Source organism: Dactylosporangium sp. NPDC051087, from assembly GCF_055586325.1.
On the sequence record NZ_JBVJIJ010000001.1, the window covers coordinates 232,296 to 287,789 of the forward strand.

Sequence of the window (55,494 nt, forward strand, 5' to 3'; positions counted from 1 at the left end):
TACCCCTTCCCCCCCTCCCCCCCCCCCCTCCCCCCCCCCCCCCCCCCCCCCCCCCCCCCCCCCCCCCCCCCCCCCCCCCCCCCCCCCCCCCCCCCCCCCCCCACTGCCGCTAGGCTGGTCCCATGGTCGAAGTTGCGCAGCGTTACGGCGAAGGACACCGGATTCTGCTGACCGGTGGTGCCGGGTTCGTCGGGTCCCACCTCGCCGACGCCCTGATCGCCCGCGGCGCGCAGGTTGTCGTTATCGACAACTTCGTCACGGGCAGTAAGGACAACGTCGCGCACCTGGTCGACCACCCTCGATTCACGTTGGTCGAGGCCGACGTCAGCGAGCCGCTGCCGACCGTCGAAGCCCTCGCCGCCAGGTTCGACGCGATCATGCACTTCGCGTCGCCGGCCAGCCCCACCGACTTCGAGCTGCTGCCCGTCGAGATCCTCCGGGTCGGCTCACTCGCCACACTCCAGCTGCTCGAGCGCGCCGTCGCCGACCGCGCCCGCTTCGTGATGGCGTCCACCTCCGAGGCCTATGGCGACCCGCTGGTCCACCCGCAACCGGAGACGTATTGGGGCAACGTCAACCCGATCGGCATCCGCAGCGTGTATGACGAGGCGAAGCGCTTCTCCGAGGCGGCCACCATGGGCTACCACCGCGGTCGTGGCGTCGACGTCGGCATCGTGCGGATCTTCAACACCTACGGCGAGCGCATGCGCCCCGACGACGGCCGGGCCATCCCCACCTTCATCTCCCAGGCGCTGCGCGGCGAGCCGATCACCGTCCACGGCTCCGGCACTCAGACCCGGTCCATCTGCCACGTGTCCGACCTGGTCCGCGGCATCCTGCTCCTGCTCGACTCCGGCGAGACCGGCCCGATCAACTGCGGCACCGAGCACGAGATGACCATGCTCGAGCTCGCCGACACGATCGTGCGGCTATCCGACAGCACGTCGACCGTGTCGCTGCTGCCCCGCACCGCCGACGACCCCGAGCGCCGCCGCCCCGACCTGACCAAGGCCCGTGAGCTGCTCGGATACGAGCCGACCGTCGGCCCGGACGAAGGCCTGCGCCGCACCCTGGACTATTTCCGCGCAAGGTGACACTCCCAGCTTCGTGCCGCGCCCGCCCGGGTTACGTGGCGTAGCGGCGCGGGGTTCGTATCGTGGGTTTCATGTCCACCACGCCTGCCTCCAACGGCTCGTCGGGTCGCGCCTCGGTGCCCAACGCCCTCCCGCCCAGCGCGGGAGCTCGTGCGCGCGTCTCCGGCGCCTCCACACCGACCAGCCCGGCGAGGCCAGGCGTCTATGGCTCCGCCCGTCCCGCGACCGGCTCGGGTGGCGGTGGTGGCGGCGTCGTGCCGCCGCGCCGTCCGGGCGGCAACGAATACCCAGGCCGCCGAAAGATCCGTCCCCGGTGGGGGCGGATCGCGCTCGTCGCCGGCGCCGCGATCGTCGTCCTCGCGCTCCTCGCGGGTGTCGGCGCCTACAGCTACTACCGCTACGTCGACGCGGGCCTGCAGCGCGACGACCCGTTCGGTGAGATCACCGGCGGCCGGCCGGCGAAGGTCGCCGACGGCGCGCTCAACATGCTGCTGCTCGGCAGCGACTCCCGCGACCCCGACAACGGGGGCAAGGCGGGCGAGTGGCGCACCGACACCATGATCATGCTGCACATCCCGGCCAGCCACGACAAGGCGTACCTGGTCTCCATGCCCCGCGACCTGTACGTCTACATCCCCAAGAGCAAGACGACGCCCTACGGCGACACCAAGGCCAAGCTCAACGCGTCCTTCTCCTGGGGTGGCAGCGCGCTGACCGTGCAGACGATCGAGAAGTACAGCAACGTCCGCATGGACCACGTGCTGCTCATCGACTTCGGCGGCTTCAAGCAGGTCATCGACGCCCTCGGCGGCATCGACATGAACATCGAGCAGGACATCACCTCCATCCACCCGCCGAAGCGCAAGTTCAAGAAGGGCATGAACCACCTCAACGGTGACGAGGCCCTCGACTACGCCCGGCAGCGCTATCAGTTCCCCGACGGCGACTTCGCCCGGATGCGGCACCAGCAGCAGATGATGAAGGCGATCCTCGACAAGGCCGTCAGCTCGGGCACCGTGAGCAGCCCGACCAAGCTCAACGCGTTCCTCAAGGCGATCACCAAGGCGATGACCGTCGACAAGGACTTCTCGCTCGCCGACATGGCGCTGCAGTTCCGCAACCTGCGCAGCGACGACCTGACGTTCCTCGTCAGCCCGCACGACGGCAGCAAGAAGATCAACGGCGAGGACGTCGTCGTGCCGAACGAGGCCAAGGCCGAGGCGCTGTACACCGCGATGCGCACCGACAAGATGGAGGAGTGGGCGGCGACGAACGCGCCGAAGCCCGCCGCGAGCGGGTCGCCGCAGCCGTCGTCGAAGTCGACCACTAAGAAGTGATAATTCCGGCATCCCGGGCATGTCTCCCCACCTGAGGGGTTGCATGCCCGGGCTGTCGTATAGATCTCATTGCACAAGTCACTCTTGACCGAGTAGAAAACGCCTGATTGGTGGCAACTCTTCGGATCTTGTGCAGTGACGCTGGTCGGCACGATCCCCGCCGCGAACGTAGACTCGGATAGATCCCCGCCGCAGCGCGGGCACGTAGTCGGGGGCCACATGCAGCAGGACCAGGATCCGCCGGTGAGTCGTTCGGCGGACAGCCCTGAAGAGACGCCACCCGCTCCGGCAGGTGCGGTCGAGGCGTCGCCCGGCGCCGATGCCAGCACGCCGGATATTTCGGACTCGTCCGGCGAGCCCGCTGCCAAGTCTTCAACCCCATCTTCACCCTCGGAAGACCCGGCCGCCGCCGATTCCGCAGAATCGTCCGCCTCGACCTCCGACGCGCCGGCCGCCGCAGCCGAAGAGGCCGCGGACGCCACCGCCGACGCGGACGCCACCGCCAATGCCGACGCGGATGACGACGCCGATGCCGATGCCGATGCGGAAGCCGCCACCGCCGCAGGCGGCGCGCGACCGCTCACCCGGCGGCAGAAGCGCAAGGCCCGCAAAGCCGCCCTGCCGGGCCGTGACCCCGTCTGGGCCAAGCTCCTCGTCGTCGTCGGCGCGTTCCTCGTCGTCGTCTCCGCCACCGCCGTCACCGGCTCGCAGGTGCTCGCCAACCGCTACAGCAACAGCGTGAACCAGGAAAACCTGCTCGGCTCCAACGCCCGCGTCGGCAACGACGACAAGAAGGAAGAGCGCCGCAGCAGCATCACCGGCCCGCTCAACTTCCTGCTCCTCGGCTCCGACCTGCGGGCCAAGGACCCCGAAGACGGCCAGCGCTCCGACTCGATCATCATCGTGCACATCCCGGTCAGCCTCGACCGGGCATACCTGCTGTCGATCCCCCGCGACCTGCGGGTGAAGATCCCCGCGTTCGAGCCCACCGGGTTCCGCGGCAGCAGCCACGAGAAGATCAACGGCGCGTTCCAGCACGGTGGCGGCGGCGCCGGCGGCGTCCAGCTCCTCGCCGAAACCCTCACCGAACTGCTCGGCATCCACTTCGACGGCGCCGCGATCGTCAACTTCGACGGCTTCAAAGCCGCGGTCGACATCCTCGGCGGCGTCGACATGTGCATCGACCAGAAGGTCACGTCGATCCACCTCGGCTACGACGACAAGGGCAACTACCTGTCGCCCGAGCACGGTGGCCGCCCCGCCGTGTACGAACCCGGCTGCCACCACCTCGAGTCCTGGCAGGCCCTCGACCTCGTCCGGCAGCGCAAGAGCCTCGCCAACGGCGACTTCGACCGGCAGAAGAACCAGCAGAAGTTCATCCGCGCCATCCTCACCAAGGCGCAGCAGCAGAACCTCACCACCAACCCGATCGCGCTCGACAAGCTCATCCGGGCCCTCGGCGGCGCCCTCACCGTCGACACCAACGGCGTCGCGCTCGAAGAGCTCATGTTCGGCCTGCGCAACGTCCGCCCCAGCGGCCTCGTCGGACTGACCGTGCCGTCCGAGACGCAGGACATCAGCGGCATCTCGTACGTCATCGCCCTCGAAGAAGCGAAGGCGCTGTACACCGCGATGCTCAACGACACGCTCGACGCGTGGGCCGTGGAGAACCCCACCTGGGTCAACCCCATCTGAGGCTCTTATAGGCTGGACCGGTGTTCAGGGGATCCGCTGTCCCGACCGTCACGGTCGACGAGGTCGCTGCCGACGCCTACCTTCTCGACGTCCGCGAGGACGACGAGTGGGTGGCAGGTCACGCGCCTGAAGCCAACCACATGCCGATGATGCAGATCCCGTCGCGGATCGACGAGATCCCCACCGACCGCGACGTCATCGTCGTCTGCCGCGTCGGCGGCCGCTCCGCTCAGGTGGTCGCATACCTGCAGCAGCAGGGCCTCACCCGCACCATCAACCTCGACGGCGGCATGTCGGACTGGGCGGTCGCCGGCCGGCCCATGGTGAGCGAGGACGGCGGTGCACCGAGGGTCGCCTGAGCGGCCCTGGGTGTTCGCGCACAGGGGCTCGTCGTATCGACACGCCGAGCACACCCTCGACGCCTATCTCCTCGCCATCGAGGAAGGCGCCGACGGCCTTGAATGCGACGTCCGGCTGACCCGCGACGGCCACCTCGTCTGCCTGCACGACTCCCGCATCGACCGCACCAGCGACGGGCGCGGCCGGGTCAGCGTGCAGACCCTCGCCGACCTCGACCGCTTCGACTTCGGCTCCTGGCGCACCGACCTGCCCGAAACCGCGGACGAGCTCATCACCAGCCGCAAACTCGCCGACGACCGGTGGCGCGGCCAGGTCCTCACCCTCGACCGGCTCCTCGGCCTCGCCGTCGACGCCGGTCGGCCCATGCGGCTGCTCATCGAGACCAAACACCCCACCCGCTACGGCGCCGCCGTGGAAACCGCGCTCCTCACCCTGCTGCGCCGGTACGGGCTGGACCGCCCCAACGACGGCCAACCCGTGCACGTCACGATGATGTCGTTCTCCGCCAACGCCGTCCGCCGCGTCCGCCAGCTCGCTCCGGCGCTCCCCACCGTCATGCTGATCGACGTCTGGTCGGTCCCCAGCCGCATCGGCTGGCTCCCGCCGGGCAGCAGCATCGGCGGACCCGGCGTGTCTCTCCTCCGGGCATCCCCCGAGCTCGTCGAGCGCCTCCACCGCCGCGGATTCCCCGTGTACGTGTGGACCGTCAACGAACCCCACGACATCGACCTCGTCGTGAAACTGAAGGTCGACGGCATCATCTCGGACCGGCCCGCATTCGTGATCGAACGCCTCCAGGAGCTTGGCCTGCGCGACTGACCGCCACCCGGCTGCCCGCCGGCGTCTGCGGAATCCGTCGTCGCACCCACCCACCCCGGCGGAATCCCACGTGGAGAACTTTCGTCAATGCCCTTTTAAAGCCGTGCGTGGGGAGGCAGACTCGCAGCATGGTCGATGCTCGGGGTCCGGTCGACGCCACCGCCGTGTTCGGCGGCCTGGCCGAGATCGCCGAGCAGCTCGCGACCGGTGCCGGCGGTCTGCCCGCGCTCCAGCGCACCGTCGACGTCACCGTCGAAGCGACCGCCGCGGCCGGCGCCGCATTCATCGAATACAGCCACGACAGCGGCCGGGTCGTCGCAGCCGCCGCCGCCCTCGACTGGTCACTCGGCCGGCCTGTCGACCTCATCCACCCGACACTGCGGGGGCTGCTGCAGTACGGCACCAGGGTCCGCGAGTTCCCGGTCAGCCTGCTCGGCACGGTCGGCGGCGAACACCTCCGCGGCCGCGGCCTCACCCGCTTCGTCGCCGCCGAGGTCAACGCCGGCAAAACCGCGGTCGGCGTGCTCGTCGGCGGCTACCCCGACGCCGACGGCACCGCAGGCGCCGACGAGCGGGCCGCTCTCGGCTTCCTCGCCGGTCTCATCGGCCTGCAGTACACCTTGGGCCGCGGACTGCCGATCCACGCCGGCGGGCCCGCGCTCGACCCCGTCGCGGTGCCGTTCGCCGTGCTCGACGCCGACCATGTCGTGCGCACCTGGAACCCGGCCGCGGCCCTGCTCACCGCGCGCTCACCCGAGTCGGCGATCGGCGCGCCGTGGCCGTTTCCGCTGCCGACCGGCGCGGAGACCGTCGAACACCAGATGGCCTGCGGCACATGGATCCAGATCCGGGCCGCCGCGATGCCCCCCACCACCGACATCGGCGTGTCGTTCCACGCCCGCGGTGACCGGTCCGCCGACGGCCGCGACCTGTTCATCGCGCTCACCGGGCACGAGCTGCGCACCCCGATCACCGTCATCCGGGGGTATGCCGACACCCTCGTCGACCACTGGGAATCCCTCGACGAAGGCTCCCGGCGCGAGGCGATCTATGTCGTCGGCCAACGCGCCCGCGAGCTCAGCCGCCTCGTCGACCGCCTCATGAACGCCGTCGGCGACGAAGCCACCCCGGGCGACGCGTCCGCGCTCCTGCCGTTCGACCTGGTCGACACCCTCACGGCGGCCGTCGGCGATCTGAGCCCCGAGCAGCGCCGCACCTTAAGTGTTTCGTTGCCGCAAACCCTCCCGAAAGCCCTGGGAGAGCGCGCCACCCTCGCTACCATCCTTGCGGAATTTGTAACGAATGCGGGTAAATACTCCCTGAATTGGGTAGACGCTGACCTGACCGCGGGTGCAGACGCGCAAACGGTCTGGTTCAGGGTCGCCGACCGGGGCATCGGCATCCGCCCGGAACACGTCGAGCGGGCGTTCGAGCGCTTCTGGCAACTGGAGACCGGCGACCAGCGCACCCGCGGCGGCGTCGGACTGGGACTGTATCTGGTGCGTAGGATCGTTGAGCGTCAACATGGATGGGTATCGTTGCGTCCACGCCACGGGGGCGGGACCGTCGCCGAGGTGCGACTGCCCCGCGCCGACGCAGATGCCCACGGGGAGGCTTGAGAGGGTGTCCACAACCGTCGCGGAACGCGCCTGGTGCGTCGTTGTCCCGCATCACGCTCGCGGTGCACACGTCGCCCGCCATCGCCTTGCCCACGAACTCGACGCCCTGGTCGCCGAGGAACGCCTCGACGACGCCGTCGCCATCGCCGCCGAGCTCGTCGGCAACGCGGTCCGCCACGCGGCGCCCCTCCCCGGTGACGTGATCAGGGTGGCCTGGCGCCTGCTCCCGGACGACACCCTGGAAATCAGGGTCACCGACGGCGGCCCGCGCTCCGGCGTCATGGACGGCAGCTCGGCGGTCGGCCCGGAGCTGCGCACCGCCGCCCCTGACGCGGTCGACGGTCGCGGCCTGACGATCGTCGCCGCTCTCGCCACCGGCTGGGGCGTCGAACGCGACGGCCTGGGGCAATGCGTCTGGGCGACCCTGTAATAGCCCCTGCGCGGCGCGCTGTCTCGGCCGGCCCTGAACGGCCGACGCGTTGGGCGCCGTTTGCAAGATCAAGGGAAGTCATTCCGAGTCGTTCGAGATTCTCGCGCTTTCGATTACCGGCTCGGAGGACCGGTGATATTCCGTATTTGTCGGATATGCGTGGCGCCGATGGGTGAGTGACGCGCCGGGTGTGGAGGGTGTTCGCCCGCAGCGTAGCGGGACCGCCTAGGCTGGGTCGCCGTGAGCAAGCGAGCGAAAACCCCCCGTGGCCGTTCCGCCGCCGAGGGTGAGAAGCGCCAGAAGGTCCGTGACGTCTACGTGGGGCGCCCGTTCGAGGGGCTGGCCGACGAGCCGGAGTGGATCGCACTGCGCGAACTGGTGCCGGCCGCCTCGGCACCACTGAAGCTGGCACCTGACCTGGCCGAGAAGTACGGCGACCGCCCGGTCATCCTCGCGACGGTCCTGCCGATGGCCTGGCCCGCGATGACCAAGCCCGACGGCCGCGTGTTCATCGGGCTGCAGCGGCACGTGCAGTCCGGGGACGTGTCCCGGGATCTCGCGGTGGCGCTGCAGTGCGCGCTGGACACCCCGACCGGGCAGACGGTCAACATCCCGGCCCTGCCGGGGATCGGGCCGCGGCTGCAGGACGTGATCGTCAACGCGCCGCTGGACGTCACGGTGCACACCGGGTTCGAGTTCTGGCTCGAGGACAACGCCACGGACGACCCCAACGTGCGGGCGTCGCTGGAGCGGGCCAACGCGAGCATCTTCCCCACGGTGCGGCTGTCGGCGGCGCCGGCGACGTACTGGTGCCGCGTCACCGACCGGTCCCACGTGCGGCTCGTCCTGGGCGACGACGAGGACCGCGCCCTGGACGCGCTGTCGCGGCTGTCGGCGGGCGGCGGGCTGCTGCTGGGCGACGGGACGAAGTTCGCCGGCATGTTCCGCGCGCACGGGCTTCTCGCCCCCGTATGGGACCTTCCGCTCGACGTCGAGGCGGAGGAGTGGGAGGCGCCGGTCGCCGAGTTCACCAAGCGCTACTCGGAGGCCCTCGCCGTCACCGAGCCGCTGACCGCCGCCGAGCGCCGCAGCAAGCAGGGCCTCCTGGGCCGTCTGCAGCCGCTCCGCTAGGAACCGACCAGGCACGAACTACACGGACGCCCGCGCGACGGGTGCGGACATGCATCGCGGACCGCCCCGGCCCGAGCCCAGCTCGGAGCCGGGGATCCGGATCACCTCGATGCCCTGCCGCTCCAGCTGGGCGTTGGTCTCCACGTTGCGCTCGTACGCCACGCAGAGCCGCGGCGCGATCGCCAGGGTGTTGTTGCCGTCGTCCCACTGCTCGCGCTCGGCGGTGACCGGGTCGAGGCCCGTGTCGATGATCCGCAGGGTGTCGATCCGCATGGCCTTCGCGGCCGCGACGATGAACGGCTCAGGCCCGGCGACCACGAGCTCGTCCAGGGCGTCCGAGGTGCCCGTCACGGTCCACGCCCGCAGGCTGCTGGCGACGTTGGGGTACATCACGACCGCGTCGACGTCGACCATCGTGCAGACGGTGTCCAGGTGCATCGTGGCCCGCTCCTGCGCGATCGGCACGACCAGGACCGTGTGGGCCAGGTCGCGTTCGAAGCAGCGCCTGGCGAGCCGCTCCGCGCCCGCCGGGCGGGTGCGCTCCCCGACGCCGACCGCGATCACGCCCGGCGCCAGCAGCAGCACGTCGCCGCCCTCCAGGTGCTCCAGGCCCGGCTCGTACACCAGCGGCACCCCGGTGAATCGAGGATGGTGCCGGTAGATCGCGTGCGTGAGGGCGGTCTCCCGGCGGCGGGCGTGCATCGCCAGGCTCGTCACCGCCACCTGCCCGCCGATCCAGACGGATGAATCGCGCGTGAAAAGCAGATTCGGCAGCGGGTCGATCACGAAGTCCGCGCGGTCCATCAGCGCGTGCACGAGGCCGTCCCCGGCCCGCAGCTCCGCCCGGGAGAGTCCGGCGACGAGCGTGGTCGCGAGCGTGGCCGGGTCGAGGACGCCGAGGTGGGCCGCGACGTGCCGGCGCAGCGTGTCGCCGAGCCGGACGTCGTCGAGGACGGCCTGCGTGAGCTCGTGGCGGGCCTCTGGCACGGCGAGGGTCTCGGCCAGCAACTCCGAAACGTAGAGAACCTCGACGCCGTGACTGCTCAGCGCGTGCGCGAACGTGTCATGCTCTTCTTGAGCGCGGCCGACCCACGGAATCCCGTCGAACAGCAGCGAGTCGTTGTTTCGCGGGGTCAGCCGGGCCAGCTCCGCGCCCGGGCGGTGCAGCAGCACCGTGCCGAGCCGTCCGACCTCGCTGTTCACGTGATGACGGCGCACCTGCTCAGCCTAACGGCTGACCCGTTATCCACCGGTTGGGCGCCATCTGCAAATTCATGACACGTCGTGAATGTGGCATTCATCCCAGTCATTCCGAGTCTTTCACCTATCCAAGTATGCTGGTTCGGCGCCTGAACACGTACGGTGTTTGAACACACACGCAACCGAGCGGCGACTTGGAGGTGTGCGAGATGACCGAACTGCTGCACCGCGGCGGGACGGGTTCGCAGCCCGAAGGGTTTGACGATCGCATCATTGTTGATGCCGGCCGGCCTTCCCCCATCGACTGGATGCGCGAGCGACGCGCTGAGCGCGGAGCCCGCAGGGAAGAGGCAGGGCACAACCGTCTGTACCGCAGGATGGGCAACCTCATCGGTCGTCTCGGCGAGGAGTGGCACGTCCTGGACCTGCGCGAGCTGGCCGAGCGCCGGTCGTTCCTCGCGGTCGGGCCGGGTGGCGTGTTCGCCGTGACGGTCAAGGACCACGGTCGCAGCCGCGTCTCCTTCGCCGGCGACATCGTCCAGATCGACGGCAAGCGCCCGAAGTATGTCGAGGAGACGCGCGCGGAGGCCAAGGCCGCCGCCGAGGCGCTGTCCCGAAGCTCCGGGGTGTCGATCCCGGTCATGCCGATCCTGGCGTTCGCCGGCACCGGCAAGATCAGCTTCTACGGGGTGCCGAAGGGCTGCCTCGTCACCGCGTATCACGAGCTGCCCCGGGTCCTGAACGCCCGCGGAATGCGGCTCGCCGCGGACACCGTCGACAAGGTGTTCTCGCTCGCGCTGCACCCGGCCACGTGGTCCTCGCAGTCCTATGCCGCGTTCGCGGACAGTTACCGCTGGTACAAGGACGGGGAGCGCGTGGGCACTGACAAGCGGGGTGACGCGGAGTAGCCTCTGCGGCGTGGAGCCGCTCGACACGAAGCGCCGGATTGAGCAATCGCTGTGCACCGATAACCCGCGCAATGATGCCATGATGAGTTCGCTGCGCGGACGCGTCCGCCGCACCGGTGCCTGAGGAGGCGCTGTGGCGCATGTCGAGCTGTCCATCTCCGACCCGCACGTTGCCCGTCCGTCAGATCCGGACCTCGCTCTGCCGCCCGAGCCGGCGGAGTCGTCGCTCGACCGCTGGGCGGCGACCGTCGCCGACGCGGCGGAGCCGAGCCTGGTGATCGACGACAAGGCGGTCATCGTCGCGGTCTCCGCGTCGTTCGAGGATCTGCTCGGGCTCACCGAGTCCGCGATCGACCGTCCCCTGGTCGACGGCGTCCTGCAGCTGCTCGACTTCGGCGACGGCGGCGCGCTGGACGCCAACGAGATCAACAAGACGCCGCCGCTGCTCGCGCTGTCCTCCGGGCGGCTCGCCCGCGGCCTGGTGCGGGTGCGCTGCGCGACCGGGGCGCGCACCTTCGACGCGATCGCCACCCCGCTGCTGCAGGACGGGCAGGTCGTCGGTTCATTGACGTTCTTCAGCACGGTCTGAAAGCTGCACCTCGGCGGCGCACCCGACCGGGGGGACGCACGTGGCTTGGCTCACGGCTCCCGCCACGCAACGCGTTCGCACCGTACGCTCCTTGTCATGCTGGACCTTGAGGTGTTGCCAGGTGACTATGCGATCGGTCGGCTCCCGGCCGGGTCGCCCCTCCCGGCGGGCCTCATCGAGGCCGCCGCGACCGGTCCCGACGTCATCTCGGTGACGTGGACGCCCGACGAGGTCTCCATCCTGTGCCCCGCCGACCGGGTGCCCGACGGCGCCGCGGTCGAGACGCCGTGGCGCTGCCTGCGCGTCGCCGGGCCGGTCCAGCTCGCCCTCACCGGCATCCTCGCCTCGATCGTGACGCCGCTTGCCGACGCCCGGGTCAACATCTTCGCTTTCTCCACCTTCGACACCGACTATGTCCTCGTGCCGGCCGTGCGGCTCGCTGAGGCCCTGGCCGCCCTCAACGCCGCCGGACATCGGGTCACCGCCTCCGACACCGTATGAACCTTCAGGGACTGACGTCCTACGATGTCCTGCATGCGCACTGCGGCCGCTGTGCTCGCCATCGTCAGCCTTGGATTCCTGCTGTCCGGCTGCACCCGCTCGCACGATGACCAAGGGCCGCTGCTGCCGACCTCGTCACCCCTGCCGGCGCGGACCCTGAGCCCGACGCCGGCCAGCACGCCCCACGTGCCGCCACCCCGCACCACCACCACCGCCGCGCCGAGCGCCGGCGGGAGTTCGAGCATGCTGCCCTTCTCCGACGCGTACGTGTCGCAGTGCAACGGCCGCCCGACCGGCGAGCAGGTCATCGCGGCGGTCCGGAAGGCACGACCCGGCCTGCCCACCGGCTCCGGCCTCACCGTGAAGACCGGGCCGCTGTGTGCGGGGGTCTGGCAGTACACCATCCTCACCGTGACGAACAGTGAGCCGCTGCAGATCATGTCGAAGGGCGCACCCGCGTCGCTGACGATCGTCACCGCCGGCACCGACCCGTGCAGCGTCGAGGTCAAGGCGACCGCGCCGCCGGCGCTGCTCAGCACGGCCGACTGCTGAGTGGCTGCCGAGTGGCTGCCGAGGTCACCGGGCAGGGCGTCTAGGCTTGGTGTATGCCTGGTGTGCCGCCGACGCGGTTTGTCTACCTGGGGCCAGAGGGCACGTTCTCGGAGCAGGCGCTCAAGACCGTCCCGGCCGCCGACCGCGGGGTGCTGACCCCGGCCCGCAGCGTCCCGGAGGCCCTCGACGCGCTGCGCGCCGGTGACGCCGACGCCGCGCTCGTCCCGCTGGAGAACTCGATCGGCGGGCAGGTCGGCGTCACGCTCGACGAGCTGGCCAACGGCGAGCCGCTGATCATCACCCGCGAGGTGGTGCTGCCGGTCCAGTTCGTCCTCGCCGCCGCGCAGGACCGGCCGCTGGACTCGGTCCGGTCGGTCGCCGCCCACCCGCAGGCCGGCGCCCAGTGCCGCAAGTGGCTGCGCGACCACGTGCCGCAGGCGACCGTCGTCGACGTGCTGTCAAACGCGACCGCCGCGATCGGCGCCGGCGCCGGTGAGTTCGACGCCGCGGTCTGCGCCGAGATCGGCGCGACCCGCTACAAGCTGCACGTCCTGGCGAAGGACATCGCCGACAACGCCGAGGCGATGACCCGCTTCGCGCTGGTGTCGCGGCCCGGCCCGCCGCCGCCGCCGACCGGCGACGACCTCACCACCCTCGCGGTCTACATCGCCCACGACCGGGTCGGCGCGCTGCTCGCCGTGCTGACCGAGCTGTCGGTCCGCGGGATCAACATGACCAGGATCGAGTCCCGGCCGACCGGCGAGCGCCTCGGCCGTTACGTGTTCTTCCTCGACTGCGGTGGCCACGTCGCCGACGCCCCTATGGGGGAGGCGCTGCAGGGCCTGCGCCGCATCTGCGCCGACGTGCGGTTCCTCGGCTCCTACCCGCGGGCGGCACACAGCGACCCGCCGGCCCGCCGGGCACCCGGCATGGCCGACGAGGACTTCACCGACGCCGCGCGGTGGCTGGCCAACCTGCGCAACGGCACCTGAGCCCACGCACGTGAAAGGGGGGACGGGCGGCGGCCCGCCCCCCTGGAAACGCGCTCAGCCGCCGAGGCTGCCGAGCAGGCCACCGCTGCTGGACTGCGCCGCGGCGGGCTTGCCCTCGCTGGGCTGGACGATGACGAAGCCCTGACCCTGCAGCATCAGCTGGAAGAGCTCACCCGAGCCGCCGCGCAGCATCGACTTGAGGCTCTGGTTCTTCTGGATGCTGGTCTGCAGGCTGCTCGACCACCCGACGACCGCGTCGGTGTCGACCAGGACCGGCGCCTGCGGGCTCACCGGGATGATGATCGGCGAGCCCTCGGTCACGATGGCGAGCTTGCCCTGACCGGTGAACACGCTGTTGAAGAGGCCGCCGCCGAACATGCCGGCACCCTTGATCATCTGGATGTCGTACCGCAACGAGGGGTCGAAGCAGAGGACGTTCTTGCCGTTGATCGACAGGGCGTCGTTCGGCTCGATGTCGAGGATGTGGCAGTCGGAGGCGGCGTCGGCGAACCACACCTCGCCCTGACCGCGCACGGCCATGAGGGACAGGCCCTCACCGGTGACCGCGCGCTTGAGGAAGTTTCCGACGCCCTGGCTCTTCACCTCGAACTGGACGTTGCCGCGGAAGGCGATCATGGCGCCCTGACGGGCCATCATCTCGCCGTTCACGGCGTACTTGACGCACTTGGAGTGCTGCAGGCTCATGCCTGCCTGGGTAGGGGGCTGGGCCATGTTCTCGGCCTTGAAGATGTCACCGCGCACGCTGCGCAGCGTAACGGGTCCGCCAAGGGCTCGCGGAGCTGCCGTTACCAAAGCGCGATCAACTGCCCAGCAGGTTGCCCAGCACCCCGCCCTGCTGCTGTTGTCCCTGGCCACCGGCGGATCCCTGCGGCGGCTCCTCCGACGGCTGGACGACCACGAAGCCCTGCCCGGCGAAGCTCATCGTGAAAGCCTCGCCGGTGCTGCGGCCCAGCAGCGTGCCGATGCCGAGCTGGTCGGCGCGGTGGTAGCCGGTCTGCAGGCCCGCCGACCAGCAGATCGCCGCCTGCGGGTCCACATACGTCGGGGCGTCGACGGTCAGCACCACGGGCGTGCCCTTCGTCGTGATCGCGAGCCGGCCCTGACCCGTGAACACGCAGTTGAACAGGCCCGCCGACGACATCACGCCGACCCCTTGGACCATTTTCACGTCGTACTGCAGCGACGAGTCGAACGCGAGCACGTTCGCGCCGTTGATGGAGATCGCGTCGCCCTGCTCCAGGTCGATGAGATGCACGTCGGAGGAGCGGTCGGCGAAGAACACGTCGCCCCGGCCGGAGACCTTCATCAGCGGGACACCCTCGCCGGTCAGCTTCGACTTGAGCCACTTGCCGACCCCGCCGGAGCCGAGCGCCTGGAACACCACCTGACCCTGGTAGGCGACCATCGTGCCGGTCCGGGCCATGATCTCGCCGTTGAGCTCGGCCTTGAGCATCTTGGAGTTCTGCAGCCGCAGTCCGGGCTGCTGCGACTCCTTCTCCATGTTCTCCTGGGCGAACAGCGCACTACGCATCAGGAAACCCCCTAGCCCCAGCCGAGCGCGTGGAGGCGCCGGTCGTCGATGCCGAAATGGTGGGCGATCTCGTGCACGACCGTGATCGCGACCTCGTCGACGACGTCATCCTCATCGTCACAGATAGCGAGGATCGGGTTGCGGTAAATCGAGATCCGGTCCGGCAGCACGCCGGAGTAGTCCCAGCCGCGCTCCGTCAGCGAGAACCCCTCATACAGCCCGAGCAGGTCCGGCTCGCCGGGCGGCGGGTCGTCGACGACCAGGATCACCACGTTGTCCATGAGGTCGAGCAGCTCCTCCGGGACCTCGTCGAGGGCGTCGCCCACGAGCTCCTCGAAGCGCTCCTTGCTCATCTGCACCGGCATGCCAAAGAGGGTCCCCCAGAACGGGGGACCCTCTCAAGAGAACTTCAGACGAGCTTGGCGTCCAGGGTGATCTCGACCGCGGCGAGCGCCTTGGAGATCGGGCAGCCGGCCTTGGCCTCGGCGGCGATCTTGTCGAACTCGGCCGCGTCGATGCCGGGGACGTCACCGCGGGTGGTCAGGTCGATCCGGGTGATGGCGAAGCCGCCGTCGACCGGGCCGAACTGCACGGCGGCGGAGGTCTCCACCGACGTGGGCGTGAAGCCGGCCTTGGCCAGGCCGTTGGAGAACGCCATCGAGTAGCAGGCCGCGTGCGCCGCCGCCACCAGCTCCTCGGGGTTGGTCCCCTCGCCGCTCTCGAAGCGCGAAGGGAAGGAGTAGGAACCCTGGAAGGAACCCGAGCCGGTCGAGACGGTGCCGCTGCCGGACTTGAGGTCGCCCTCCCAGCGGGCGGATGAAGTGCGAGTAGGCATGAACCAGACGCTAGCCCATTGCGTGTGCTCCCAGGGACGAGCTCGGCAGTTCTTGGGAGGGATCACGTTGATGCAACGCAAACTGGTGCGGATCGGTGGCCTGCTGGCCGTGATCGGCCTGCTCACCGGCATTGCCTCGATCTTCGTGCCGTGGGTGCAGCAGCTGGTGGTGACCGGGTCCGGGCGCAGGGCCCAGCAGCGGCTCGACAGCCTCACCGTCCTCAACATCAAGATGGGGCTCTGGTACGTGATTCTGCTGCTCATCCTCATCGCGGTGCTCGGCGCGGCGGTGCTGGGCGCCAACCAGGGCCGCAAGTTCGCGGGTCTCGCCGGACCGATCCTGTCGCTGGTGACCGCATCCGTCGCAGTGAGCCTTATCACTACGTTCGACGGTCAGCTCGCCGGGCCCGGCCGGATCACGGATGTCGGCACGTCAGCGGGCAGCTGGCTGGCCCTCGTGGCGATGCCGCTGCTCGGCTTCGCGTGCGGGCTGATCGCCATCGGCCGCGCGCACCGGCATGTTTCCGCGCCCGCCGGTGTTGCCGGTGAGCATGACTGATCTCAATGTGGGGGTCCTCGGCACCGGCATGGTCGGCGACGCGATCGCGACCAGGCTGGTCGAGGTGGGATACGACGTCGTCATGGGGTCCCGCGACGCGGCAAACCCGAAGGCCGTCGCCTGGGCCGGGCGGACCGGCGGCCGGGCCGGCACCTTCGCCGACGCGGCCGCGCACGGCTCACTGATCTTCAACGCCACCCCGGGCAACGCGTCGCTCGACGTGCTACGCGCCGCCGGTGACCTCACCGGCAAGGTCCTCGCCGACATCTCCAACGACCTGACGTCCGCCGCCGTCCAGCCCGTCGCGGCGGGTCTGCAGGCGGCGTTCCCGGCGCTGAAGGTCGTCAAGACGCTCAACACCGTCAACGCCGACGTCATGGTCCACCCCGACCTGCTGTCCCAGCCGCACACCATGTTCGTCGCCGGCGACGACGCGGACGCGAAAGCACTGGTCAAGGGGGTGCTGACGAAGTTCGGCTGGCCCGAGGGCGATCTGCTGGACCTCGGCGGGATCGAGAAGGCGTACGCGATGGAGCAGTACCTGCCGCTGTGGCTCGCGGTGTGGGGTGCCAAGGGCGATCTGCGGTTCAACCTCCGGATCGTTTCCTGAGCTACCCTGCGCGATATGACCGAGCCTGTTGATGCTCCTGTGGCGCAGGAGCGCGGTCCCGGCCCGGTGGCGGTCGCCATGTTCGTCATCGGGTTCGGGCTCGCCGCGGCCGCGCAGTATCTGCCCTGGGCCTCCATCGACGTAGCGGCCGGCGCGGAGGACAACCCGCTCTCCGGCGCCAACCCCAACCTGCCCTCCAGCGTCGACATCGACCTGGCCAGCCTCAACAACGGTCACGTCCTGGTCTACCTCGGCACGCTCGCGCTCGCCCTGGTCGGCGTCGGGGTGCTCGTGGTGACCCACGGCGTGGTCCGCCGGGCCGCGAGCGCCGCCGCGGTGGCGCTGCTCGCCGGCAACGCCATGATCCTGATCGGGTTGGATCGGGCGCTCGACCACCTCGGCGGCGGCCCGTACGCGGCGTATTCGCTGCCCGACGAGTCCGTGCAGGTCGGCGCCGGCTTCCCGCTGGCCATCGCCGCGACCGCGCTGCTGGCGGCCGGCGCCGTCGTCGGCGGGCTCGGACCGCTGCGGCTGGGCCGGCGGACGGCGAAGGACGAGCCCCACGACGGCACCGAGCCGCTGGAGCTCACCGTCACCCCGCTGCAGTGACGTCCTCATCAGGACGTCGTACGTTCGGTTGAGATTTACTCGCATGGTGTGACCTCAGTGGGCGGTGGAGGTACGGTTGCTCCCCCGCTGACGCGGAAGGAGCACCGAATGCGGAGTTTGCCCAAACTCATCGCGACCGACCTCGACGGCACGCTCGTGCGCAGTGACGACACCGTGAGTGCCTATACCCGTGACGTCCTCGAGCGGGTCAAGGCCGCCGGCATCCACATCGTGGGCGCCACCGGCCGCGGCCCCCGGCTGACCGAACTCATCCGCTTCGACATCCCCGCCGCCGACTTCCTCGTCATGGGCGGTGGCAGCCGGGTCCTGGACATCCGGGACACCGAGCACCCTGTCGTCCTGCGCGACGAGCGCCTCGCCGGCGACGCCCTCGCCGCCGTCCTCACCCGCCTCGAGCAGGAGCTCGGCACCCTGTCCGTGCTGATCGAAGCCGGCGACCACCACGAGGCGCCGCTGTGGGGCGACGCCGACCCGCACTGGCGCTACCCCGACGTCGTCGAGGCGCGGGTGCGCGCCGAGTGCCTCACCGGCCCCGTCCTCAAGGGCTTCGCCCGGCACCCCACCTGCGACGTCGACGAGGTCCTCGCCGTAGCGGAGCGGGTCATCCCGGCGAGCATGGCCACGATCACCCAGGCCGGCCTCGGCTACATCGAGATCTGCCCGCCCGGCGTCGACAAGGCCACCGGCCTGCGCTTCGTCGCCACGGCGCTCGGCATCGACCCCGGCGACGTCCTCGTCTTCGGCGACATGCCCAACGACTTGCCGATGTTCCGCTGGGCCGGCTTCGGCCGGGTCGCCGTCGCCAACGCCCACCCCGCATTGAAGGCCCTCGCCGACGAGACGACGCTCACCAACGACGAGGACGGGGTCGCGACCTACCTCGAAGCTATGTTGAAGCTGTGACGCAGACCCCGCGACTGGTGGCCACGGACCTCGACGGCACGCTCGTCGGCCGGGACCGCACGGTCAGCCCCCGCACGGTCGAGGTGCTCCGGCGCCTCGACGCCGCGGGGGTCGTGATCGTGCTGGTCACCGGCCGGCCGATCCGCTGGCTGCACCCGGTGTACGAGCAGCTGACCGTCCGCCCGATCGCCATCTGCGCGAACGGGGCGGCGACCTACGACCCGCGGACCGACACGATCGTCCACAGCACCCCGATCGACGCGGCCGTGCTCGCCGAGGCCTGCGAGCGCCTGCGCGCCGCGGTGCCCGGCGTGGTCTTCGCGGTCGAACGCGACGGCGGCCGGCAGATGCGGCACGAGGAGGCGTTCCCCGTCGGGCCGTGGGAGGTCGACCACGAGTCCGTCGGCCCCGTGTCGTATGAGGAGCTGGTGACCCGACCCGCAGCGAAGCTCCTGGTCAGGGCCGGGGTCCAGCAGTCCGACGAGTTCACCGCAGTGGTCGGCAAGTGCCTCGACGGGCTGGCCGAGGCGACGAACTCCTCCTCCAGCGGCATGGTGGAGGTCTCCGCCGTCGGCGTGACCAAGGCGACGGCCCTCGCCAGGGTCGCCGGTGAGCACTCGGTCACCGCGCCGGAGGTGGTCGCCTTCGGCGACATGCCCAACGACCTGGCCATGCTCACCTGGGCGGGCCGCGGCGTCGCCATGGCGAACGGCCACCCGGCCGTCCTGGCCGCCGCGCACGACGTCACCTCGGCGACCAACGAGGACGACGGGGTCGCGGCCTACCTGGAGATCCTCTACCGCCACTGACCGTCACGGCAACGACGACGGGCGGCCACCCGGCCGCCCGTGTCTTCGCTTCCCTTTACAGGTATTGACCGGTGCCCGTGGGGGTCGGCTGGGGACCCTGGCCGGGAGCGCCGCCGGGCAGTGCCGGGCGGCCACGCATCTGCTCGAGCTGGACGCGAGCGGCCATCTGCTGGGCGACCAGCGCCGCCTGGATGCCGTGGAACAGGCCCTCGAGCCATCCGACCAGCTGTGCCTGGGCGATGCGCAGCTCGGCCTCGCTCGGCGTGGAGCCGTCGTCGAAGGGCAGGGACAGCCGCTCCAGCTCGTCGCGCAGCTCAGGGGCCAGGCCGTCCTCGAGCTCCAGGATCGAGCGGCGGTGGATCTCCTTGAGCCGGCTGCGCCCCGCCTCGTCGAGCGGGGCGGCGCGGACCTCCTCGAGCAGCTGCTTGATCATGCTGCCGATGCGCATGACCTTGGCGGGTTGCTCGATCAGCTTGCTCGGGTCCTCCCCACCTTCCTCGTCACTGGACATGGTGCCGAGCGGACGTCCGTCGGGTCCGACCACCAGCACGGTGCGCGACTCGTCCTGCGCCTCATCTGCCATGGTTCCTAGTCTTGCCTACCCGTCGTCCGGACTACCACAAAGGGCCCTGTTGCCACGCTTCGTGACGCGCTAACCTCGCCCCGTGACGAGTGATCCCCGCGACGTGCTCAGCCGCCCAGCCCGGCCCGCGGACTTCACGCTGCGGTATGGCGAACACCCCGACCAGCTGGCCGACGTCCGGCTCGCGGCCGTGCCCCACGCACCACTGGTGCTCTTCATCCACGGTGGGTTCTGGCGCAGCGAGTGGGACCGCGCGCACACCGCACCGCTCGCCGCGGACCTCGCCGAGCGGGGCTACGCGGTCGCGACGATCGAGTTCCGCCGCACCGGCCGGCCCGGCGGCGGCTGGCCCGGCACGTTCTCCGACGTGGCGTCCGCCGCCGTCGCGGTGCCCGACCTGCTCGCCAAGGAGATCGCGCACCGCGGGCTGCGGCCCGTCGCGGTCGACCGGCCGATCCTCGCCGGGCACTCCGCCGGCGGGCACCTCGCGCTCTGGTACGCCGCGGTCGCCCCCGACGCCGTCGCCGGGGTCGTCGCCCTCGCCCCGGTCGCCGACCTGGCCCGCGCGCACGAGCTCGACCTCGACGACGGTGCCGTCGCCGACCTGCTCGGCGGCCCGCCCGACCAGGTGCCCGAGGCGTATACGGCGGCGGACCCGATGCGCAACCTTCCGTCGAAGGTCCGCACCGTCGTGGTGCACGGCAGCGACGACACGATCGTGCCCGTCGAGCTGTCCCGAGCCTTCTGCCGCCTGGCCCGCCGGGCCGGGGACGACACCACGCTGGTGGAGTTGGCCGGTGTGGAACACTTCGCTGTGATCGATCCGTTGTCGGCCGCCTGGCCCGCCGTCCTCGCCGCATTCGGCACGGTGACCAGGGGTGAGGCCGGCACCGCCGATTGACTGTCTGCCGCGATGGCGGTAGAACGCAGCGTGGGTGTCGAGGTTTTCTCGCCGCCGCAGGGTGCTGGGGAGGAAACGCACGTGTCCCACCTGAACCGCCGCCAGGCGCTCCGACTCTTCGCGGCCGCGGGCGTGGCAGGCGCGGCCACACCGTTACTCTCCGCATGCGGCTCCAGCGGCAGCTCCGAGAACAACGTGTCGCTGCCGACCGGGCCACCGGTCAAGATCGGCATGATCGTGCCGCTGACCGGCAGCCGCAAGGACCTCGGCAACGAGATGGACAACGGCTTCCAGCTGTATCTCAAGACGCACGACAACAAGCTCGGCAACCGCGAGGTCCAGCTGATCAAGGTCGACGAGGGCGAGACGCCCGACATCGGCAAGGCCGCCGCGGAGAAGCTGACCAAGGAGGACCGCGTCCTCGCCCTGACCGGCATCGCGTCCGCCGCGACCATGCTGGCGATCAAGGACACTGTCGAGGCCGCCGCCGTGCCGCTGGTCGGCTCCAACGCGTCGCCGGTCGCGCTGCAGAGCGCCAAATACATCTGGCGCACGTCCTTCGTCGCCAACGAGCCCGGCCAGGCCCTGGGCAAGTGGGCCGCCGACAACGCCGGCGGCTCGCTCGCCATCGTCGCCGCCGACTACCCGGGCGACGACGACGAGGTCAACGCGTTCCTCGAGGCCTTCAAGTCGGCCCAGGGCGAGGTCAACGGCAACGGCATCCGCTTCACGCAGTTCCAGCAGAAGGACTACTCGCAGGTCCTCCAGCAGGTCAAGCAGTCCGGCGCGACGGCGATGTTCGCCTTCTACGCGGGCGCGTCCGCGGTCGACTTCGTCAAGCAGTTCAAGGCCGCGAAGTTCCCCGCCGGCTTCAAGCTCATCGCGCCCGGCAGCCTCACCGAGGGCTATGTCCTCAAGCAGCAGGGCAACGACGCCCAGGGCATCTACACCGCGATGAACTACTCGCCCGACCTCGACAACGCCGCCAACCGCCGCTTCATCGCCGACTACCAGAAGGCCTACGGCTCGATCCCGTCGACCTACGCGATGGCCTCCTACGACGCCGCCGCCGTGCTCGACAAGGCGATCGGCGACGCGAGCCGGCCGTCGCTGGACTCGTTCTCCCTCAACGCCGCGATCGGCAAGCTGGGGCAGATCGACAGCCCGCGCGGCGGCTGGCAGTTCAGCCAGAACCGGACCCCGCTGCAGCGGTGGTATCTGCGCCAGGTCCGCCTCGACGGCGCCCTCCTGTCCAACGTGCTGACGGCCGAGCTGACCACGCTGGGCTAGTGCTCCCACGCCGCAACCAGGCCGGGGTCGACAAGGACCGCCGGCCTGGCGGAGGATGTGATTCCGCTCCTCGACGTCGGCAGGCAATGTGACCAACCCCGAATCGGCAGCACCGGCGCCCCCCGCCGCTCCTTCGACTGATGCTGCTTCGGAAGCAGTGGTGGTGACCGTCCCGCCGACAGTCCCGGCCCAGCCCGGCCCGCCCAGCGCCGAGACCCTGCCCGACCAGCCCGCCCCGGTTGCGGCCGCCGCTGATGTACCGTCCAGCGCCCCGCCTCCGGCAGCCACCGCCGCACCGGTCCCCGCGCCGCCCGCCGTCCCCGCGCCGCCGGCTGGTGCTTCGCCTTCCGCGCCGCTGGTCGGATCGGTGTCTGCCTCCGCGCAGGTCGCCCCTGCTGCGCCGCCGGCTTCAGTCGCGCCGACCGCCACCACGCAGCCTGCCGCGCCGCCCTCTCCGGGCACGCCGCCGGTTGCCGCCGCGCCGCCGTCCGCTCTTGCCGGGCAGGCCGGTCCTGCCTCGCCGATCGCTGTGTCCGCGCCGTCCGGGTCCCCGCCGGTTGCTGTGCCTGTGCCTGCCGGGGCCGGCCCGTCCGGTGTCGTGCCGGGGCAGTTCGTGCCGCAGCAGCGGACGCCGGTCGAGGGCATGCGGCAGTTCGCGCCGCAGCAATACGGGCCGCCGCACTCTCTGCCGGCACCAGGCCGGGTGGAGCAGGGGTTTTCCGGACCGTTCCAGGCGCCGCCGGTACATCAGCCGCTGCCGCAAACGTATCCAGCCGGTGCCTATGGTTGGGCGCCGCAGCTGCCGCCGCAACCGCGTCGGAGCTTCCTGTGGCCGGTCCTCACCACGCTGCTGGTGGTGAGCATGGTCCTCGCCCTCGGCGGGGCCGCGGCGGCCGCCTGGGCGCTGCGCGGAGGCGGTGACAGCAGCGAGACCGACCTGGTCTCCTCCACGTGGGTCGACATGCGCCCCGGCGTCGGTGTGAAGGCGATCGAGGAGATCCTGGAGCGGCACACGCAGGCGGTCAAGAAGAAGGATCTCGACGCCTGGATGGCGGACGTCGAGCAGAGCGACCCGGCGTTCGTGAAGCGGCAGAAGCAGCTGTTCGAGAACCTGGTCAAGATGCCGTTCGCCGACATCAGCTTCGACCGGACCAAGCTGCCCGCCAGACAGCTGGCCAAGTTCCTGCCGACGCAGCTGTTCGACCGGTACCACGCCGCCGTGCACGTCGAGGCGGTCACCATCCGGCACAAGGTCGAGGGCGTGGACAGCAAGACCGTCGCCACGCCGTGGATGCCCGTGGTCGCGTGGACCGGCGGCAAGTGGCTCATCGTCGGCGACGCGGCCGGCAAGGACCTGCCGATCGGCGTCAACGGCCAGCCGTGGGACTCGACCGGGCCGGTCGCGGTGCTGCGCAACGACCGCATCATCGCCGTGGTCTCCGCCGACGACGCCCAGCGCGGACGCAACCTGCTGCAGATGGCCGAGACGAGCCTCAAGCAGGTCATCGAGGTACGCCCGGCGGGCTGGGACGGCAAGGTCCTCTTCACCGCCGTGCAGGACAAGCGGATCTTCGACACGTACTTCGCCGAGTCGCAGGAGCGCATCGCGCAGGTCGCGGCGATCGCGGTGCCGTATTACAACCAGGTCGGCGACTGGGCCACGTCCCCGGCGTACAGCTCGACGCGTGTCGTGTTCAACCCGACGCAGCTGACCGCGCAGACCGAGGAGCTCGCGCACGACCTCACGCACGAGTTCGCGCACGCCGCGATGGGCCCTGTGACGACCGCGCGGACGCCGCGGTGGGTCGTGGAGGGGTTCGCGGAGTACGTCGCGTACAAGAAGGACAAGGTGCCCGCCGCGGGCATCCGGCAGGCGCTCGGCGACCTCGTCGTCTCGACCCTGCCGACCGACGAGCAGTTCTACTCCGAGCCGCGCAACTACATCGCCAGCTGGCTGGCGAACCGGATGATCGCGGAGAAGTTCGGGCAGGACAAGCTGATCAAGTTCTACGAGGCGTTCCAGAACGTCGCCGAGGTCGAGTCCGCGGCGCGCGAGGTGCTGGGCATCGGCGTGGCCGCGCTCGAGCAGCAGTGGCGGGACTACGTAGCACAACAGCGCGGCTGAGGGTTTCCCCTCCGCCGCGCTGCCGCTGTGGTCCTGTTATCGAAGCGAGGTCAGACGGTCGCCGGCGGGAGGCCGCCGTCGCCGTCGACGACCTGCTCGGGCGTGCCGTCCTCGTCGATGTCGCTCATCGTGATGTCGACCTTGCCGTCGCCGTTGGTGTCGAACTGGAACACGTCGGCCTTGCCGTCCCCGTCGGTGTCGATCGCCCAGAGGTCGGGCTTGCCGTCGTTGTTCGTGTCGCCGACGAGGAGCTCGATGCGCTGATCGCCGCGCGTCTCGACAATCTCGTTCTCGCTCATGCTGGGGGGATCCTCTCGGTCGGAATCAGCTAGGCCGCTGGTGCCTTTATGCCCGCGGCGACCAGTGCTTTAATCACCAGCGCCGACTCGTCGAAGCCCACCAGCAGGATCGCGGTCGGCTCGAAACTCTTGATCTGGCTCGCGATCGGCGTGAAAAGCTTCGCCGCGTCGGCCTTCGGGTCGTAGTTGTCCTTCGCCTCGTACTTGGCGATGAGCAGGTTGGACTCCTTGACCCCGGCGGCCATGAGGTCGGTGCGGACCCCGCCCGACAGGCCGCTGCCGTAGGTGTCGTCACGGGCGATGATCGCGACCTTGGTGTGCCCGTCCCGCATGATGATGTCGGCGATCGCCTTGGCCTGCAGGACGTCGGGCGGCGACGTGCGGAAGAACAGGCCCTTGTCCTCGAACTTCGTCAGCTCGTCCGACGTCGCCGACGGCGAGATCATGACCCTGCCGGCCTGCACGACCTGCGGGATGACGGCCTTGCTCACACCCGACGCGCCCGCGCCGATGATCACGTGAGCGCCGTTGGTGATGAACCGCCCGGCGGTCGCCTTGGCGACGTCGGGGTTGGTGCCGTCGTCGCCCTCCTCGACCAGGACCTGCTGGCCGAGCACGCCGCCAGCCTCGTTGATCTCCTTGATGGCCAGCTTGGCCGCGGCGAACATCGGCGGCCCCTGGAAGGCCAGCGCGCCGGTCTTCGGCAGCAACAGGCCGAACTTCAGCGCCGGCCCCTTCCCGCCGCCCTTGTTGCCGCTGCTCGCGGGTGGCGCGGCGGCCTTGTTCTCGGTCTTCTCGTCACCGGCGCCGACGAACTCGGTCTTCGCGTCGTCGATGGTGTTGCTGCGCCCGAAATTGAGCACGCCATAGGTCGCCGACGAAGGCTCGCCCACGTCGGTGAAGCCGCTGCGCCGCAATGAGATTCCGCGGTACTTGAAATCCTTGCCCGACTTCGCGGCCTGCAAGCATGCGGAGACCGTGTCGCACGCATTCTCACCGGTCGTCACGCTGATCAGCTGCTTGGCGATCGACGCGGACTCGACCGACTTGCCAGCCTCCGCCGCCAGCGCGGCGATGACGACGGCGTCATACGCCTCGCCCGCATAGTTGAAGTCCGTGAGATTGGGGTCGATGGTCTTGACCCGCCGCTTGAAGTCCTCACTCAGCGGCGTCAGCGGGGTCGTGCCCTTCATCCCGGCGAGCACAGCCGGTGAGTCCTTGAGCGCCTCGCCGAACGAGTTGGCCATGTTGCCGTCGGAGCCATAGAAGTGAAGCTCACTCTTTGTGTTACTACCACCGTCACTCTGCGCTGTGGAACCGCAGCCTGACGCGGTGAGCAACAGACCAATCGCGGTGATTGCTCCCACGATGGCTTTGGCCGACCGTGCGCGCATGAGTGTTTCTCCTCCCCAAAGGTGCCGTGCGCACCATAGCGCGGTCTGGCCGAGGACTTAAGTGGGGAGGTGGCGGCCGCGGGCGTACCACCCGGTAATCTCTAGCGGCATGGAGGACACTGGCGTCACCGAGAGTGATGTCCTGCCCGACGGCATGTCGATGCAGGGCGCCCTGGCCGACCGGATGGGCATCAATCTGCTGGAAGCGGCCCCGGAACGGGTCGTCGCCACCATGCCGGTGGTCGGCAACACCCAGCCGTACGGTCTGCTGCACGGCGGCGCCTCGGTGGTCCTCGCCGAGACCCTCGGCTCGATCGGCGCGGCCATGCACGCGGCCCGCCTGTTCAACGGCATCGCGGTCGGCGTCGAGGTCAACGCCACCCACCACAAGGGCGTCCGCTCCGGCCTCATCACCGGCGTCGCCACCCCGCTCCGCCTGGGCGGGATGATCGCCTCGTACGAGATCGTCATCACCGACGAATCCGGCGACCGCATCTGCACCGCCCGGCTGACCTGCGCACTCCGCCGCTCGGCTGGCGGGTCGTAGTCGGCGGTTCCGCACCCACGGCTTGACTGTGCCGCATACGGTGTCGGCGTGGATGAGGCCGGAGACGAGACCTACCAGGACGCCGCCATGGTCCTGGAGTCCGCCTTGGCGGGCGACGGCGAAGGTGTGGTCCACACCTTCGACGCGGTCGTCGACCGGCGCGGAATGAGCGCCGCCTACGACGTCGCATGGCGCCTCGCCGGCGAGATGGTCGGCGAGAACCTCGCCCGCGGCCCATGGCGCCTGGAGTTCCCAGACATCGACGACGCCAACTACGACAAGCGCTGGGTCGCCCGCTTCGTCAGCGCCTACGCCAACGAGGACATCCCCAGCGGCACCGCGCTCTTCACGGTCGCCCTGGTCGACGGCAAGCTGCCGGACTGCCTGATGACCCTTGCCGGCTCTGCCGTAGCTACGCTCCGCCGCCGCGGCGCTGCCTAAAGCAATTTCGCACTTGCAGAATCGCAGTGAGTGCAGCATAGTTGTGCATACGTCGTTACCGAGCGTCGCAGCGCCCGAACCCCTGACCGTGCGTCGACTGAGGGGTCCGCGCGGTCGGGTGAACGGGCGGGCGCTCGCCTAGCCAACTGGCCTTGGCGACCCCGGGCGCCCGCCCCCTTTCTCGATCTCACCGAGGGGCCGCGCCATTGATGCCACGTGACGTTCTGTCTTCGGATGCCACCACCAGCGGTCTCGCCGCCGCGGGTGACGACCAACTTCTGCCGGTGCATGCGCCTCGGGCGGTCGCCGGGGGAGGTTCCCTTACGTGAGCACACTGCACTACTCGCAGCTCGCCGCGGACAGGATCACCGCCGCGAACCGCGCCGTCGCCGTCCACGTCGAGTCCGCCACCAGCGCCCGCTGCGCCGCCTGCGACCAGCCGGTGCCGTGCGCTTTCCGGCGGGCCGCCGATGGGACTCTCCGCGCGTACGCCCGCCTGCCCCAACGCCTGCCAGGCCTCACCCTCCACTCCTCCGGCGCCAACCTGGACCCACACACCGGCCTCAGCCTCCGCGCCATCAACCAACGCGCCGAGCGCATCCCGAATGCCGGTTCCCGCCCACGCACTGACGATGACACCGGCGCCGTCCGGCATGTCGACGGCGGCTTCCGCGGAGACCTCGGCTCCCGCGCGGACCTCGGCTCCCGCGCCGATGGAGGCTCCGGTGCCGCCATCAGCCCGCATTTCGGTGGCCCTCTCGCTGACCTCAGTCCGCTCGCCGATCTCGGCTCATGTGCCAGTGAAGGCTCGCGTGCCAGCCATTGCCTGCATGTCGACTGCGGCCCGCACGCCGGTGAAGGCTCCTGTGCCGACCTCGGCTCGCATGTCGATTTCAGCTCGTCCGCCGGCCTGGGCTCGCATGTCGACTTCAGCTCGTCCGCCGATCTGGGCTCGCGTGCTGACCTGGGCTCGCGTGCTGACCTGGGCTCGCGTGCCGATCTGGGCTCGCGTGCCGATCTGGGCTCGCGTGCTGACCTGGGCTCGCGTGCTGACCTGGGCTCGCGTGCCGATCTGGGCTCGCGTGCCGATCTGGGCTCGCGTGCCGAACGCAGTCCGCATGCCGACGGAGGCCCACGCGGCGATGGAGGCTCCGGCGGCGACCTCGGCCCGCGTACCGAGTCCGGCCCGCATGCTGATCTCGACCAGCCGGCGGATTCCGGCCTGCGATCCAACACCGGCTCCCGCACATACGCCGACGCGGGCCCACCTCCTGATCTGGGCCCAGCATTCGAGCCCGGCCGGCGATCCGAGCCTGCCTACCGCGTCGGCCCCGGGTCACGTGCCGACCTCGACCCATACGTGAGCCTCGGTCCGCATGCCGATCGTCGCCCGCGCGTCGGCCTCAACCCACGCGCTGACCTCGACCCGCACGTCGATCCCAGCCCGCGTGCTGCCTCCAACCCGCACGTCGACCCCCGCCCGCGTGCTGACCTCAACGCGCGCGTCCGTCCGAACCCAGGTGACATGCACGTCAGCCGTATCCCGCGTGCTGGCTTCAATTCGCACGCCGAGCCCGGCGGTTCGCACGCCGAGCCCGGCGGCCGGTGGGCTGGGTTCGGTCCGGGGACAGGTCTTGGTCCAGAAGCTCACCTCGGGGTCGATGGCCGCCGCCACGCGCTGCCGGCGAGGACGGCTGGGCGCTCAGGCGGACGGCGATGGTCGCTGAAAGCGGTGCTCGGCTGGCTCACCACGAAACGAGGCGGTGAACCAGCCGGCAACCCGGTCAGTCCGTCATCGCCGCCTCCGACGATTTCACCGGGCCCACGACCGGACCAGCGACCGGCGGGCGGACCGGCGGGCGGACCGGCTCCAAGGACGCGCTCTGAGCCATGGGACCGGTGGGCGATGGACTATCCGGCAGTGGGGTGCGGGCCTCACCGAGAGCCTGCAGGCGCTGGCGGATCGCGCCGTCCGTCCGTCCCAGCTCAACGGTCAGGGTCTTGATGGTGGCGCCCTCGCGGAAGCGGCGGATCAGCAGGTCGAGGTCCGCGGGCTCCCACGGCCGGCCGGACCTCGGCGCCGCGGGTCGCTGATCGCGAGGGCGCCGATCATCGGGTGGCCATCCGTCCGAAGGTCCGGCGCCCGGCGGAGGTGGGCCCGGTGGCGGGCCGCCGCCACGGAACCCGGCGAGCGCCGACGCGAGCAGCTGCCCGACGTCGCTCGCGTCGCCGGTCGGCAGCTCGGCCACCAGCTCGGTGAACACATAGCCGGAGTCCCATCCGACCAGACGCAGCCCGACGACACCGGAACCGTCGTCGAAAGCGGTCACGTCATAGCTGCGGTGGTCGAGCATCAGGCGTCGCCGCACGTCGGTGCCGCGGGCCGGATGGTCGTCGAAGTCCCAGTCGAATTCGCTCATGCCCGCACGCTACGACCAGGGTCCGACACTTTCCCGGCCCCGTCGCCACGCCACCACGCACAGTCACAACGCGATGCGGAAGCGGCCCTCAGAGGGTCAGCGGAGAGCGACCCCGATCACTAAACTCCCCGCCGGACGCCGCGCTGCCACCTGGCTGCGGGCGGTGTCCATTTGCATCCTTTACGGGGAGGATCAACTTTGTCACGTGTTCATGCACGTCGGCTCGTGCTCGGGGGCGTGACCCTCGCGCTGGTAGCCGGGGCCGCCACCGCGGCCAACGCGTCCCATCAGGGCGCGGTCGGAAAGATCACCTACACCACGAGCGCCGGGACCTTCACGGCCAACGAGGACGGCACGGGTGTCACCCAGATCGCCTCGGGCGCGAACTCCACCACCGGTGGCGCCTGGTCGCCGGACGGCAGTCGTTACGCGTACACGTCGCTGGACGGGACCATCCGGACCGTCCGGCAGAACGGGGGCGCCGCGCTGCAGCTCACCAGGCAAGAGGACGGCGCGGCCAACAACCCGGACTGGAGCGCATACGGCCAGCGGGTCTACTTCAGCCGCGCAGGCCAGCTCTGGTCGACGTCCAGCGACGGTACCTTCTACGAGGCGCCGCTCGGTGAGAACCCGGCGAACGCGTTCGAGGACGACCATCCCACGGTCTCCGACCGGAACGAGATCATCTTCCAGCGGCACTCGCCGGCGACCGGGTTCACGTCGATCTACAAGCACAATCCGGCGAACCCCACCGCGCCGGTCAAGCTGGTCGACAAGGGCGTCTTCCCGGACTTCGCGCCGGGCGGCGACAGGTTCGTCTACGTCGCCGAGGACAACAACCTCTGGACGGCCGACATCAACGGCGGCGACAAGGTCCAGCTGACCACCGACGGCGGTGTCCACCCGGCGTTCTCGCCGGACGGTACCAAGGTGACCTACCTTTCCGCGGGCGCCATCAAGACCGTGAACGTGGCCACCAAGGCCGTCACCACGGTCAAGAGCAACGGGGTCAACCCGTCGTGGCAGTCCGTGCGCCGCAACGTCATCCAGCGGGTCTCCGGTGACGACGGCACCGAGACCGCCATCGCGGCGTCGCAGTGGAACTACCTCGACCACGGCAGTGGCGGCGACGCGCAGGGCCGCGTGCCGGCGGGCGCCGTGGTGCTGTCCCGCAGCGACACGTACCTCGACGCGCTCGTCGGCTCCGCGCTGGCCATCAAGGAGTCGGCGCCACTGCTGATCACCGCGCCCGACGACACGGTCGAGCTGCGGGTTCTCGCGGAGATCAAGCGGGTGCTCGGCACCTCCGGCAAGATCCATCTGCTCGGCGGTACCGACGTGATGCCGCAGGGCATGCAGAACCAGCTGGAAAGCCTGGGCTACACCGTGAACCGGCTCGCGGGGGACACCCACTACGAGACCGCGCTGGCGATCGACAACGAGATCACCGGCGGCGCGAAGCCCGGCATCGCGATCGTGACCACCGGCGCCAACTACTACGACGCACTCGCCGCGGGTGCCGCCGCGGGCGCGAACCCTGGCACCGTCATCGTCCTCACCGACGGCGAGGGCATGCCGGCCAGCTCCGCGGAGTACCTCAACGGCCTCAACCCGGACTACGCCAACGGCGGCACGGCGATCGTGACCGCCGGCTCCCCCGGCGACGACGCCCTCATCAACGCGTACTACGACGGCCAGATCGACAGCTGGGGCGACAACTGGTTCTACTTCCCGCTCGTCGGCGACAACGAGATGGACACCGCACTCGGCGTGGCGAAGTTCTTCTTCGCGGCGCCGACGAACGTGGCCGCCTCGACTAACCAGGGCTGGCAGGACGCCCTCACCGGCGGTGCGATGATCGGCGCGGCCAGCGGCCCGTTGCTGCTCACCGACCCTGGTCAGCTGTACGGGCCGGTCCGTGACTACCTGTCCGAGGGCGCCGGCAGCATCTTCGGCTGCGTCATCCTGGGCGGGAACGACGTCATGCCGGACGCGCTCATCGCACCGTTCGGCAACGCGATCAGCGTGCAGGGCCAGTACGACTACACGTCGCTGACCCCGAACATCTCCACGGGCGGCGGCAAGAACGCGCTGCGCGCCCAGACGGTCGCCCCGAAGGGCAGCCCCGAGGGCCGGACCACCCAGGTGCCCGGCCTGCGGACGGTCAAGGCGACAGCAGGCAAGTAGGAACCTTCCGGGCCCGCCGTGCGGAAACGTACGGCGGGCCTGTTCGCGACCGCTGCTACTCGCCGCTGTGATCAGGCGATGGCGGTGATGTCGCCGTCGTCGAAATAGATGGCCTGGTGGAGGCGGCCACCCAGGGCAACCGCGTAGCGGGCGAGAACCTCTGGGAGATCCGTCCCTCGGCGACCCCCATGCGGTCCGCGACCTGCTGGGTCAGGCCGCCCGCCTGCTCCACGAGCTCGGCTCGGATGTCGCTCCAGCGCACGTAGCTGTTCATCGCTGGTCCCCCTCTTCCTGCGCCCGCTCTTTCAGGTAGATCTCGTAACGCTGCTCCGCCAGCGGTATCGCCTCTCGATACCAGGCATCCCATTGCCCTGCCTTGTCGCAGGCGACAAGGAGGATGCGAGAGGCCGACCGAGGCCCGGTCCACTCTCGGCGGGTGCGTTGCGCGCTGGTTGACGGGTGGCATGCAAAGACCCCGACCTGCGTTTCCGCTGGTCGGGGTCTTGAAAGCCCGGCGAAGAGCTTTGTGGGCAGGGGCGGGGTCGAACCGCCGACCTTCCGCTTTTCAGGCGGACGCTCGTACCGACTGAGCTACCTGCCCAAGATGGGCCTTGCGGTCCTGACGGGACTTGAACCCGCGACCTCCGCCTTGACAGGGCGGCGAGCACTCCAACTGCTCCACAGGACCTTGCTCTTCAGTTGCTCCGGGCGAACCCGGCCTAACCAGTACCCCCAACGGGATTCGAACCCGTGCTACCGCCTTGAAAGGGCGGCGTCCTGGGCCGCTAGACGATGAGGGCGGCCCCGCAATCATCGCATACTCTACGACTTGTGCGGTGTTGCTCCCATCCGGCCCCGCCGGAGGCTTTCAGAGCATACGTGACCCCTTCCGCGAAAACCAAATGGGTATCCATCGTGGCGTGGTCGCGCGCTCAGACAGGTAGTGCGACCAGGGAGTATTGCTGCTTGAGCTCCGGCAGGAGGGTCTTGTAGGCGGCGAGTGTGGCGCTGCGGTCGCCGCCGCCGTCGTGGGAAAGGATGACGGCGCCGGGCTTCGTGTTGTTCCTCACGGTGGTGACGATGTGCTGGGTCATCTGGGCGCCGGACCACTTCTTGACGTTCCAGTCGGAGGGGTCGACGGTCCAGCCCAGCGAGACCATGCCCAGCTCGGATGCGACCCGCACCGCCGTGGGGGTGAAGTTGCCGCCCGGGTGGCGGAAGTATTTGATCTGCGCGCCGGGGACGACCTTCAGGATCTCGTCGTTGGTGCGCTGGAGGTCGGCGCGGATGGTGTCGGCGGACTTCTTGCCGAGCTTGTCGTCGTGCTTCCAGGTGTGGTTGCACAGGGTGTGCCCGTCCTTGACGATCTCCTGCAGGTACTGCGGGAACTCCTGGACGGCGACGCCGACCACGCAGAACGTGGCCTTGATGTTGTGCTCCCGCAGCATGGCGAGCAGCTTCGGGGTGTCGGCGCTCGGGCCGTCGTCGAAGGTCAGCGCGACCCCGGCGCCGTCGGTGTGCCGCATGATGCCGTCGGAAGGGGCGGCGGAGGACGCGGACGGCGACGCCGAGGCCGAGGCCGAGGCCGACGGGGAGGCGGATGCCGAGGTGGACGGCCTGCCGACGGCCGGCTGGGCGGTCGAGTCGGAGATCGGCCGTGCCTGGGTCCCGCCGTCCGAGGACTCCGCGCCGGCAGAGGCGGAGCCAGGACCGTGCCACGACGCCGCCGGGGCACCGTTGGCGCCGGTGGTGCCGCAGCCGGCAAGGGCCAGGAGGGCAGCGCTCATCAGCGCTCCTAGGGCGACGCGGGTGCGGGTCATCATCAGCTCCGGGGGTCGGTGGTCAGCACGGTGGCGAGAGCACACGCTAATGACAAGACGCACCCGGCGACCTCCCGCGTTCAGGCCATGGCACGAACCCGGGAGTACCTGCACAAGGGACTTTTACACAGATGGAGGAAGGTGAAAGTCAACCTACCGCGGAGGTGAGAAGCACCAGCGCCTCGGTCAGCGAGGACGGCGCCGAGATCCCTTCCGGCAGGTCCGTGAGGTCCCAGCCGGGGCCGCCGACGGCGACGACGAGCGGCCGCCACGGCGCATTGAGCACCACCGAGAGCTGCGCGGGGTCGCCGGTCGTGTGCAGCTGCGACCAGATGAGCACGGCCGCCGGGCCGGTCCGGCGGATGGCGGTCGCGAGGGCCGTCGGCGGGACCCGGGCGCCGAGCATGCGGGTCGCCACGCCAGAGGCGGCGAGGCCCGCGCCGAGCGCCTCGAGGGGAAGGCTGTGCTGCTCCTCGTCGGCGCAGGCGAGGAGGATCCGCGCCGGGACGGTCGGGTCGGGGCGCGGCACCGCGCCGAAGACGGCCGAGACGCACCCGGACACCAGGTGCTCGACCTCGACGAGGGCGCCGGTGGCCGCGTGCCGCTCGCCGATGGCCGCGAGCACCGGCCGGAGCACCCGGTCCCAGGCGACGACGACGCCGAGGTCGTTGACGGCCGCGGCGACCCGCTGCCGGACGGCCGGCGCGTCGAGCCGCAGCGCGGCCCGGTGCAGTCCACGCGCGGCGGCGGCATGGTCCGGGGAAGCGATACTGGGCGAGGAACCAGATCCGGCACCTGATGAGGACGGAGCGCGCAACGCCCACCGCGCGGCCTCGTGCGGAGCCACCCCTTGGACGATGAGTCGCTGCATCATCTCGAGCCGTTCGATGTCCTGCTCGGTGTACCGGCGATGGTGCCCGGGCTCGTGCAGCGACGGCCCCATCCCGTACCGCTGGTGCCACGTCCGCAGCGTGGTCACGGCGACGCCGAGCCGCCGGGCCACCGCGCCCGCCGAATACGCCGCCGCGGCCGTCATGCCGTGGAGCCCCGCCAGGCCGACACGACCCCGGCCAGCCATGGTGCGTACAGGTCGGGGAAGCGCGCCATCTGCGCCGCGAGGCTGTCGGGCGTGACCCACTCGACGGCGGTGACCTCCGCGGGGTCGGCCGAGAAGGCGCCCGAGTAGGACCCGACGAGGACGTGGTCGTATTCGTGCTCGACCCGCCCGCTGTCCGGGTCGGAGGCCTGGTAGACATACACGCCGACCTCGCGCAGCGGCACGCCGGCCACGCCCAGCTCCTCCACCAGCCGCCGGGCCGCGGCGGACGTGACCGTCTCGCCGGGGGCGGGGTGGCCGCAGCACGAGTTGGCCCAGCGCAACGCGAACCGGGTCTTCACGGGCGCCCGCTGCTGCAGCAGCATCCGCCCGTCGCCGTCCACGAGCAGCACGGAGAAGGCGCGGTGCAGCAGGCCCGGCTCCCGGTGCGCCTCGTCGACGGTCGCGGAGCCGACCGCGCCCCCGGACGCATCGACCAGCTCGACGAGATGAGATTCACGAGTCAAGACACCACTCCCGTAATACGTTCCGCCGCCAGCCGACCCGAAATCAGGACCATCGGCACGCCGACACCCGGCTGGGTCCCCGATCCGACGAAGACCACATTGGACAGTGTGGGGTGGAGGTTGCCGGGTCGGAAGGGCCCGGTCTGCCGCAGGGTGTGCGCGGACGCGAACGGCGTGCCCTCCGCCATCCCCTGATCTGCCCAGTCGGCCGGGGTGATGAAGCGGGACACCTCGATGCCGTCGCCGAATCCGACATAGCCGCGCTGTTCGAGCGTGTCGATGATTTCGCTGCGGTACGTCCCCGCGAGCGACCCCCGCCAGTCCAGCAGCGGTGCGGTGAGGTTGGGCGTCGGTGCGAGCACGTAGTAGGTCTGCCGGCCGTTCGGGGCGAGCGAGGGGTCGGTGTGCGTGGGGTTGGTGACCAGGATGGACGGGTCGCTCATCAGCCGGCCCTGGTTGATGACCTCGTCGAAGGTCTCCCGCCAGGCCCGGCCGAAGTGGATGTTGTGGTGGGCGATCGCCCCATACGCCTGCCGCGACCCCACGTGCAGCACCACGCACGACGGCGAGTATCGCAGCTTGCCCAGCAACGGGTTGCGCCACCGGGTGGGCGGCAGCAGGTCCCGGTAGGCCACCGGCAGGTCGGGGTTGAGCACGACGGCGTCGGCGGCGAACCGGCGGCCGTCGGTGCACACGACACCGGTGGCCCGGCCCGCGACGACCGGGACCGACGCGACGGTGGTGCCGTAGTGGATGGTCACGCCGTGCTTGGTCGCGACGTCGGCGAGGGCGCGCGAGACCGCGTGGATGCCACCCTTGGGGAAGTAGACCCCCGCGACGGAGTCGAGGTAGGCGATCACCGCATACAGGGCCAGGGCCTGGTGCGGGGCGACCCCCGCATACATCGCCTGGAAGGAGAAGATCCGCCTGGTGCGCGGGTCCTTGAAGTAGCTGTCGACCTTCGACTGGAGCCGGCCGAAGCCGCCGCGGGCGATCAGCCGCCACAGGTTGGCGGTGACGAGGTCCTGCGGGCGGTCGAGGTTGCGGTCGATGAAGTCGTCGCGCTCCAGCCGCCACAGCTCCCGCGCGTCGTCCACGAAGCGCAGGTAACCGTCGGCCTCGCGGGACCCGCAGACCCTGGCGACCTCGCCGGCCATCCGCGCGGTGTCCGCGATGACGTCGAGCGTCGAGCCGTCGGGGAAGTGCGCCCGGTAGGCCGGGTCGAGCCGGGTCATCGGCAGCCAGTCCGCGAGGTCCTCGCCGACGGTGCCGACCAGGTCCTCCAGCAGCGACGGCATCGTCAGCACGGTCGGGCCCGTGTCGAACTCGAAGCCGTCGATGCTCAGTTTCCCGGCCCTGCCGCCCGGGTAGTCCTCGCGTTCCAGGACGGTGACCTCGCGCCCCGCGGCGGCGAGCCGGATCGCCGCGGCGAGGCCGCCCAGCCCCGCGCCGACGACGACCACCCGATCGGTCGGTCCTTTCACTACCCGCATGACGGAAGCGTAGCGTAGGCTCGAACTTGCGTCGATTGGTGCGTCGTTTTAATCGGAGGCCAGCATGGAGTCAGCGTCCCTGACCGCCGCCTATGAGCGGTGCCGCGCGCTGCACCGCCATCATGGCCGCACGTATTACCTGGCCACGCGCCTGCTGCCGGCCTGGAAGCGCCGGCACGTCCACGCGCTCTACGGGTTCACCCGATACGCCGACGAGATCGTCGACCGCACCGAGGCGCTGACCCCGCGCGAGCGGGCCAGGGAGCTCTCCGCCTGGAGCACCGAGTTCGTGAAGGGCCTCGGCGGCGCGCCGACCGGTGACCCGCTGCTGCCCGCGGTGCTGCACACCATCCAGGTGTTCGACATCGACCTGGAGGACTTCCGCAAGTTCCTCGACAGCATGGCGATGGATCTGACCGTCACCGACTACGAGACCTATGACGACCTGCTGGACTACATGGAGGGCTCGGCGGCCGTCATCGGCACGATGATGCTGCCGATCCTCGAGTCGAGCGACCGCGCCGCCGCCTATGAGCCGGCCCGCCAGCTCGGCCTCGCGTTCCAGCTCACCAACTTCATCCGGGACGTGGCCGAGGACCTGGAGCGCGGCCGGATCTATCTGCCGGCCGAGGACCTGCGCCGGTTCGGGGTCACCCGCGAGGACCTGGAGCAGGCCGCCCGCGAGCGGCACAGCAGCGAGAAGATCAAGAGCCTGGTCGCGTTCGAGGTGCAGCGCGCCCGCGCCCACTACATCGCGGCCGCGCCGGGCATCCAGATGCTGGTGCCCAGCTCGCAGGCGTGCATGCGAGCCGCCTTCCGGCTGTACGGCGGCATCCTCGACGCGGTCGAGGCGCAGGGCCACGACGTCTTCGCCGGCCGCGCCACCGTGCCGAAGCTGCGCCGGATCGCCGTCGCGCTGCGCTGCCTGATGACCCGTCCGGGCGCGCCGGTGCCGATCCCGGGCACGCCGTCGGCGGTGTTCGGCGACGTCCCGCAGGGTGCCGTGGTCGGTGGCCGGCGCGGTGTCGCCGTGCCGCCGCCCCGCGAGCCGGTGGCCGAGCTGCCCGTCCCGGCCGTGCTGGACCTGCGGGGCACCGCGGCATGAAGGTCGCGGTCGTCCTGTTCACCCGCGACCTGCGGGTGCACGACAACCCGGCGCTCTCGGCGGCCGCCCGCGCCGCCGAGCGGGTCGTCCCGCTGTTCGTGCACGACCCGGCACTGTCCGCGGGCGCCAACCGGCACAGGTTCCTCGACGAATGCCTCACCGACCTGAAGGCGTCATTGCGGCAGCGCGGCGCCGATCTCGTCGAGCTGCGCGGAGATCCGGTCGCGGAGTCGGTACGTGTCGCGAAGGCCGTCGGCGCGGAAGGCATCGGGGTCGCCGCCGACGTGAGCGGCTACGCCCGCGACCGGGAGCACCGCCTGGAAGAGGCCTGCGCGGCGGAGCGGATCGCGCTGAAGACGTTCGCCGGGGTCACGATCGTGCCGCCCGGAGCGGTCCGGCCCGGTGGCGGCGGCGAGCACTACAAGGTCTTCACCCCGTTCTGGCGGGCGTGGCAGGCGCACCAATGGCGCGACGTCGAAGGCGCGCCCCGCAAGCTCCGGCTCCCCGACGACCTGCCCGCGTCCTGGTTCCGCGACCGGCCCGACGCGAAGGACGGCGGCGAGTCCGCGGCCCGGAAGCGGCTCACCCGATGGCTGCCGCACCTGGAGGGGTACGACGACGACCACGACGCCATGGCGGCCGACCGGACGTCCCGGATCAGCCCGTTCCTGCACTTCGGCTGCCTGTCGCCGCGTGACGTGGCGGCCCGCGTCCACGGCCGCGCCGGCGCCGAGCCGTTCCTGCGGCAGCTGTGCTGGCGCGACTTCTACCACCAGGTGCTGTTCGCGTTCCCCGACCTGCGCCGCAAGGCCTACCGGGCGTCGGCCGAGGACAGCTGGCGCGACGAGTCCGACGCCCTGCAGGCATGGCAGGAGGGGCACACCGGCGTCCCGATCGTCGACGCCGGCATGCGGCAGCTGCTCGCCGAGGGCTGGATGCACAACCGGGCCCGCCTGATCACCGCGTCCTACCTGACCAAGCACCTGGGTGTGGACTGGCGGGCCGGCGGCGACCACTTCTTCGACCTGCTGCTCGACGGCGACGTGGCCAACAACTACGGCAACTGGCAGTGGGTCGCCGGCACGGGCAACGACACGAAGCCCTACCGGCGCTTCAACCCGATCCGGCAGGCGCACCGCTTCGACCCGGCCGGCGACTACGTGCGCCGCTACGTGCCGGAGCTGGCGGACATCCCCGGCAAGGCCGTCCACGAGCCGTGGAACCTGCCCGACCCGCCGCGCGGCTACCCGGCACCCCTCAAGCTCTAAGCGCTGGTCAACGCCACCCGGAACGCCGTGGTCAGGGCCTCGTCGAGGTTGTCCAGCAGGTCCTGCGGGTCGGCGTAGACGGCCGCGGCGCCGTGGTCGAGCAGCTCGGCCGCGCTCAGCCCGCCGCAGGTCAGGCCGATGCACGGGATCGACAGCCGGCCGGCCGCCTGCACGTCCCAGACCGAGTCGCCGACGAACACGACCTCCTGGGCGTCCAGGTCCGAGCGCCGCAGGGCCACCTCGACGATGTCCGGCGCCGGCTTGCTCTCCCCGGCGTCGTCGGCGCTGGTCACCGTGTGGATGACCGCGTCGGCGTCCAGGCACCGCAGCAGCGCGCCCAGCTCCGGCTTCGCCGCCGACGTGGCGAGCACGTTGCGCAGCCCCCGTTCGGCGCAGGTCCGCAGCAGCCGTTGCGCACCCGGCAGCCGGCGCAGCGACGTCCAGTGGGTGGCGTACAGGCTGGCGTGCGCGGCCCGCATCGAGTCGTCGTCGCCCGGGTCGTGACCGGCCCCCAGCAGATGGTCCAGGATCTTGTCCGACCCCATCCCGATCGCCCGGTGGATCCGTGCCGCGGGAACATCGTGCCCGAACTGCCGAAACGCCTGCCACCAGGCCGTCGTATGCAGATAGACACTGTCGATGAGGGTCCCGTCGACATCAAAAAGCACACCGGTCACTGGTTTGGTCATGAGACCGTTCTACCCACCCGAGGGGGGTTTCACTTGAGGTATGACCGAGCAACAGATACGCACCCTGGAGCCGTTCCCCGGGTTCGACTTCGACGACCTCGGTGACTTCGCCGTGGAGCATTGCAGCGTCACCCTCGCCGACCAGCTCGCGGGCGGGCCCGAGCACGCCCGCGAGACGGAGAGCCCGAGGGGGCTGGCCGGCATGGACGATTAGCATCGCCGATGGATGGGCACCCGTCACAGCATGGTCCGTGATGCCCTCGGCGACGTCGTCCGCTTCGTGCCGTCACTGCTGCTGTTCATCGTCATCCTGCTCGTCGGCTGGGGCCTCGCGTACCTGGCCCGGGCGGGTGTGCGCAAACTTCTTGCCAAGGTCGGCTTCGACCGGCTGGTCGACCGTGGCGGCGTCGGCCGGGCGCTGTCGCGCACGAGCTTCGACGCCGGCGACCTGATCGCCAAGCTCGTCTACTACGCGATCCTGCTGTTCACGCTGCAGATCGCGTTCGGCGTGTGGGGGCCCAACCCCGTCTCGGACCTCATCGACACCGTGGTGTCCTGGCTGCCGCGGGCGGCGGTCGCGATCGTCATCGTGGTTGTGGCGGCGGCGCTCGCCAACGGGCTGCGCGACATCGTCACCGGAGCGCTGGGCGGCCTGCCGTACGGACGCCTCCTCGCCAACGTCGGCTACTTCTTCGTCCTGGGCCTGGGCGTCATCGCGGCGCTGAACCAGATCGGCATCGCCACGTCGGTGACCATGCCGGTGCTCATCGCGGTCCTCGCCACGATCGCCGGGATCCTCATCGTCGGCGTCGGCGGTGGCCTGATCCGCCCGATGCAGCAGCGGTGGGAGGGCTGGCTGACCCGCGTCGAGCAGGAGGCGCCGGCCGTGTCGGAGCGGGTCAAGGTCGCCGCACAGACCCGCCGCGATGAGGCGGAGGCGCGCCGGGCCGCGGAGGCCGAGGCGGCCCGCCAGGCGGAAGCGGCGAACCTCGAGGCGGCCCGCCGGGCCGAGGCGGCGCGTCAGGCGGAAGAGGCCCGCCGGGCCGAGGAGGCCCGTCAGGCCGAGGCGCCCGTGGGCCCGGTCGACGCCCCCACCATGGTCGTGCCGACCGTCCCCGCCGTGCCTCCGAACGTGCCGCTGACAGAGCCCCCGGCCGTGCCGCCCGTGACGCAGAGTGGGCAGGTCCAGGTGCCGACGCAGCGGCCGGTTTCCCAGCCGCCGAAGGACTCGGCGAACGACCCCGACCGGACCCAGGTCATCAACCCGCCGCCCCGCGACGACGTCTGAGCATCAATTCCGACGACCCGCCCGAAAGGGCGGGTTTTGTCGTTTCAGGCGTAACCGATACAAAACGCCGCCCGCGCGTATTTCCGCTCAGTACGGATGACTAGGACATTGCAATTTGTTGATATGCGGCAATGGCTGCGCCGTATAACCCTCGACATCGCCCTACATCCCCTGTTCGGCGAGTTTCTGCAGAGTGATTGCCTCTGTTCCGCCACGTCGAAAACTGGCATGTTGTGACGGCGTATATCGAGCATTCGGGATATGCGGCGCCGGCGTGCGCGTAGGCCGAGGGTGGGCCACGCCGGAGCAGCAACACGGGGAAGCAGTCACAAACCCTTCGGACTCAGCCCGTCCATGAGAGGGGGCAAGATGAGCCGACGGACATGGGTGCGCGCCGCAATGGCGTCCGCACTCGTTCCGCCACTGCTCGTGATCGTCTCGGCAAGTCCGAGTCAGGCAGCACCGGTGCCGAGCGGTTTGACATCGGTGCCGGGTGCCTCGCTGGCCAAGCAGAGCTCGGCCGCGAAGTCACCCACGAGTCGCATGGCAAAGACCGACCCGTCCCTGCTCAACCGCACCGACAGCGCCCGGCTGCCGATTGCGGTGAAGCTCGACTACGACTCGACCGCGACATACTCCGGCGGCATTGCCGGATATGAGGCGACGAGCCCGTCGGTCACCGGTAAAGCGCTTTCCGGAAGCAATGCGGAGCAGCGTTACGAAAGCCGCATCAAGGCAATTGAGGACAAGTTCGTCGCGCAACTGCAGAAGCAGGTCCCCGACGCCAAGGTCGGCCAGAAGCTGCGGACGGTCTATGGCGGTATCGCACTCTCGGTGCCGGCCAACAAGATCGGCGCGATCCTGACGCTCGACAACGTCGTCGCGGTCCAGTCCGACGCGGCCCGCGCCCCGCAGACCGACTCCAGCACCAGCTTCATCGGCGCGGACCAGGTCTACCCGTCGCTCGGCGGCAAGCCGAACGCCGGCAAGGGCGTCATCTTCGGCTCGCTCGACAGTGGCGTGTGGCCGGAGCACCCGTCGTTCGCCGACAACGGCAACCTCGGTGCCCCGCCCGCGAAGGCCGACGGGACCCCGCGGTCCTGCGACTTCGGCGACAACCCGCTCACCCCGGCGGCCGACCCGTTCGTCTGCCAGAACAAGCTCATCGGTGGCAAGGGCTTCCTTGACACCTACAACGCGCTGCAGCCGATGGAGATGTACGGGTACACCGCCCGTGACTCCGACGGCCACGGCACCCACACCGCGTCGACCGCCGCCGGTAACCCGGTCGCGTCGGCGAACGTCCTCGGCGTCGAGCGGGGGCCGATCAACGGCGTCGCGCCCGGCGCCTGGGTCTCGGTCTACAAGGTCTGTGGCGCCACCGGCTGCTACAGCACCGACTCGGCCGCCGCGGTCGCCCAGGCGATCAAGGACGGCGTCAAGGTCATCAACTTCTCGATCTCGGGTGGCGCGAGCCCGTACACCGACATCGTGGAGCTGGCGTTCTTCGACGCCTACAAGGCCGGCGTCTTCGTGGCCGCCTCCGCCGGCAACTCCGGCCCGGGCGCGTCCACGGCCGACCACCTGTCCGGCTGGGTCACCACGGTCGGCGCCTCGACGCAGAAGCGCTCCTTCGAGTCCACGCTGACCGTCAGCTCCACCGACGGCACCCAGACGGTCCTGAAGGGCGTCTCGATCACGCAGGGCGTCAGCTCCGCCACCCCGGTCGTGATGGCGTCGGCTCCGCCGTACAACAGCCCGACGTGTGAGGTCCCGGCCCCGCCCGGCATCTTCATCGGCAAGATCGTGGCGTGCCAGCGCAGCCCCGGCCGCATCATGAAGGGCTTCAACGTCAAGCAGGGTGGTGCCGCCGGCATGATCCTGTACAACAACCCGGCGGCTGACGCGCTGAGCGACAACCACTGGCTGCCGACGGTGCACCTGGCCGACGGCACGGCGTTCCTGAACTACGTCTCGTCCCACCCGGGCATCACGGCGAAGTTCACCGCCGGTGAGAAGGTCATCGGCACCGGCGATGTGATGACGAGCTTCTCGTCGCGCGGCCCCGGCGGCCAGTTCATCAAGCCCGACATCACCGCACCCGGTGCGCAGATCCTGGCCGGCCAGACGCCGACCCCGGACGACGCCGCCGGCGGCCCGCCCGGCCAGTACTTCATGGCCATCGCGGGCACCTCGATGTCCTCGCCGCACATCGCCGGCTCGGCCATCCTGGAGAAGGCGGCGCACCCGGACTTCACCCCGGGTCAGATCAAGTCCTCGCTGATGACCACCGCGACCACCAACGTGAAGAAGGAGAACGGGACGACGCCTGCCGACCCGTTCGATCTCGGCGCCGGTCGCGTCCAGGTCAACCTCGCCGCCAACCCCGGCCTCACGTTCGACGAGACGGCCGACCGGTTGTACGCGCTGGGCAACGACCCGGTCAACGCGGTGCAGATCAACCTGCCCTCGGTGAACGCCCCGGTCATGCCGGGCAAGCTCACCGCGGTGCGCACGGCGAAGAACGTCTCGGGCAGGACGCAGACCTACCGCGTCGAGACCACGTCGCCGGCCGGCTCCTCCATCACGGCCTCGCCGGCCATCTTCACCGTGGCGGCGGGCGCGACCGCGACCATCAACATCACCATCAAGTCCAGCGCTCCCAAGGCGCAGTACTTCGGTGAGGTCCGGTTGAAGCCGGTCAGCTCGAGCGTGCCGGCGCTGCACCTGCCGGTCGCGTTCATCCCGCAGCAGGGTGACGTCAAGGTGACCCAGTCCTGCACCCCGGCGTCGCTGACGCTGCTGCAGAACAGCACCTGCACCGTCACGGCCACCAACGGCACCTTCAACGACACCACGGCGGACTTCGTCACCACGCCCACGCTCAACCTGCCGATCGTCGGCGCGAGCGGTGCCACGGTGGTCAACCCGTTCAAGGCGGAGAAGAAGAACGCGCCGCTGGCCGGTGCCATCGCGGGCACGCCGTCGATCGCCCCGGGCACCATCGCCGGGTACATCCCGCTCGACCTGTTCGGGGGCACCCTGGTGACCCCGGTCGGCGACGAGGACCTGACGACGTTCAACGTGCCGTCGTTCAAGTACAACGGTGTCGAGTACTCCTCGCTCACCGTCGACTCGAACGGCTACCTGTACCCGGGCAGCGACGACAGCAACGAGAACAACAACTGCTGTGACATCAGCCCGATCCCGAACCCCGCGAAGCCGAACAACGTGCTCGCGCCGTTCTGGACCGACCTCGACGGCACGGGCGCTCAGGGTCTCCTGATCAACGTCCTCACCGACGGCGTCGGCACCTGGACGGTCGTCGAATGGCGGGTGCGCGACTTCGGCACCCTCAACGACCGCCGGTTCCAGGTCTGGCTGGGCTCGGGTGGCCCGCAGGACATCGCGTTCTCCTACGACTTCGGGACCGTCGGCGCTCTGCCCGCCGGGCAGAACCTCGTCGTCGGCGCGGAGAACGAGGCGGGCAACGGTGGCCAGGGTCTCCCGGTCAACACGCTGCCGACCACGGACCTCTACGTCACCAGCACCGACCCGGTGCCGGGCGCGTCGACGTCCTACACCGTCACGGTGAAGGGTCTGTTCCCAGGTTCGGGCAAGGTCACCACCTCGGTGGTCACCCCGGCCGTCCCGGGCACGACCGTCGTCTCCACCGACATCGGTGTGACGCTGAAGTTCAACCGCATCGGCACGTAAGCACGTAGGCGCAAACGGCGGCCGGTCCCGATCCACGGGGCCGGCCGCCGGTCGTTGACGGATGTTGCACGGTCTGTGCAAGATCGAGGGTATGCGGACGTTTGCGAACGGCGAAGAGTTGCTGGCTGCGGTCGGCGAGGTCCTTGGCCACAGCGAGTGGCGGGAGGTCACCCAGGAGCAGATCAACCTGTTCGCCGAGGCCACCGGCGACTTCCAGTGGATTCACGTGGACCTGGAGAAGGCGGCGGCCGGCCCGTTCGGCACCACCATCGCGCACGGCTTCATGAGCCTGTCGCTGCTCCCGGTGCTGGTTTCCGGCGTGTACCGGGTGCAGGGCTCCCGGATGGGCATCAACTACGGCCTGGACAAGGTGCGCTTCCCCTCGCCGCTGCCGGTCGGGTCGAGGGTGCGGGCCACCGTGCAATTGCTCACAGCCGACGACATCGGCGAGGGCTGGCTGCAGCTGAAGAACAAGGTGACCGTGGAGCGGGAGGGCCAGGAGAAGCCGGTCTGCGTCGCCGAGTCGCTGACCCGGCTCCTCCTCTAGAACCTCTAGGACCTCAGCCGGGCAGCGCCACCAGGTCGGCCAGCGCGGCGCGGTGCGCCGAGGCCGACCCGAAGGTCGCGGCGTTGGAGCGGGCGCGCTTGAGATACAGGTGCGCCGGGTGCTCCCAGGTGAAGCCGATCCCGCCGTGCAGCTGCACGCACTCCTCCGCGGCCTTGACCGCCACGGGGGAGCAGACGGCCTGGGCGAGCGCGGCCGCCACCGGCAGGTCGGCGTCGCCGGTCGCGAGGCAGTCCGCCGCGTAGCGGGCCACCGCCCGGGCCTGGGTGACGCTCACCCACAGGTCCGCGAGCCGGTGCTTGATCGCCTGGTACGAGCCGACCTGCCGGGCGAACTGCCGCCGGGTCTTCACGTATTCCACCGTCGTGGTCAGGCACCACTCGGCGACGCCGAGCTGCTCGGAGGCGAGCAGCGCCGCGCCGGCCGTCAGCGCCCGGTCCACCGCTCCGGCGGTGTCGGCGGTGACCAGCCGGCCCTCCGCGCCGCGGAGCGTGACGTCGGTGAGCGGCCGGGTCAGGTCGAAGCTGACCACCGGGGTCTTTTGGAAGTCGGTGACGGCGAACAGGCCCGCGACGGTCGGCACCAGCAGCACCTCGGCGACCCCGGCGTCCGCGACGCTGGTCACCGTCCCGTCGAGCCGGTCGCCGTCGGCGGTGACGGTCGCACTCCAAGCGCGGGTGGACAGCGGCACGGCCAGGGTCGCGGTCCGGCTGCCCGCCGCAACCGCGTCCAGCAGCGGATCGCCCGTCCCGGAGAGTGCGGCCACCGCCAGGACGGAGTGGCCGAGGAACGGCACCGGCGCGACGCTGCGGCCCAGCTCCTCCATCACCACCGCGGTCTCCCGCCAGGACGCGCCCGCGCCGCCGTCGGCCTCGGCCACCGGCAGGCCGGCCACCCCGAGGTCCACGGCGAGGGCCCGCCACAGCTTCAGGTCGACCGGCTCGGCCGACTCGATCCTGGCGAGGACCGCCTCGAACCCGGCGCGGTCCGCGAGCAAGGAACGCACGCTGGCGCGCAGCTCCTCTTCGATCTCGCTGTACAGCAGATCGGTCATTTTGGCAGGTCCTTCCACGCGACGTCCTTGTCGAGCCGGTGCTCCGGCGGCAGCCCCAGGACCCGTTCGGCGACGATGTTGCGCAGGATCTCCGAGGTGCCGCCCTCGATCGAGTTGCCCTTGGCGCGCAGGTACCGGTAACCGGCCGTCCTGCCCGCGAAGTCGACGATCGTGGGCCGGCGCATCGTCCACTCGTCGTGCCGCAGCCCCTCCTCGCCCAGCAGGTCCAGCTCCAGGGCGGAGATCTCCTGGTTGAGCCGGGCGAAGAGCAGCTTCGCCGCCGAGCCTTCCGGCCCCGGCTGGCCGACGGCCAGCTGCTGGCGCAGCCGCATGCCGGTGAGCCGGGCCGCCTCGGCCTCCACCCACAGCCGCAGCAGCGCGTCGTGCAGCGCCGGGGTGCGCAGCTCGGGCCGCTCGCGCCACAGGTCGGCCACGACGCCGATGACGCCGCCCTCGCGGGGTGCGGCGCCGCCGCCGATGGCGACCCGCTCGTTCATCAGCGTGGTCTGCGCGACCGCCCAGCCCTCGCCGACCGCGCCGAGCCGGTCGGTGTCCGGGACCCGGACGCCGGTCAGGAACACCTCGTTGAACTCGGCCTCGCCGGTCGCCTGCCGCAGCGGGCGCACCTCGACCCCGGGCGCGGTCATGTCGAGCACGAAATACGTGATGCCCTGGTGCTTCGGCACCGCCGGGTCGGTGCGGGCGATGAGGATCGCCCACCGTGCCTCGTGCGCCATCGAGGTCCACACCTTCTGACCGTCGACGATCCAGCCGTCACCGTCGCGGACCGCGCGGGTGGCGAGGCCGGCGAGGTCGGAGCCGGCGCCGGGCTCGCTGAAGAGCTGGCACCACACCTCCTCGCCGGTCCACAGCGGCCGCAGCCAGCGCCGCCGCTGCTCGTCGGTGCCGTGCCGCAGGATCGTCGGCGCGGCCATGCCGAGCCCGATCCCGATGCGCCGCGGGTTGTTGTCGGGCGCGCCGGCCGCGGTGAACGCCTCGTCGACGGCCGCCTGCTCCTCCCGTGGCAGCCCGAGCCCGCCGAGCCCTTCCGGGAACTGCACCCAGGCGAGGCCGGCGTCGAAGCGGGCCCGCAGGAAGTCCAGCGGCTCGAGCGCGTTGGGGTCGTGTGCGGCGAGGAACTCCCCGGCCAGCTCTGCCGGCCTCAATTGAGGGGACCCCCGGCCACGTAGATGACCTGGCCGGACACGAAGCCCGCGCCCTCGCTGGCGAGGAAGGAGATGGTGTGCGCGACGTCGGCGGGGACCCCCACCCGGCGGACCGGGATGCGCTCGGCCGCCGCCTGCTGGAACGCCTCGAAGTCCACCTTGACCCGGGCCGCGGTCGCGGCGGTCATGTCGGTCGCGATGAAGCCGGGCGCGACCGCGTTGACCGTGACACCGAACGGGCCGAGCTCGATCGCCAGCGTCTTGGTGAAGCCCTGCAGCCCTGCCTTGGCGGCGGAGTAGTTGGCCTGGCCGCGGTTGCCGAGCGCGGAGGACGACGACAGGTTGACGATCCGGCCGTACTTCGCCGCGGTCATGTGCGCCTGGGCGGCCCGGCTCATCAGGAACGCACCCCGCAGGTGCACCCCCAGCACCGTGTCCCAGTCGTCGTCGCTCATCTTGAACAGCAGGTTGTCGCGCAGCACCCCGGCGTTGTTGACCAGGACCACCGGCGGCCCGAGCTCCTCGGCGACCCGCGCCACGGCGGCGGTCACGGCGCCCGAGTCGGCGACGTCCGCCCCGACGGCGACGGCCGTGCCGCCCGCGGCACGGATCTGTTCGACGGTGTCCTTGCAGGCGCCCTCATCCAGGTCGAGCACCGCTACGGCGTGCCCGTCGGCGGCCAGACGGAGGGCGGTCGCGGCCCCGATGCCGCGGGCCGCGCCGGTCACGATCGCCACGCGGGCCTGTGTGTCAGTCATGCCTCCGATACTCGCCCCTGAGACACGGTCCCGAAAAGGCACTGGGAGTGCAAATTGTTTGCCGTACCGGATCGCATGTCCGATTGGCGGAATTTCTCCAAGTTCCACAACGGGAACCGTTCAGGTGCGGCACGGTTGCGCCGATGGTCTCTGCGTCACACGGAAGAGACAGAAACACGGGGGGCACGGATGAACGGCAACGCGATCACCAAGGCAGTCACGCTGGCCGGTTTCGCCGCTCTGGCGGGCCTCGGCACGATGATCGGTTCGTCCGCCGCCACCGCCGCGACCGCCGGTGTGACCGACGGCAAGACCGTCGCCTACGTTCGGGCCGGGGTCATCTACAGCAGCAACGGCACCACCGAGACCCGGCTCACCGAGGACGAGGTCAACGCCCGCCCGCGCTTCAGCCCGGACGGCGCGAAGCTGGCCTACCTGCACAACAACACGGTCTGGGTGATGAACGCCGACGGCAGCGACAAGCACCAGGTCAGCGACCGGACCGCCGGCGGGCCCTCGTGGTCGCCGGACGGCGAGTGGATCGCCTACTCGGCGCTGTCCTGCACCGGCGGCCCCGGCGTCTTCCGCGTCGGCACCGAGGGCGGCACCGCCTCCGAGGCGCTCTTCCCCGCCTCCTGCCGCGACCAGGCCCTTCCCGAGGTCGGCTACGTCATGGAGCAGCCCGAGGAGAGCGTGCAGGCCCCGGCCGCCAAGCTGGTCGACCGCCTGCGCACCGACGACGCGGTGGCCTGGTCGCCCGACGGCACCAAGATCGCGTTCCGGGGCGGCGAGTGCGAGTCGATCGCCGACAACTGCCTGAGCATCGGCAACGTCGACTCCGGCACCGAGCGCGCGATCGACTACTACGGCGGTGGCGGCAGCGGTACCAGCGGCTTCGGCGTCGTGCCGGCGTGGCGGGCCGACAGCCAGAAGGTCACCTGGACCACCTACACCGCCGACGGCACCGCGGTGCGCGTCACCGAGGCCGACGCCAACGGTGCGAACCGCCGCCAGGTCGGTGCCGCCGACGACCGCGAGATGGTCTACGCGAGCGCCCGCACTGGCGTGCTGACCGCGTCGCACCAGGGCCACTCGTGGATCACCGCGGTCAACCTGGCCACCGGCGCCCGCACCCCGCTGCGTCAGGGCTCCCAGCCGACCGTCAGCGCCGCCTGACGGACGGCCTGATGCGCGGCTACCTGATCGGCTTCGCCCTGGCACTCACGCTGGCGTCCTGCGACTCCGGTTCGACACCCGTCGAGCCGGAGTCTTCGCGTTCGGCGGGCGGGAGCGCGATGCTCGCAGTCGAGGACCTGCCCGACGGCTACGTCACCAGCCCGCCGCAGGCGGAGCCCGAGGTCAGCGCGGTCAGCTCGGTGAGCGTGGCCGGCTGCGACGCCCTGCTCAACAGGTTCCGCGACGGCGGCACCGGCGTCCGGTTCGAGGGCGGTGCGTCCGGGCCCTTCCTCGCCGAGGAGCTGACCGATGCCGCGGACGCGGTGGATGTACTGCGGGAGCTCGGCACCCGCTGCGGGACCTTCACCGACACCGACGCCGGCGGCGACACGACCAGCGTGACGGTGGCCGATGCCGGCCTGCCGGGCCTCGGCGAGGAGTCCACGGCGCTCAGGATGGCCGCTTCCGGCGGGGCGGGCGACGACGCGTACACCCTCAGCGGCTACCTGCTCGCGGTCCGCGTCGGCGGCACGACCTGCACAATCGTGCACTTCGGCCAGCCGGAGGTCGATCCGGCGGAGACCGAGACGATCGCCAAGGCAGCGGTACGCAAGCTGCAGCGGCGACAATGAGGCATGCGGCTGGGCACGTTCAACCTCATGCACGGGCGTTCCCTCGCCGACGGCCTGGTGGACGCCGACCGCGTGCACGCCGCGATCAAGAGCCTCGACGCCGACGTGCTCGGCCTGCAGGAGGTCGACCGGGGCCAGCTCCGCAGCGGCCACGCCGACCTGGCCGGGATCGCCGCCGACGCGCTGGGCGCGAGGCACGTGATGTTCGTGCCGGCGGTCGTGGGCACGCCGGGGGAGGGCTTCCGGGTCGCGACCGACGAGGACCAGGACGGCGCCGACCCGCACTACGGCGTGGCCCTGGTGAGCCGGTATCCGGTGGTCGAGTGGCGGGTGACCCGGCTGCCCGCCGCCCCGCTGCGCTCGCCGATCCTCGCCGGCTGGGCCGGCGGACCGAAGCTCATGCTGCTCGACGACGAGCCGCGCGTCCTGATCGCCGCGGTGCTCGAGACCCCCGCCGGACGTGTGACGGTCGCCACCACACACCTGTCGTTCATGCCCGGCTGGAACATCAGGCAGCTCCAGCTGGTCCGCCGCGCCCTGCGGGTGCTGCCGGCGCCGCGCGTGCTCCTCGGCGACCTCAACCTGCCCGGCGGGCTGCCCCGGCTCTTCTCCGGCTGGCACCGGCTCGCGAGCCTGCCGACCTTCCCGTCACCGGCGCCACGCGTGCAGTTCGACCACGTGCTCGTCGATCGGCGGGGGCAGGAGCGCCTCCCGCGGGTGCTGGGGGTGGCGGCCCCGGCGGTGCCGTTCTCCGACCATCGGCCGCTGGTCGTGACCCTGCGTGACCGACTCGGCACGCTGAAGATCGATTAGGGCAGATTTAAGCGCGAGCGGAATGCCTGCTTACGGCGGTTTGTCCCGGCGTGATTGCGAGCAGTGTTCGTTTAACTACGATTCTTCGGTGCCTTGTAGATTGGGCGTTCGTTTGTTGGGATGCGTACCGTCAGTGATTTCCAACCGAAGGTACAAGGCCGCAGAGGCCGCCGGTCCGGAGGATAAGAGCCGTGAAAGGTCGCCACCGCTCAGCGGGGTCGTCAGGCGCAGCGCTCAAGATGGGCGCCGCCGCCGTCGCCGTGCTCGTTGTCCTCGCCGGCAGCTGGTATGCGTTCCGGAAGTTCTCCCAGCCGTCGTGCGGCGCGTCGACGAAGCTCACGATCAGTGCGCCCTCCGACATCGCGCCGGCCCTGAAGCTCCAGGCGGCCGCCTGGGCCGAGGAGGCCAAGTCCGACAACAGTTGCGTCGACGTCGAGGTCATCGAGGCGTCGTCCGCCGACGTGGCCGCCGCGATCGCCGCGAGCTCGAAGAAGTCGCTGACCGGCGTCGGCCAGGCCAACGGCAAGACCCGCATCCCCGACGTGTGGGTGCCGGACTCGTCGCTGTGGCTGCAGCGCCTGCGCGCGGTGAACCCGCAGAGCGTGCCGGCCAGCGCCAAGTCGATCGCCCGCAGCCCGGTCGTGGTGGCCGTGCCCGAGCCGATCGCGACGACGTCCTTCGGCTGGCCGCAGACGAAGATCAAGTACACCGACCTGATCGCCAAGGTGTCCGGCGACCAGAAGGTCAAGATCGGCATCGTGGAGCCCAGCCGGGACTCGACCGGCCTCGCCGGGCTGATGACCCTCGCCGGGGCGGCGACCGCCGCGGGTGGCGGCAACGCGACCCAGGCCACCCAGATCGCCACCGCCGCGCTGCGTTCGCTCGCCGCCGGCCGGTCCTCGATCAAGGACGACCTGATCCAGAAGTTCCCGCGCGGCTCCGACCCGCAGGCGCTCAGCGCCGGCCTGACGGTCGCGCCGCTGTCGGAGCAGTCGGTCATCCAGTACAACGCCCAGCAGCCGCCGGTCCGCATCGCCGCGATCTACGCGGAGCCGGCCCCGGTCGCCCTGGACTACCCGTACGTCATCCTCGGCAAGGAGCGCGCCGCGGTCGCCGAGCAGCTGCTCAAGTCGCTGGAAGGCGACGGGTTCCGCGACCGGCTCGGCGCGATCGGCCTGCGCGGCTCCGACGGCGCCGCCGGCAAGGGCTTCCAGACCCCGACCGGCGCGCCGACCGCGCTCACCGCGAGCCAGGTGCCCGAGGCGGCCGCGATCGAAGGCCTGCTGACCAAGTGGCAGGCGATCACGCTGCCGGCCCGCATGCTCGCCGTCATCGACGTCTCCGGCTCGATGCTCACCAAGGTGCCGACCGCCGGCGGCGTGGACCGCATGACGGTGACCCTGGAGGCGGCCCGCCGCGGCATGCAGCTCTTCGACGACTCGTGGGCGCTCGGCGTGTGGACCTTCTCCACCCAGCTCGACGGCGCGAAGGACTACAAGCAGCTGGTGCCGATCGGCCCGCTGGTCAGCCAGCGCAACCAGTGCCTGCAGGCGCTGCAGTCGATCCGCCCGAAGCAGAACGGCGACACCGCGCTCTACGACACCATCCTCGCCGGCTACAAGGCCGTGCAGAGCGGCTGGGACCAGGGCCGGATCAACTCGCTCATCGTCATGACCGACGGCGAGAACGACGACCCCGCCGGCGGTCTGTCGCTCGAGCAGCTGATCGGCGAGCTCAAGGCGACCGCCGACCCGGCCAAGCCGATCCAGGTGATCCTGATCGGCATCGGCGACAAGGTCGGCGAGGCCGCGATGCGCCAGATCACCGACGCGGTCGGCGGCGGCACCTTCGTCGCGCCCGACCCGGCCAAGATCGGCGACATCTTCCTGCAGGCCATCTCCCTGCGAGGCCAGGCCGCGCAGCCGAAATAGGGCTTGAGTGCGGCGCTTGCGTCGCATGGGGGGTGCGGGGTGGGAACCCCCCGCCGGGACCCGCCGCTCGCGGTGGGGCAGCTGGTGACAGGCCCTACCAGTCCGACTTCCGGGCGCGGGCCTCGTAGAGCAGGACCGACGCGGAGACCGAGACGTTGAGCGAGTCGCCGGACCCGAGCATGGGGACGGCGACTCGCTGGTATCCGTGGCCGTACCACTGCTTGCCGATGCCGTAGCGCTCGCTGCCGACGACCAGGGCGGTGCGGCCCGAGTAGTCCGCCTGCCGGTAGTTGATCGCCTCGTCGGTGTCGGCGAGCAGCACCGTGAACCGGTGTCGGTCGAGCCAGTCGATCGCGTCGGCGGTGTCCTCGAACTCCACCGTCGGCACCGTCAGGATCGTGCCCTGGCTGGCGCGGATCACCTTCGGATGGGTCAGCCGGGTCTTGCGGTTGGTCAGCACCAGGCAGTCGGCGCCGCAGGCGTCCAGGGACCGGATCAGCGTGCCGAGGTTGCCCGGGATCTCCAGGCCGTCAGCTACCAGTACCAGCGACGTCTTGCGGAACCGGAGATCCTCCGGCGCCCAGCGGGGCAGCGCGGCCAGCGACAGCAGCCCGTCGGGCTTGTCGCGCTCGGAGATCTTCTCCATGGTCCGCAGCGAGACCCGGAAGGACCGGTCCGCGCGGGCGGCGATCTCCTCGGCGCGGCGGTGCGCCTCGTCGGCGTAGATGGCCTCCGGGCACCAGAAGAAGGTGTCGATGGGGGCGTTGGCCTCCAGGAGCATGTTGTGCGCCCAGAGGCCCTCGGCCACGAAGAGCTTGTAGCGGTTGGGTGCGGTGTTGTTCTGGATGTGCTGCACCTGCCGCACGGCGGGGTGCTGGACCCCGATGGCCTGGAGTTCCATCACAACGTGACGGTAACGGACAACTCCTCGGCGTCGGTGACGGCCCACGCGCGCACGTTGCCGGCCGCGGTGAGGTCCGGCTCGAGCTGGGTGAGGATCGCCGCCGGCCCGGCAACCGTCAGCAGGGCCACCTCGGCCTTCATCGACTGCTGCGCGGCGGATTTCGCCTTGCGCACGGCGGCGAGGACCGTGGTGGCGATCGACAGAGGCGAGACGTCGGAGGAGTCGGACAAGGTGGGCCACTCCGCGCGGTGCACCGATCCGGACTGCCACCACGACCAGACCTCTTCGGTCACGTACGGCAGGAACGGCGCGAACAACCGCAGCAGCGTCGACAGCGCCGTGCTCAGCGCGGCCCGCGCCGAGTCGCCGCCCGGCACCTCGCCGTAGGCGCGCGCCTTCACCAGCTCCAGATAGTCGTCGCAGAACGACCAGAAGAACTGCTCGGTGCGCTCCAGGGCGCGCGCGTAGTCATACGCCTCGAAGGCCGCCGTCGCCTCGGCCACCACCGCGGACAGCGCGGCGAGCATCGCCCGGTCCACCGGCTCGGTGACGGCACCGTCGCCGGAGGCGGGGAAGCCCAGCACGAAGCGGCTCGCGTTGAGCAGCTTCGTCGCCAGCCGGCGGCCGATCTTCATCTGGTTGACGTCCAGCGCGGTGTCCACCCCGGGCCGGGCGCTGGTCGCCCAGTAGCGCAGGGCGTCGGCTCCGTACTGCTCCATGAGCGACTCCGGCGAGTCGCCCGCGTTGTCCTTCGACTTGCCGATCTTCTTGCGGTCCGGGTCGACGATCCAGCCGGCGATCGACGCCCGCTTCCACGGCAGCACACCGTGCTCGACGTGCGCGCGCAGCACCGAGGAGAAGAGCCAGGTCCGGATGATCTCGTGGGCCTGCGGGCGCAGGTCCATCGGGAACACCCGGCCGAAGAGGTCCGGGTCGTCGAGCCAGCCGCCGATGATCTGCGGGCTCAGCGACGACGTCGCCCAGGTGTCCATCACGTCGGGGTCGCCGACGAACCCGCCGGGCTGCCCGCGCTGCGACTCCTCGAAGCCGGGCGGGGTGTCGCTGCTCGGGTCCATCGGCAGTGCCGTGGGCACGATCGGGTCGTCGTAGACCGGGTGGGCGTCGTCGTCCAAGCGGTACCAGAGCGGGATCGGCACCCCGAAGAACCGCTGCCGACTGATCACCCAGTCCCCGGTGAGCCCCTCCACCCAGTGCTCGTAGCGGGTCCGCATGTGCGCCGGCGTCCACCGCAGCTCGCTGCCGCGGGCCAGCAACGCCGCGCGGAGCTCAGGCGACCGGCCGCCGTTGCGGATGTACCACTGCCGCGTCCCCACGATCTCCAGGGGCTTCTCGCCCTTCTCGTAGAACTTCACGGCGTGCTTGATCGGCCGCGGCTCGCCCTCCAGCTCACCGGAGGCGCGCAGCGCGGTCACCACCTTCTCCCGTGCCTGGTGCACGGTGAGCCCGGCGACCAGCGCGTAGAGGTCCTCCTCGACACCGGCCGGAGGCTGCAGACCGAAGCGGCCGTTGCGCTGGATCACCGTCCGGGACGGCAGGTCGAGCTCCCGCCACCAGGTCACGTCGGTCAGGTCGCCGAACGTGCACACCATCACCAGGCCGCTGCCCTTCTCGGGGTCGGCCAGGGGGTGCGCGAGCAGCGGCACCTCCACGTGGAACAACGGCGTGCGCACGGTCGTGCCGAAGTGCGGCCGGAAGCGCTCGTCGTCGGGGTGCGCGACCAGCGCCACGCACGCCGGCAGCAGCTCCGGCCGGGTCGTCTCGACCGCGAAGTCGCCGAAGCGGACCCGGTGATAGGCGCCGGGGCGCTCGCGGTCCTCCAGCTCGGCCTGCGCCACCGCGGTGCCGAACGTCACATCCCACAGGGTCGGTCCGTCCACCGCATACGCGTCGCCGCGGGCGAGGCTGTTGAGGAAGCCCCGCTGCGCCGCGGTCCGCGCCCGGTCGCCGATCGTCGTGTAGAGCAGCGACCAGTCCACGGACAGGCCGAGGTTGCGCCACAGCTGCTCATAGGCCTGCTCGTCGACCTCGGTCTGCCGCTTGCACAGGTCGATGAAGTTGCGCCGGCTGATCTTCTGCGGCGGGCCGCCCGGCGTCTTCGTGATCACCAGGTGCGGGTCGTAGGGCAGCGAAGGGTCGCACTGCACGCCATACGTCAGCTGCACGCGCCGCTCGGTCGGCAGGCCGTTGTCGTCCCACCCCATCGGGTAGAACACGACCCG

Annotated in this window: 54 protein-coding genes, 3 tRNA genes and 3 pseudogenes (1 of these 60 cut by a window edge); 34 read left to right on the forward strand and 26 right to left on the reverse strand. The window is 70.6% G+C overall.

Annotated elements, in window-relative coordinates:
• The first annotated feature begins 122 nt into the window (after positions 1-122).
• The 8 genes from ACZ6TV_RS01050 to ACZ6TV_RS01085 all read left to right on the forward strand — a co-directional run bounded on the left by ACZ6TV_RS01050 (position 123) and on the right by ACZ6TV_RS01085 (position 8,485).
• Positions 123-1,094, forward strand: a complete 972-nt coding sequence (locus tag ACZ6TV_RS01050) for an NAD-dependent epimerase/dehydratase family protein (protein WP_465293981.1) — start codon at positions 123-125, stop codon at positions 1,092-1,094.
• A 71-nt stretch (positions 1,095-1,165) separates the two neighbouring features.
• Positions 1,166-2,431, forward strand: coding sequence for an LCP family protein (locus ACZ6TV_RS01055; protein ID WP_465293983.1), 1,266 nt, complete (start codon positions 1,166-1,168; stop codon positions 2,429-2,431).
• Positions 2,432-2,566: 135 nt separating this feature from the next.
• Positions 2,567-4,126, forward strand: coding sequence for an LCP family protein (locus ACZ6TV_RS01060; protein WP_465293985.1), 1,560 nt, complete (start codon positions 2,567-2,569; stop codon positions 4,124-4,126).
• Between the two features lie 20 nt (positions 4,127-4,146).
• Complete coding sequence (locus ACZ6TV_RS01065) at positions 4,147-4,485, forward strand: rhodanese-like domain-containing protein (protein WP_465293987.1); 339 nt, start codon at positions 4,147-4,149, stop codon at positions 4,483-4,485.
• A gap of 10 nt (positions 4,486-4,495) precedes the next feature.
• Positions 4,496-5,305, forward strand: a complete 810-nt coding sequence (locus ACZ6TV_RS01070; protein ID WP_465293989.1) for a glycerophosphodiester phosphodiesterase — start codon at positions 4,496-4,498, stop codon at positions 5,303-5,305.
• Positions 5,306-5,433: 128 nt separating this feature from the next.
• On the forward strand, positions 5,434-6,924 hold the full coding sequence (locus ACZ6TV_RS01075; protein WP_465293991.1) for a sensor histidine kinase: 1,491 nt from the start codon (positions 5,434-5,436) through the stop codon (positions 6,922-6,924).
• Positions 6,925-6,928: 4 nt separating this feature from the next.
• A complete protein-coding gene (locus tag ACZ6TV_RS01080) occupies positions 6,929-7,354 on the forward strand; it encodes an ATP-binding protein (RefSeq protein ID WP_465293993.1) in 426 nt (141 codons plus the stop codon).
• Between the two features lie 240 nt (positions 7,355-7,594).
• Positions 7,595-8,485 carry a DUF5926 family protein gene (locus ACZ6TV_RS01085; RefSeq protein WP_465293995.1) on the forward strand — a complete coding sequence of 297 codons (891 nt, stop codon included), beginning with the start codon at positions 7,595-7,597 and terminating at the stop codon, positions 8,483-8,485.
• Between the two features lie 18 nt (positions 8,486-8,503).
• On the opposite strand, the gene ACZ6TV_RS01090 is transcribed toward ACZ6TV_RS01085, so the two are convergent.
• Positions 8,504-9,688 carry an arginine deiminase gene (locus ACZ6TV_RS01090; protein WP_465294874.1) on the reverse strand — a complete coding sequence of 395 codons (1,185 nt, stop codon included), beginning with the start codon at positions 9,686-9,688 and terminating at the stop codon, positions 8,504-8,506.
• Between the two features lie 374 nt (positions 9,689-10,062).
• Between ACZ6TV_RS01090 and ACZ6TV_RS01095 the strand changes: the two genes are divergently transcribed.
• The 5 genes from ACZ6TV_RS01095 (at position 10,063) to pheA (ending at position 13,227) form a co-directional block, all read left to right on the forward strand.
• The gene (locus ACZ6TV_RS01095) at positions 10,063-10,593 is read left to right on the forward strand and encodes a hypothetical protein (RefSeq protein ID WP_465293997.1); all 531 of its coding nucleotides are present in this window, start codon (positions 10,063-10,065) and stop codon (positions 10,591-10,593) included.
• Between the two features lie 133 nt (positions 10,594-10,726).
• Complete coding sequence (locus ACZ6TV_RS01100; protein ID WP_465293999.1) at positions 10,727-11,182, forward strand: hypothetical protein; 456 nt, start codon at positions 10,727-10,729, stop codon at positions 11,180-11,182.
• A gap of 96 nt (positions 11,183-11,278) precedes the next feature.
• Entirely contained in the window at positions 11,279-11,683 is a 405-nt protein-coding gene (locus ACZ6TV_RS01105; protein WP_465294001.1) for an ACT domain-containing protein, read from the forward strand.
• Positions 11,684-11,716: 33 nt separating this feature from the next.
• Positions 11,717-12,235: a hypothetical protein gene (locus tag ACZ6TV_RS01110; RefSeq protein WP_465294003.1), complete on the forward strand. Its 519-nt coding sequence runs from the start codon at positions 11,717-11,719 to the stop codon at positions 12,233-12,235.
• Between the two features lie 53 nt (positions 12,236-12,288).
• On the forward strand, positions 12,289-13,227 hold the full coding sequence (gene pheA, locus ACZ6TV_RS01115; RefSeq protein ID WP_465294005.1) for a prephenate dehydratase: 939 nt from the start codon (positions 12,289-12,291) through the stop codon (positions 13,225-13,227).
• A 54-nt stretch (positions 13,228-13,281) separates the two neighbouring features.
• On the opposite strand, the gene ACZ6TV_RS01120 is transcribed toward pheA, so the two are convergent.
• The 4 genes from ACZ6TV_RS01120 to ACZ6TV_RS01135 are packed head-to-tail and all read right to left on the reverse strand — an operon-like array spanning position 13,282 to position 15,614.
• A complete protein-coding gene (locus tag ACZ6TV_RS01120; RefSeq protein WP_465294007.1) occupies positions 13,282-13,989 on the reverse strand; it encodes an AIM24 family protein in 708 nt (235 codons plus the stop codon).
• 58 nt (positions 13,990-14,047) lie between these two features.
• A complete protein-coding gene (locus ACZ6TV_RS01125) occupies positions 14,048-14,779 on the reverse strand; it encodes an AIM24 family protein (protein WP_465294009.1) in 732 nt (243 codons plus the stop codon).
• 11 nt (positions 14,780-14,790) lie between these two features.
• Complete coding sequence (locus ACZ6TV_RS01130) at positions 14,791-15,138, reverse strand: metallopeptidase family protein (protein WP_465294876.1); 348 nt, start codon at positions 15,136-15,138, stop codon at positions 14,791-14,793.
• 50 nt (positions 15,139-15,188) lie between these two features.
• Positions 15,189-15,614 carry an OsmC family protein gene (locus ACZ6TV_RS01135; RefSeq protein WP_465294011.1) on the reverse strand — a complete coding sequence of 142 codons (426 nt, stop codon included), beginning with the start codon at positions 15,612-15,614 and terminating at the stop codon, positions 15,189-15,191.
• On the opposite strand from ACZ6TV_RS01135, the gene ACZ6TV_RS01140 reads away from it, so the two are divergent.
• From ACZ6TV_RS01140 to ACZ6TV_RS01160, 5 genes are all read left to right on the forward strand, one after another.
• A complete protein-coding gene (locus ACZ6TV_RS01140) occupies positions 15,613-16,173 on the forward strand; it encodes a hypothetical protein (RefSeq protein ID WP_465294013.1) in 561 nt (186 codons plus the stop codon). The two genes, ACZ6TV_RS01135 and ACZ6TV_RS01140, sit on opposite strands and share 2 nt — an antisense overlap.
• A complete protein-coding gene (locus tag ACZ6TV_RS01145; protein ID WP_465294878.1) occupies positions 16,166-16,783 on the forward strand; it encodes an NADPH-dependent F420 reductase in 618 nt (205 codons plus the stop codon). The genes ACZ6TV_RS01140 and ACZ6TV_RS01145 overlap by 8 nt, the downstream gene beginning before the upstream one ends.
• Positions 16,784-16,798: 15 nt before the next feature.
• The gene (locus ACZ6TV_RS01150) at positions 16,799-17,392 is read left to right on the forward strand and encodes a hypothetical protein (RefSeq protein WP_465294015.1); all 594 of its coding nucleotides are present in this window, start codon (positions 16,799-16,801) and stop codon (positions 17,390-17,392) included.
• 108 nt (positions 17,393-17,500) lie between these two features.
• A complete protein-coding gene (locus ACZ6TV_RS01155; RefSeq protein ID WP_465294017.1) occupies positions 17,501-18,316 on the forward strand; it encodes an HAD family hydrolase in 816 nt (271 codons plus the stop codon).
• Positions 18,313-19,125, forward strand: a complete 813-nt coding sequence (locus tag ACZ6TV_RS01160) for an HAD family hydrolase (RefSeq protein WP_465294019.1) — start codon at positions 18,313-18,315, stop codon at positions 19,123-19,125. Before ACZ6TV_RS01155 ends, ACZ6TV_RS01160 begins: the two co-directional genes overlap by 4 nt.
• Before the next feature lie 55 nt (positions 19,126-19,180).
• On the opposite strand, the gene ACZ6TV_RS01165 is transcribed toward ACZ6TV_RS01160, so the two are convergent.
• On the reverse strand, positions 19,181-19,708 hold the full coding sequence (locus tag ACZ6TV_RS01165; protein WP_465294021.1) for a bacterial proteasome activator family protein: 528 nt from the start codon (positions 19,706-19,708) through the stop codon (positions 19,181-19,183).
• Between the two features lie 82 nt (positions 19,709-19,790).
• Between ACZ6TV_RS01165 and ACZ6TV_RS01170 the strand changes: the two genes are divergently transcribed.
• The 3 genes from ACZ6TV_RS01170 (at position 19,791) to ACZ6TV_RS01180 (ending at position 24,024) form a co-directional block, all read left to right on the forward strand.
• Complete coding sequence (locus ACZ6TV_RS01170; RefSeq protein ID WP_465294023.1) at positions 19,791-20,609, forward strand: alpha/beta hydrolase family protein; 819 nt, start codon at positions 19,791-19,793, stop codon at positions 20,607-20,609.
• Between the two features lie 81 nt (positions 20,610-20,690).
• Positions 20,691-21,899: an ABC transporter substrate-binding protein gene (locus tag ACZ6TV_RS01175; RefSeq protein ID WP_465294025.1), complete on the forward strand. Its 1,209-nt coding sequence runs from the start codon at positions 20,691-20,693 to the stop codon at positions 21,897-21,899.
• A gap of 862 nt (positions 21,900-22,761) precedes the next feature.
• Entirely contained in the window at positions 22,762-24,024 is a 1,263-nt protein-coding gene (locus ACZ6TV_RS01180) for a peptidase MA family metallohydrolase (protein ID WP_465294880.1), read from the forward strand.
• A 50-nt stretch (positions 24,025-24,074) separates the two neighbouring features.
• Here the strand turns inward: ACZ6TV_RS01180 and ACZ6TV_RS01185 are convergent, their stop codons facing one another.
• The gene (locus tag ACZ6TV_RS01185) at positions 24,075-24,323 is read right to left on the reverse strand and encodes a hypothetical protein (RefSeq protein WP_033360579.1); all 249 of its coding nucleotides are present in this window, start codon (positions 24,321-24,323) and stop codon (positions 24,075-24,077) included.
• Between the two features lie 29 nt (positions 24,324-24,352).
• Positions 24,353-25,717, reverse strand: a complete 1,365-nt coding sequence (locus ACZ6TV_RS01190; protein ID WP_465294028.1) for an ABC transporter substrate-binding protein — start codon at positions 25,715-25,717, stop codon at positions 24,353-24,355.
• Between the two features lie 109 nt (positions 25,718-25,826).
• On the opposite strand from ACZ6TV_RS01190, the gene ACZ6TV_RS01195 reads away from it, so the two are divergent.
• On the forward strand, positions 25,827-26,264 hold the full coding sequence (locus ACZ6TV_RS01195) for a hotdog fold thioesterase (protein WP_465294030.1): 438 nt from the start codon (positions 25,827-25,829) through the stop codon (positions 26,262-26,264).
• A gap of 48 nt (positions 26,265-26,312) precedes the next feature.
• Complete coding sequence (locus tag ACZ6TV_RS01200; protein ID WP_465294032.1) at positions 26,313-26,705, forward strand: hypothetical protein; 393 nt, start codon at positions 26,313-26,315, stop codon at positions 26,703-26,705.
• 790 nt (positions 26,706-27,495) lie between these two features.
• On the opposite strand, the gene ACZ6TV_RS01205 is transcribed toward ACZ6TV_RS01200, so the two are convergent.
• The 3 genes from ACZ6TV_RS01205 to ACZ6TV_RS01215 all read right to left on the reverse strand — a co-directional run bounded on the left by ACZ6TV_RS01205 (position 27,496) and on the right by ACZ6TV_RS01215 (position 29,125).
• Positions 27,496-27,897 carry a hypothetical protein gene (locus tag ACZ6TV_RS01205; RefSeq protein ID WP_465294034.1) on the reverse strand — a complete coding sequence of 134 codons (402 nt, stop codon included), beginning with the start codon at positions 27,895-27,897 and terminating at the stop codon, positions 27,496-27,498.
• A 144-nt stretch (positions 27,898-28,041) separates the two neighbouring features.
• The gene (locus ACZ6TV_RS01210) at positions 28,042-28,356 is read right to left on the reverse strand and encodes a hypothetical protein (RefSeq protein ID WP_465294036.1); all 315 of its coding nucleotides are present in this window, start codon (positions 28,354-28,356) and stop codon (positions 28,042-28,044) included.
• A gap of 133 nt (positions 28,357-28,489) precedes the next feature.
• On the reverse strand, positions 28,490-29,125 hold the full coding sequence (locus ACZ6TV_RS01215) for a hypothetical protein (RefSeq protein ID WP_465294038.1): 636 nt from the start codon (positions 29,123-29,125) through the stop codon (positions 28,490-28,492).
• 237 nt (positions 29,126-29,362) lie between these two features.
• Here ACZ6TV_RS01215 and ACZ6TV_RS01220 point away from each other — a divergent pair, with 237 nt between their 5' ends.
• Positions 29,363-31,312: a cell wall-binding repeat-containing protein gene (locus ACZ6TV_RS01220; RefSeq protein WP_465294040.1), complete on the forward strand. Its 1,950-nt coding sequence runs from the start codon at positions 29,363-29,365 to the stop codon at positions 31,310-31,312.
• Between the two features lie 71 nt (positions 31,313-31,383).
• On the opposite strand, the pseudogene ACZ6TV_RS01225 reads toward ACZ6TV_RS01220, so the two are convergent.
• From ACZ6TV_RS01225 to crtI, 9 genes and pseudogenes are all read right to left on the reverse strand, one after another.
• A pseudogene (locus tag ACZ6TV_RS01225) lies at positions 31,384-31,586 on the reverse strand (hypothetical protein).
• A pseudogene (locus ACZ6TV_RS01230) lies at positions 31,583-31,711 on the reverse strand (type II toxin-antitoxin system RelE/ParE family toxin); the annotation flags it as partial. The pseudogenes ACZ6TV_RS01225 and ACZ6TV_RS01230, both read right to left, overlap by 4 nt.
• A 128-nt stretch (positions 31,712-31,839) precedes the next feature.
• Positions 31,840-31,913, reverse strand: a tRNA-Phe gene (locus tag ACZ6TV_RS01235).
• Between the two features lie 13 nt (positions 31,914-31,926).
• A tRNA-Asp gene (locus ACZ6TV_RS01240) sits at positions 31,927-32,000 on the reverse strand.
• 39 nt (positions 32,001-32,039) lie between these two features.
• Positions 32,040-32,112: transfer RNA gene (locus tag ACZ6TV_RS01245), tRNA-Glu, on the reverse strand.
• A 132-nt stretch (positions 32,113-32,244) separates the two neighbouring features.
• Positions 32,245-33,099: a polysaccharide deacetylase family protein gene (locus ACZ6TV_RS01250; RefSeq protein WP_465294042.1), complete on the reverse strand. Its 855-nt coding sequence runs from the start codon at positions 33,097-33,099 to the stop codon at positions 32,245-32,247.
• 181 nt (positions 33,100-33,280) lie between these two features.
• Positions 33,281-34,168 carry a MerR family transcriptional regulator gene (locus ACZ6TV_RS01255; RefSeq protein ID WP_465294044.1) on the reverse strand — a complete coding sequence of 296 codons (888 nt, stop codon included), beginning with the start codon at positions 34,166-34,168 and terminating at the stop codon, positions 33,281-33,283.
• Positions 34,165-34,695 carry an isopentenyl-diphosphate Delta-isomerase gene (gene idi, locus ACZ6TV_RS01260; protein WP_465294046.1) on the reverse strand — a complete coding sequence of 177 codons (531 nt, stop codon included), beginning with the start codon at positions 34,693-34,695 and terminating at the stop codon, positions 34,165-34,167. Before idi ends, ACZ6TV_RS01255 begins: the two co-directional genes overlap by 4 nt.
• Positions 34,692-36,188, reverse strand: coding sequence for a phytoene desaturase family protein (gene crtI, locus ACZ6TV_RS01265; RefSeq protein WP_465294048.1), 1,497 nt, complete (start codon positions 36,186-36,188; stop codon positions 34,692-34,694). The genes idi and crtI overlap by 4 nt, the downstream gene beginning before the upstream one ends.
• A gap of 64 nt (positions 36,189-36,252) precedes the next feature.
• On the opposite strand from crtI, the pseudogene ACZ6TV_RS01270 reads away from it, so the two are divergent.
• Together ACZ6TV_RS01270 and ACZ6TV_RS01275 are read left to right on the forward strand one after the other, a co-directional pair.
• Positions 36,253-37,152 (forward strand): annotated as a pseudogene (locus ACZ6TV_RS01270) (phytoene/squalene synthase family protein); the annotation flags it as partial.
• Between the two features lie 137 nt (positions 37,153-37,289).
• Entirely contained in the window at positions 37,290-38,561 is a 1,272-nt protein-coding gene (locus ACZ6TV_RS01275) for a cryptochrome/photolyase family protein (RefSeq protein ID WP_465294050.1), read from the forward strand.
• Here the strand turns inward: ACZ6TV_RS01275 and ACZ6TV_RS01280 are convergent.
• On the reverse strand, positions 38,558-39,250 hold the full coding sequence (locus ACZ6TV_RS01280; RefSeq protein WP_465294052.1) for an HAD family hydrolase: 693 nt from the start codon (positions 39,248-39,250) through the stop codon (positions 38,558-38,560). The two genes, ACZ6TV_RS01275 and ACZ6TV_RS01280, sit on opposite strands and share 4 nt — an antisense overlap.
• Before the next feature lie 40 nt (positions 39,251-39,290).
• Between ACZ6TV_RS01280 and ACZ6TV_RS01285 the strand changes: the two genes are divergently transcribed.
• The 4 genes from ACZ6TV_RS01285 (at position 39,291) to ACZ6TV_RS01300 (ending at position 44,802) form a co-directional block, all read left to right on the forward strand.
• The gene (locus ACZ6TV_RS01285; protein WP_465294054.1) at positions 39,291-39,464 is read left to right on the forward strand and encodes a hypothetical protein; all 174 of its coding nucleotides are present in this window, start codon (positions 39,291-39,293) and stop codon (positions 39,462-39,464) included.
• Positions 39,465-39,476: 12 nt separating this feature from the next.
• On the forward strand, positions 39,477-40,538 hold the full coding sequence (locus ACZ6TV_RS01290; RefSeq protein ID WP_465294056.1) for a mechanosensitive ion channel family protein: 1,062 nt from the start codon (positions 39,477-39,479) through the stop codon (positions 40,536-40,538).
• Between the two features lie 543 nt (positions 40,539-41,081).
• Positions 41,082-44,255, forward strand: a complete 3,174-nt coding sequence (locus ACZ6TV_RS01295) for a S8 family serine peptidase (RefSeq protein WP_465294058.1) — start codon at positions 41,082-41,084, stop codon at positions 44,253-44,255.
• 91 nt (positions 44,256-44,346) lie between these two features.
• Positions 44,347-44,802 carry a MaoC family dehydratase gene (locus ACZ6TV_RS01300; protein WP_465294060.1) on the forward strand — a complete coding sequence of 152 codons (456 nt, stop codon included), beginning with the start codon at positions 44,347-44,349 and terminating at the stop codon, positions 44,800-44,802.
• Positions 44,803-44,815: 13 nt separating this feature from the next.
• Here ACZ6TV_RS01300 and ACZ6TV_RS01305 read toward each other — a convergent pair whose 3' ends face one another.
• Genes ACZ6TV_RS01305 through fabG form a run of 3 tightly spaced genes read right to left on the reverse strand, consistent with a single transcriptional unit; the run spans position 44,816 to position 47,798 of the window.
• Complete coding sequence (locus tag ACZ6TV_RS01305; RefSeq protein ID WP_465294062.1) at positions 44,816-45,874, reverse strand: acyl-CoA dehydrogenase family protein; 1,059 nt, start codon at positions 45,872-45,874, stop codon at positions 44,816-44,818.
• Complete coding sequence (locus tag ACZ6TV_RS01310; RefSeq protein ID WP_465294064.1) at positions 45,871-47,040, reverse strand: acyl-CoA dehydrogenase family protein; 1,170 nt, start codon at positions 47,038-47,040, stop codon at positions 45,871-45,873. Before ACZ6TV_RS01310 ends, ACZ6TV_RS01305 begins: the two co-directional genes overlap by 4 nt.
• Entirely contained in the window at positions 47,037-47,798 is a 762-nt protein-coding gene (fabG, locus tag ACZ6TV_RS01315) for a 3-oxoacyl-ACP reductase FabG (protein ID WP_465294066.1), read from the reverse strand. Before fabG ends, ACZ6TV_RS01310 begins: the two co-directional genes overlap by 4 nt.
• 189 nt (positions 47,799-47,987) lie before the next feature.
• Here fabG and ACZ6TV_RS01320 point away from each other — a divergent pair, with 189 nt between their 5' ends.
• The 4 genes from ACZ6TV_RS01320 (at position 47,988) to ACZ6TV_RS01335 (ending at position 52,350) form a co-directional block, all read left to right on the forward strand.
• Positions 47,988-48,974, forward strand: a complete 987-nt coding sequence (locus tag ACZ6TV_RS01320) for a TolB family protein (protein ID WP_465294068.1) — start codon at positions 47,988-47,990, stop codon at positions 48,972-48,974.
• Positions 48,975-48,985: 11 nt separating this feature from the next.
• Positions 48,986-49,606 carry a hypothetical protein gene (locus ACZ6TV_RS01325; RefSeq protein WP_465294070.1) on the forward strand — a complete coding sequence of 207 codons (621 nt, stop codon included), beginning with the start codon at positions 48,986-48,988 and terminating at the stop codon, positions 49,604-49,606.
• Positions 49,607-49,609: 3 nt separating this feature from the next.
• Positions 49,610-50,419, forward strand: a complete 810-nt coding sequence (locus ACZ6TV_RS01330) for an endonuclease/exonuclease/phosphatase family protein (RefSeq protein WP_465294072.1) — start codon at positions 49,610-49,612, stop codon at positions 50,417-50,419.
• Positions 50,420-50,658: 239 nt separating this feature from the next.
• Positions 50,659-52,350: a VWA domain-containing protein gene (locus tag ACZ6TV_RS01335; protein WP_465294074.1), complete on the forward strand. Its 1,692-nt coding sequence runs from the start codon at positions 50,659-50,661 to the stop codon at positions 52,348-52,350.
• A gap of 94 nt (positions 52,351-52,444) precedes the next feature.
• Here ACZ6TV_RS01335 and ACZ6TV_RS01340 read toward each other — a convergent pair whose 3' ends face one another.
• Entirely contained in the window at positions 52,445-53,251 is an 807-nt protein-coding gene (locus tag ACZ6TV_RS01340) for a TrmH family RNA methyltransferase (protein ID WP_465294882.1), read from the reverse strand.
• Positions 53,251-55,494, reverse strand: partial view of a valine--tRNA ligase gene (valS, locus tag ACZ6TV_RS01345; RefSeq protein ID WP_465294884.1) — the 3' portion only. 213 nt of this gene lie beyond the right edge of the window; the window shows 2,244 of its 2,457 coding nt (coding positions 214-2,457); its start codon lies beyond the right edge, outside the window; it ends in the stop codon at positions 53,251-53,253. Before valS ends, ACZ6TV_RS01340 begins: the two co-directional genes overlap by 1 nt.

What these genes read in the sequence shown, in the direction of transcription:
- ACZ6TV_RS01050 (WP_465293981.1), top strand. Translation starts at nt 123, where the DNA reads ATGGTCGAAGTTGCGCAGCGTTACGGCGAAGGACACCGGATTCTGCTG.
- ACZ6TV_RS01055 (WP_465293983.1), top strand. Translation starts at nt 1,166, where the DNA reads ATGTCCACCACGCCTGCCTCCAACGGCTCGTCGGGTCGCGCCTCGGTG.
- ACZ6TV_RS01075 (WP_465293991.1), top strand. Translation starts at nt 5,434, where the DNA reads ATGGTCGATGCTCGGGGTCCGGTCGACGCCACCGCCGTGTTCGGCGGC.
- ACZ6TV_RS01095 (WP_465293997.1), top strand. Translation starts at nt 10,063, where the DNA reads ATGGGCAACCTCATCGGTCGTCTCGGCGAGGAGTGGCACGTCCTGGAC.
- ACZ6TV_RS01105 (WP_465294001.1), top strand. Translation starts at nt 11,279, where the DNA reads ATGCTGGACCTTGAGGTGTTGCCAGGTGACTATGCGATCGGTCGGCTC.
- ACZ6TV_RS01110 (WP_465294003.1), top strand. Translation starts at nt 11,717, where the DNA reads ATGCGCACTGCGGCCGCTGTGCTCGCCATCGTCAGCCTTGGATTCCTG.
- pheA (WP_465294005.1), top strand. Translation starts at nt 12,289, where the DNA reads ATGCCTGGTGTGCCGCCGACGCGGTTTGTCTACCTGGGGCCAGAGGGC.
- ACZ6TV_RS01125 (WP_465294009.1), bottom strand. Translation starts at nt 14,779, where the DNA reads ATGCGTAGTGCGCTGTTCGCCCAGGAGAACATGGAGAAGGAGTCGCAG.
- ACZ6TV_RS01140 (WP_465294013.1), top strand. Translation starts at nt 15,613, where the DNA reads ATGAACCAGACGCTAGCCCATTGCGTGTGCTCCCAGGGACGAGCTCGG.
- ACZ6TV_RS01135 (WP_465294011.1), bottom strand. Translation starts at nt 15,614, where the DNA reads ATGCCTACTCGCACTTCATCCGCCCGCTGGGAGGGCGACCTCAAGTCC.
- ACZ6TV_RS01145 (WP_465294878.1), top strand. Translation starts at nt 16,166, where the DNA reads ATGACTGATCTCAATGTGGGGGTCCTCGGCACCGGCATGGTCGGCGAC.
- ACZ6TV_RS01150 (WP_465294015.1), top strand. Translation starts at nt 16,799, where the DNA reads ATGACCGAGCCTGTTGATGCTCCTGTGGCGCAGGAGCGCGGTCCCGGC.
- ACZ6TV_RS01155 (WP_465294017.1), top strand. Translation starts at nt 17,501, where the DNA reads ATGCGGAGTTTGCCCAAACTCATCGCGACCGACCTCGACGGCACGCTC.
- ACZ6TV_RS01165 (WP_465294021.1), bottom strand. Translation starts at nt 19,708, where the DNA reads ATGGCAGATGAGGCGCAGGACGAGTCGCGCACCGTGCTGGTGGTCGGA.
- ACZ6TV_RS01180 (WP_465294880.1), top strand. Translation starts at nt 22,762, where the DNA reads ATGGTCCTCGCCCTCGGCGGGGCCGCGGCGGCCGCCTGGGCGCTGCGC.
- ACZ6TV_RS01185 (WP_033360579.1), bottom strand. Translation starts at nt 24,323, where the DNA reads ATGAGCGAGAACGAGATTGTCGAGACGCGCGGCGATCAGCGCATCGAG.
- ACZ6TV_RS01190 (WP_465294028.1), bottom strand. Translation starts at nt 25,717, where the DNA reads ATGCGCGCACGGTCGGCCAAAGCCATCGTGGGAGCAATCACCGCGATT.
- ACZ6TV_RS01195 (WP_465294030.1), top strand. Translation starts at nt 25,827, where the DNA reads ATGGAGGACACTGGCGTCACCGAGAGTGATGTCCTGCCCGACGGCATG.
- ACZ6TV_RS01205 (WP_465294034.1), bottom strand. Translation starts at nt 27,897, where the DNA reads ATGCGGGCCGGACTCGGTACGCGGGCCGAGGTCGCCGCCGGAGCCTCC.
- ACZ6TV_RS01215 (WP_465294038.1), bottom strand. Translation starts at nt 29,125, where the DNA reads ATGAGCGAATTCGACTGGGACTTCGACGACCATCCGGCCCGCGGCACC.
- ACZ6TV_RS01250 (WP_465294042.1), bottom strand. Translation starts at nt 33,099, where the DNA reads ATGAGCGCTGCCCTCCTGGCCCTTGCCGGCTGCGGCACCACCGGCGCC.
- ACZ6TV_RS01255 (WP_465294044.1), bottom strand. Translation starts at nt 34,168, where the DNA reads ATGACGGCCGCGGCGGCGTATTCGGCGGGCGCGGTGGCCCGGCGGCTC.
- crtI (WP_465294048.1), bottom strand. Translation starts at nt 36,188, where the DNA reads ATGCGGGTAGTGAAAGGACCGACCGATCGGGTGGTCGTCGTCGGCGCG.
- ACZ6TV_RS01275 (WP_465294050.1), top strand. Translation starts at nt 37,290, where the DNA reads ATGAAGGTCGCGGTCGTCCTGTTCACCCGCGACCTGCGGGTGCACGAC.
- ACZ6TV_RS01280 (WP_465294052.1), bottom strand. Translation starts at nt 39,250, where the DNA reads ATGACCAAACCAGTGACCGGTGTGCTTTTTGATGTCGACGGGACCCTC.
- ACZ6TV_RS01285 (WP_465294054.1), top strand. Translation starts at nt 39,291, where the DNA reads ATGACCGAGCAACAGATACGCACCCTGGAGCCGTTCCCCGGGTTCGAC.
- ACZ6TV_RS01290 (WP_465294056.1), top strand. Translation starts at nt 39,477, where the DNA reads ATGGGCACCCGTCACAGCATGGTCCGTGATGCCCTCGGCGACGTCGTC.
- ACZ6TV_RS01295 (WP_465294058.1), top strand. Translation starts at nt 41,082, where the DNA reads ATGGCAAAGACCGACCCGTCCCTGCTCAACCGCACCGACAGCGCCCGG.
- ACZ6TV_RS01300 (WP_465294060.1), top strand. Translation starts at nt 44,347, where the DNA reads ATGCGGACGTTTGCGAACGGCGAAGAGTTGCTGGCTGCGGTCGGCGAG.
- ACZ6TV_RS01305 (WP_465294062.1), bottom strand. Translation starts at nt 45,874, where the DNA reads ATGACCGATCTGCTGTACAGCGAGATCGAAGAGGAGCTGCGCGCCAGC.
- fabG (WP_465294066.1), bottom strand. Translation starts at nt 47,798, where the DNA reads ATGACTGACACACAGGCCCGCGTGGCGATCGTGACCGGCGCGGCCCGC.
- ACZ6TV_RS01320 (WP_465294068.1), top strand. Translation starts at nt 47,988, where the DNA reads ATGAACGGCAACGCGATCACCAAGGCAGTCACGCTGGCCGGTTTCGCC.
- ACZ6TV_RS01325 (WP_465294070.1), top strand. Translation starts at nt 48,986, where the DNA reads ATGCGCGGCTACCTGATCGGCTTCGCCCTGGCACTCACGCTGGCGTCC.
- ACZ6TV_RS01330 (WP_465294072.1), top strand. Translation starts at nt 49,610, where the DNA reads ATGCGGCTGGGCACGTTCAACCTCATGCACGGGCGTTCCCTCGCCGAC.
- ACZ6TV_RS01335 (WP_465294074.1), top strand. Translation starts at nt 50,659, where the DNA reads ATGGGCGCCGCCGCCGTCGCCGTGCTCGTTGTCCTCGCCGGCAGCTGG.
- ACZ6TV_RS01340 (WP_465294882.1), bottom strand. Translation starts at nt 53,251, where the DNA reads ATGGAACTCCAGGCCATCGGGGTCCAGCACCCCGCCGTGCGGCAGGTG.